Origin of the sequence: Sulfitobacter sp., assembly GCF_036961165.1 — a bacterium.
In the GTDB taxonomy this organism is placed as follows: Bacteria; Pseudomonadota; Alphaproteobacteria; order Rhodobacterales; family Rhodobacteraceae; genus Sulfitobacter.
The window spans coordinates 57,672-113,416 of sequence record NZ_JBALVJ010000005.1; the positions used below are offsets into that span (position 1 = coordinate 57,672).

At 56.7% G+C, this 55,745-nt stretch carries 58 protein-coding genes and 1 pseudogene (2 of these 59 cut by a window edge); 32 read left to right on the forward strand and 27 right to left on the reverse strand.

The features are described 5' to 3' along the window. Window positions 1-23, reverse strand: partial view of a single-stranded DNA-binding protein gene (gene ssb / locus V7730_RS04325; protein WP_335746361.1) — the start only. 520 nt of this gene lie to the left of the window's left edge; the window shows 23 of its 543 coding nt (coding positions 1-23); the start codon lies at window positions 21-23; the stop codon falls past the left edge of the window. Window positions 24-233: 210 nt separating this feature from the next. Here ssb and V7730_RS04330 point away from each other — a divergent pair, with 210 nt between their 5' ends. The 3 genes from V7730_RS04330 to V7730_RS04340 all read left to right on the forward strand — a co-directional run bounded on the left by V7730_RS04330 (window position 234) and on the right by V7730_RS04340 (window position 2,074). Continuing rightward, window positions 234-836, forward strand: a complete 603-nt coding sequence (locus V7730_RS04330) for a lytic transglycosylase domain-containing protein (RefSeq protein ID WP_335746362.1) — start codon at window positions 234-236, stop codon at window positions 834-836. A gap of 221 nt (window positions 837-1,057) precedes the next feature. After that, window positions 1,058-1,474, forward strand: a complete 417-nt coding sequence (locus tag V7730_RS04335; RefSeq protein WP_335746363.1) for a hypothetical protein — start codon at window positions 1,058-1,060, stop codon at window positions 1,472-1,474. Window positions 1,475-1,546: 72 nt separating this feature from the next. After that, window positions 1,547-2,074: a DUF2127 domain-containing protein gene (locus V7730_RS04340; protein WP_335746364.1), complete on the forward strand. Its 528-nt coding sequence runs from the start codon at window positions 1,547-1,549 to the stop codon at window positions 2,072-2,074. A 23-nt stretch (window positions 2,075-2,097) separates the two neighbouring features. On the opposite strand, the gene V7730_RS04345 is transcribed toward V7730_RS04340, so the two are convergent. The 5 genes from V7730_RS04345 to miaA form a co-directional block, all read right to left on the reverse strand. Then, window positions 2,098-4,191 carry an ABC transporter ATP-binding protein gene (locus tag V7730_RS04345; protein WP_335746365.1) on the reverse strand — a complete coding sequence of 698 codons (2,094 nt, stop codon included), beginning with the start codon at window positions 4,189-4,191 and terminating at the stop codon, window positions 2,098-2,100. Window positions 4,192-4,298: 107 nt separating this feature from the next. Further along, window positions 4,299-5,765, reverse strand: a complete 1,467-nt coding sequence (locus V7730_RS04350) for an ABC transporter permease (RefSeq protein WP_335746366.1) — start codon at window positions 5,763-5,765, stop codon at window positions 4,299-4,301. Window positions 5,766-5,779: 14 nt separating this feature from the next. Beyond that, window positions 5,780-6,826, reverse strand: coding sequence for an ABC transporter permease (locus tag V7730_RS04355; RefSeq protein ID WP_335746367.1), 1,047 nt, complete (start codon window positions 6,824-6,826; stop codon window positions 5,780-5,782). 308 nt (window positions 6,827-7,134) lie between these two features. Continuing rightward, window positions 7,135-7,980 (reverse strand): AraC family transcriptional regulator, encoded by an 846-nt coding sequence (locus V7730_RS04360; RefSeq protein WP_335746368.1) that lies wholly within the window; start codon window positions 7,978-7,980, stop codon window positions 7,135-7,137. 94 nt (window positions 7,981-8,074) lie between these two features. After that, complete coding sequence (gene miaA, locus V7730_RS04365) at window positions 8,075-8,956, reverse strand: tRNA (adenosine(37)-N6)-dimethylallyltransferase MiaA (protein WP_335746369.1); 882 nt, start codon at window positions 8,954-8,956, stop codon at window positions 8,075-8,077. 106 nt (window positions 8,957-9,062) lie between these two features. Here miaA and pyrH point away from each other — a divergent pair, with 106 nt between their 5' ends. From pyrH to lpxB, 13 genes are all read left to right on the forward strand, one after another. Further along, window positions 9,063-9,788, forward strand: a complete 726-nt coding sequence (gene pyrH / locus V7730_RS04370; protein WP_335746370.1) for a UMP kinase — start codon at window positions 9,063-9,065, stop codon at window positions 9,786-9,788. Between the two features lie 90 nt (window positions 9,789-9,878). Beyond that, the gene (gene frr, locus V7730_RS04375; protein ID WP_335746371.1) at window positions 9,879-10,442 is read left to right on the forward strand and encodes a ribosome recycling factor; all 564 of its coding nucleotides are present in this window, start codon (window positions 9,879-9,881) and stop codon (window positions 10,440-10,442) included. An 86-nt stretch (window positions 10,443-10,528) separates the two neighbouring features. Next, the gene (gene uppS / locus V7730_RS04380; RefSeq protein WP_335746372.1) at window positions 10,529-11,281 is read left to right on the forward strand and encodes a polyprenyl diphosphate synthase; all 753 of its coding nucleotides are present in this window, start codon (window positions 10,529-10,531) and stop codon (window positions 11,279-11,281) included. 8 nt (window positions 11,282-11,289) lie between these two features. Then, window positions 11,290-12,081 carry a phosphatidate cytidylyltransferase gene (locus V7730_RS04385; protein WP_335746373.1) on the forward strand — a complete coding sequence of 264 codons (792 nt, stop codon included), beginning with the start codon at window positions 11,290-11,292 and terminating at the stop codon, window positions 12,079-12,081. Between the two features lie 3 nt (window positions 12,082-12,084). Then, window positions 12,085-13,257 (forward strand): 1-deoxy-D-xylulose-5-phosphate reductoisomerase, encoded by a 1,173-nt coding sequence (dxr, locus tag V7730_RS04390; protein ID WP_335746374.1) that lies wholly within the window; start codon window positions 12,085-12,087, stop codon window positions 13,255-13,257. A 4-nt stretch (window positions 13,258-13,261) separates the two neighbouring features. After that, window positions 13,262-14,614, forward strand: a complete 1,353-nt coding sequence (gene rseP, locus V7730_RS04395; protein WP_335746375.1) for an RIP metalloprotease RseP — start codon at window positions 13,262-13,264, stop codon at window positions 14,612-14,614. A gap of 132 nt (window positions 14,615-14,746) precedes the next feature. Beyond that, window positions 14,747-14,875, forward strand: a complete 129-nt coding sequence (locus V7730_RS04400) for a hypothetical protein (RefSeq protein WP_335746376.1) — start codon at window positions 14,747-14,749, stop codon at window positions 14,873-14,875. A gap of 252 nt (window positions 14,876-15,127) precedes the next feature. Next, window positions 15,128-17,377, forward strand: coding sequence for an outer membrane protein assembly factor BamA (bamA, locus tag V7730_RS04405; RefSeq protein WP_335746445.1), 2,250 nt, complete (start codon window positions 15,128-15,130; stop codon window positions 17,375-17,377). 3 nt (window positions 17,378-17,380) lie between these two features. Next, complete coding sequence (locus tag V7730_RS04410) at window positions 17,381-17,947, forward strand: OmpH family outer membrane protein (protein WP_335746377.1); 567 nt, start codon at window positions 17,381-17,383, stop codon at window positions 17,945-17,947. Window positions 17,948-18,019: 72 nt separating this feature from the next. Beyond that, entirely contained in the window at window positions 18,020-18,490 is a 471-nt protein-coding gene (fabZ, locus tag V7730_RS04415) for a 3-hydroxyacyl-ACP dehydratase FabZ (RefSeq protein WP_335746378.1), read from the forward strand. Continuing rightward, entirely contained in the window at window positions 18,490-19,269 is a 780-nt protein-coding gene (lpxA, locus tag V7730_RS04420) for an acyl-ACP--UDP-N-acetylglucosamine O-acyltransferase (protein ID WP_443070185.1), read from the forward strand. The genes fabZ and lpxA overlap by 1 nt, the downstream gene beginning before the upstream one ends. After that, the gene (locus V7730_RS04425) at window positions 19,266-20,051 is read left to right on the forward strand and encodes an LpxI family protein (RefSeq protein WP_335746379.1); all 786 of its coding nucleotides are present in this window, start codon (window positions 19,266-19,268) and stop codon (window positions 20,049-20,051) included. Before lpxA ends, V7730_RS04425 begins: the two co-directional genes overlap by 4 nt. After that, the gene (gene lpxB, locus V7730_RS04430; RefSeq protein WP_335746380.1) at window positions 20,048-21,220 is read left to right on the forward strand and encodes a lipid-A-disaccharide synthase; all 1,173 of its coding nucleotides are present in this window, start codon (window positions 20,048-20,050) and stop codon (window positions 21,218-21,220) included. The genes V7730_RS04425 and lpxB overlap by 4 nt, the downstream gene beginning before the upstream one ends. Here the strand turns inward: lpxB and mnmA are convergent. Next, complete coding sequence (gene mnmA / locus V7730_RS04435) at window positions 21,217-22,359, reverse strand: tRNA 2-thiouridine(34) synthase MnmA (RefSeq protein ID WP_335746381.1); 1,143 nt, start codon at window positions 22,357-22,359, stop codon at window positions 21,217-21,219. The genes lpxB and mnmA overlap by 4 nt on opposite strands. Window positions 22,360-22,490: 131 nt before the next feature. Between mnmA and sciP the strand changes: the two genes are divergently transcribed. The 5 genes from sciP (at window position 22,491) to V7730_RS04460 (ending at window position 28,120) form a co-directional block, all read left to right on the forward strand. Then, on the forward strand, window positions 22,491-22,769 hold the full coding sequence (sciP, locus tag V7730_RS04440; RefSeq protein WP_335746382.1) for a CtrA inhibitor SciP: 279 nt from the start codon (window positions 22,491-22,493) through the stop codon (window positions 22,767-22,769). A gap of 101 nt (window positions 22,770-22,870) precedes the next feature. Next, a complete protein-coding gene (ctrA, locus tag V7730_RS04445) occupies window positions 22,871-23,578 on the forward strand; it encodes a response regulator transcription factor CtrA (RefSeq protein WP_335746383.1) in 708 nt (235 codons plus the stop codon). A gap of 94 nt (window positions 23,579-23,672) precedes the next feature. Then, the gene (ligA, locus tag V7730_RS04450) at window positions 23,673-25,808 is read left to right on the forward strand and encodes an NAD-dependent DNA ligase LigA (RefSeq protein ID WP_335746384.1); all 2,136 of its coding nucleotides are present in this window, start codon (window positions 23,673-23,675) and stop codon (window positions 25,806-25,808) included. Then, a complete protein-coding gene (gene recG, locus V7730_RS04455) occupies window positions 25,805-27,895 on the forward strand; it encodes an ATP-dependent DNA helicase RecG (protein WP_335746385.1) in 2,091 nt (696 codons plus the stop codon). The genes ligA and recG overlap by 4 nt, the downstream gene beginning before the upstream one ends. Before the next feature lie 96 nt (window positions 27,896-27,991). After that, a complete protein-coding gene (locus V7730_RS04460) occupies window positions 27,992-28,120 on the forward strand; it encodes a hypothetical protein (protein ID WP_335746386.1) in 129 nt (42 codons plus the stop codon). A 204-nt stretch (window positions 28,121-28,324) separates the two neighbouring features. Here V7730_RS04460 and V7730_RS04465 read toward each other — a convergent pair whose 3' ends face one another. Then, window positions 28,325-28,771: an iron-sulfur cluster assembly scaffold protein gene (locus tag V7730_RS04465; protein ID WP_335746387.1), complete on the reverse strand. Its 447-nt coding sequence runs from the start codon at window positions 28,769-28,771 to the stop codon at window positions 28,325-28,327. A gap of 75 nt (window positions 28,772-28,846) precedes the next feature. On the opposite strand from V7730_RS04465, the gene hisI reads away from it, so the two are divergent. Further along, the gene (gene hisI / locus V7730_RS04470) at window positions 28,847-29,206 is read left to right on the forward strand and encodes a phosphoribosyl-AMP cyclohydrolase (protein WP_335746388.1); all 360 of its coding nucleotides are present in this window, start codon (window positions 28,847-28,849) and stop codon (window positions 29,204-29,206) included. Here the strand turns inward: hisI and gluQRS are convergent. From gluQRS to V7730_RS04495, 5 genes are all read right to left on the reverse strand, one after another. Then, window positions 29,203-30,084 carry a tRNA glutamyl-Q(34) synthetase GluQRS gene (gluQRS, locus tag V7730_RS04475; protein ID WP_335746389.1) on the reverse strand — a complete coding sequence of 294 codons (882 nt, stop codon included), beginning with the start codon at window positions 30,082-30,084 and terminating at the stop codon, window positions 29,203-29,205. The genes hisI and gluQRS overlap by 4 nt on opposite strands. Beyond that, window positions 30,081-30,686, reverse strand: coding sequence for a class I SAM-dependent DNA methyltransferase (locus V7730_RS04480; RefSeq protein ID WP_335746390.1), 606 nt, complete (start codon window positions 30,684-30,686; stop codon window positions 30,081-30,083). Before V7730_RS04480 ends, gluQRS begins: the two co-directional genes overlap by 4 nt. A gap of 9 nt (window positions 30,687-30,695) precedes the next feature. Continuing rightward, the gene (gene trmFO / locus V7730_RS04485) at window positions 30,696-32,054 is read right to left on the reverse strand and encodes a methylenetetrahydrofolate--tRNA-(uracil(54)-C(5))-methyltransferase (FADH(2)-oxidizing) TrmFO (protein ID WP_335746391.1); all 1,359 of its coding nucleotides are present in this window, start codon (window positions 32,052-32,054) and stop codon (window positions 30,696-30,698) included. 351 nt (window positions 32,055-32,405) lie between these two features. Continuing rightward, on the reverse strand, window positions 32,406-33,719 hold the full coding sequence (locus V7730_RS04490; protein ID WP_335746392.1) for a cytochrome-c peroxidase: 1,314 nt from the start codon (window positions 33,717-33,719) through the stop codon (window positions 32,406-32,408). A 97-nt stretch (window positions 33,720-33,816) separates the two neighbouring features. Continuing rightward, window positions 33,817-34,602 carry an enoyl-CoA hydratase gene (locus V7730_RS04495; protein WP_335746393.1) on the reverse strand — a complete coding sequence of 262 codons (786 nt, stop codon included), beginning with the start codon at window positions 34,600-34,602 and terminating at the stop codon, window positions 33,817-33,819. Window positions 34,603-34,659: 57 nt separating this feature from the next. Here V7730_RS04495 and V7730_RS04500 point away from each other — a divergent pair, with 57 nt between their 5' ends. Next, complete coding sequence (locus V7730_RS04500) at window positions 34,660-35,100, forward strand: PaaI family thioesterase (RefSeq protein ID WP_335746394.1); 441 nt, start codon at window positions 34,660-34,662, stop codon at window positions 35,098-35,100. A 92-nt stretch (window positions 35,101-35,192) separates the two neighbouring features. Here the strand turns inward: V7730_RS04500 and V7730_RS04505 are convergent, their stop codons facing one another. Beyond that, window positions 35,193-35,426 carry a DUF1127 domain-containing protein gene (locus V7730_RS04505; protein ID WP_335746395.1) on the reverse strand — a complete coding sequence of 78 codons (234 nt, stop codon included), beginning with the start codon at window positions 35,424-35,426 and terminating at the stop codon, window positions 35,193-35,195. A gap of 98 nt (window positions 35,427-35,524) precedes the next feature. Between V7730_RS04505 and V7730_RS04510 the strand changes: the two genes are divergently transcribed. From V7730_RS04510 to rpsI, 3 genes are all read left to right on the forward strand, one after another. Then, the gene (locus V7730_RS04510) at window positions 35,525-36,934 is read left to right on the forward strand and encodes an aminotransferase-like domain-containing protein (RefSeq protein WP_335746396.1); all 1,410 of its coding nucleotides are present in this window, start codon (window positions 35,525-35,527) and stop codon (window positions 36,932-36,934) included. Between the two features lie 245 nt (window positions 36,935-37,179). Further along, window positions 37,180-37,641: a 50S ribosomal protein L13 gene (gene rplM, locus V7730_RS04515; RefSeq protein WP_335746397.1), complete on the forward strand. Its 462-nt coding sequence runs from the start codon at window positions 37,180-37,182 to the stop codon at window positions 37,639-37,641. A 2-nt stretch (window positions 37,642-37,643) separates the two neighbouring features. Further along, on the forward strand, window positions 37,644-38,132 hold the full coding sequence (gene rpsI / locus V7730_RS04520) for a 30S ribosomal protein S9 (protein WP_335746398.1): 489 nt from the start codon (window positions 37,644-37,646) through the stop codon (window positions 38,130-38,132). A 574-nt stretch (window positions 38,133-38,706) separates the two neighbouring features. On the opposite strand, the gene V7730_RS04525 is transcribed toward rpsI, so the two are convergent. Then, window positions 38,707-39,540, reverse strand: coding sequence for a LysR family transcriptional regulator (locus V7730_RS04525; protein ID WP_335746399.1), 834 nt, complete (start codon window positions 39,538-39,540; stop codon window positions 38,707-38,709). Window positions 39,541-40,528: 988 nt separating this feature from the next. Between V7730_RS04525 and V7730_RS04530 the strand changes: the two genes are divergently transcribed. Next, window positions 40,529-41,524 (forward strand): LLM class flavin-dependent oxidoreductase, encoded by a 996-nt coding sequence (locus tag V7730_RS04530; RefSeq protein WP_335746400.1) that lies wholly within the window; start codon window positions 40,529-40,531, stop codon window positions 41,522-41,524. A gap of 6 nt (window positions 41,525-41,530) precedes the next feature. Here the strand turns inward: V7730_RS04530 and V7730_RS04535 are convergent, their stop codons facing one another. The 9 genes from V7730_RS04535 to guaA all read right to left on the reverse strand — a co-directional run bounded on the left by V7730_RS04535 (window position 41,531) and on the right by guaA (window position 49,564). Then, on the reverse strand, window positions 41,531-42,148 hold the full coding sequence (locus V7730_RS04535) for a TetR/AcrR family transcriptional regulator (RefSeq protein WP_335746401.1): 618 nt from the start codon (window positions 42,146-42,148) through the stop codon (window positions 41,531-41,533). Beyond that, window positions 42,141-43,010 (reverse strand): polyphosphate kinase 2, encoded by an 870-nt coding sequence (ppk2, locus tag V7730_RS04540; RefSeq protein ID WP_335746402.1) that lies wholly within the window; start codon window positions 43,008-43,010, stop codon window positions 42,141-42,143. The genes V7730_RS04535 and ppk2 overlap by 8 nt, the downstream gene beginning before the upstream one ends. Before the next feature lie 48 nt (window positions 43,011-43,058). Beyond that, window positions 43,059-44,018: an alpha/beta fold hydrolase gene (locus tag V7730_RS04545; RefSeq protein WP_335746403.1), complete on the reverse strand. Its 960-nt coding sequence runs from the start codon at window positions 44,016-44,018 to the stop codon at window positions 43,059-43,061. A gap of 1 nt (window position 44,019) precedes the next feature. After that, complete coding sequence (locus tag V7730_RS04550; protein ID WP_335746404.1) at window positions 44,020-44,937, reverse strand: homoserine O-succinyltransferase; 918 nt, start codon at window positions 44,935-44,937, stop codon at window positions 44,020-44,022. A 79-nt stretch (window positions 44,938-45,016) separates the two neighbouring features. After that, window positions 45,017-45,865 carry an ATPase gene (locus V7730_RS04555; protein ID WP_335746405.1) on the reverse strand — a complete coding sequence of 283 codons (849 nt, stop codon included), beginning with the start codon at window positions 45,863-45,865 and terminating at the stop codon, window positions 45,017-45,019. A 30-nt stretch (window positions 45,866-45,895) separates the two neighbouring features. Next, entirely contained in the window at window positions 45,896-46,804 is a 909-nt protein-coding gene (locus tag V7730_RS04560) for a DMT family transporter (RefSeq protein WP_335746406.1), read from the reverse strand. 55 nt (window positions 46,805-46,859) lie between these two features. After that, entirely contained in the window at window positions 46,860-47,723 is an 864-nt protein-coding gene (locus V7730_RS04565) for a DMT family transporter (RefSeq protein ID WP_335746407.1), read from the reverse strand. After that, window positions 47,724-48,005, reverse strand: a complete 282-nt coding sequence (locus V7730_RS04570; RefSeq protein ID WP_335746408.1) for a putative quinol monooxygenase — start codon at window positions 48,003-48,005, stop codon at window positions 47,724-47,726. Next, window positions 48,002-49,564 carry a glutamine-hydrolyzing GMP synthase gene (gene guaA / locus V7730_RS04575; protein WP_335746409.1) on the reverse strand — a complete coding sequence of 521 codons (1,563 nt, stop codon included), beginning with the start codon at window positions 49,562-49,564 and terminating at the stop codon, window positions 48,002-48,004. The genes V7730_RS04570 and guaA overlap by 4 nt, the downstream gene beginning before the upstream one ends. A gap of 209 nt (window positions 49,565-49,773) precedes the next feature. Between guaA and V7730_RS04580 the strand changes: the two genes are divergently transcribed. Then, the gene (locus V7730_RS04580) at window positions 49,774-51,312 is read left to right on the forward strand and encodes a trimethylamine methyltransferase family protein (protein WP_335746410.1); all 1,539 of its coding nucleotides are present in this window, start codon (window positions 49,774-49,776) and stop codon (window positions 51,310-51,312) included. Here V7730_RS04580 and V7730_RS04585 read toward each other — a convergent pair whose 3' ends face one another. Then, on the reverse strand, window positions 51,313-51,615 hold the full coding sequence (locus tag V7730_RS04585; RefSeq protein WP_335746411.1) for a DUF6477 family protein: 303 nt from the start codon (window positions 51,613-51,615) through the stop codon (window positions 51,313-51,315). 653 nt (window positions 51,616-52,268) lie between these two features. On the opposite strand from V7730_RS04585, the pseudogene V7730_RS22595 reads away from it, so the two are divergent. Further along, window positions 52,269-52,973: pseudogene (locus V7730_RS22595) on the forward strand (DUF6456 domain-containing protein). Window positions 52,974-53,108: 135 nt separating this feature from the next. After that, the gene (lipA, locus tag V7730_RS04595) at window positions 53,109-54,062 is read left to right on the forward strand and encodes a lipoyl synthase (RefSeq protein WP_335746412.1); all 954 of its coding nucleotides are present in this window, start codon (window positions 53,109-53,111) and stop codon (window positions 54,060-54,062) included. A gap of 87 nt (window positions 54,063-54,149) precedes the next feature. Here the strand turns inward: lipA and V7730_RS04600 are convergent, their stop codons facing one another. Both V7730_RS04600 and hpt read right to left on the reverse strand, forming a co-directional pair. After that, the gene (locus V7730_RS04600) at window positions 54,150-54,326 is read right to left on the reverse strand and encodes a hypothetical protein (RefSeq protein ID WP_335746413.1); all 177 of its coding nucleotides are present in this window, start codon (window positions 54,324-54,326) and stop codon (window positions 54,150-54,152) included. Beyond that, the gene (hpt, locus tag V7730_RS04605) at window positions 54,326-54,871 is read right to left on the reverse strand and encodes a hypoxanthine phosphoribosyltransferase (RefSeq protein ID WP_335746414.1); all 546 of its coding nucleotides are present in this window, start codon (window positions 54,869-54,871) and stop codon (window positions 54,326-54,328) included. Before hpt ends, V7730_RS04600 begins: the two co-directional genes overlap by 1 nt. A gap of 68 nt (window positions 54,872-54,939) precedes the next feature. Here hpt and V7730_RS04610 point away from each other — a divergent pair, with 68 nt between their 5' ends. Both V7730_RS04610 and V7730_RS04615 read left to right on the forward strand, forming a co-directional pair. After that, entirely contained in the window at window positions 54,940-55,383 is a 444-nt protein-coding gene (locus V7730_RS04610; RefSeq protein WP_335746415.1) for a type II toxin-antitoxin system RatA family toxin, read from the forward strand. 20 nt (window positions 55,384-55,403) lie between these two features. Next, on the forward strand, window positions 55,404-55,745 hold the 5' end (the start) of the coding sequence (locus V7730_RS04615) for an MmgE/PrpD family protein (RefSeq protein ID WP_335746416.1). 930 nt of this gene lie beyond the right edge of the window; the window shows 342 of its 1,272 coding nt (coding positions 1-342); the start codon lies at window positions 55,404-55,406; its stop codon lies beyond the right edge, outside the window.

Genomic DNA, 55,745 nt, shown 5'->3' on the forward strand with positions numbered 1-55,745 from the left:
ACTTTGTTAACTGAGCCTGCCATGCTGTTGCTCTCCCTCTTGGTAATGCGTTCTTATTTGCGGTCGGTTCAGCCGAATCTTGCTGCACCAGATCTGGCGTCTTTATAACGCGATAGCGGGGCAGGGACACGGGCATTATCCCCTTGAATCCCCTTTTGCGGCATCAGGTCTGGTCACGGCGTCAGTGTTTGCTATAGTTGCGCCACAGACGATACCGAGGGACTTGGGGCAATATGCGCATAGCAGTAGCAGCGATCATTGCGGGAACGCTTACCATTGGTGCACCTGCCTCTGCCGACATTTTCGCATCCAAGAGCCGGAGCAAGTTGTTTTCAAGCCAGAAAAAGTTGCTCGATACGCGGGCTGCCAAGCAATACAACAACTCGGTGCGTTTGCAGCCGCCAAAGGTCATCACACCGACGAAATGGGACGATGGCAGTGGCGCGAAGGTCAAAAAATACCTTGGCCGCTATAAGGGGCCGTATCTGGCGCTGGCAAAGGCCGCCGCTGACAGGCACGGCATTCCGCAGGATTTATTTCTGCGTCTCGTGCATCAGGAAAGCCGCTGGAACCATAAGGCCGTTTCGCACGCCGGAGCGATCGGTCTGGCCCAGTTGATGCCCGGGACTGCCGCGCTTTTGCGTGTTGATCCCACAGTCCCTTCCGAGAACCTTGATGGTGGCGCGCGCTATCTGCGCCAGCAATATGAAGAGTTCGGATCCTGGCGGCTGGCACTTGCCGCGTATAACGCAGGGCCGGGTGCGGTGAAAAAATACGGCGGCATCCCTCCGTTCCGTGAGACTAAGAACTACGTGCGGATCATCGGAGGTAGTTGATTCCTCGGCCCCTGAAAGTTGACGTAAGTTTACCATGCGTCAGTATGTTTGGCGAATGTGGCAAGGCGTTAACCATACCTTCATGTAAATATGGCTATCGATTAAAATACATGCCAATCCTTTGCCTTATTTTGGGGAAAATCCGCTCCTTTTCGCCCAATTCCGGCCCCATTAAACCTTCATACACATTCTCATAACAAGCTAACCCGAGAGTGAATGACATGAGCCAGGACATCTTTAACCAGCGGATTGCACGTATCAATAACCATAGCGGTTATGGACGCGTTCAAATGGCCACTGGTGAAGGGACTGCGACCTCCATTTTTAGCTCTCCGTCGTTGGGGAAAGATGCACCCGCCACGCGTCGTCGGATCAAACCGCTTCTCATGGGGGCCGTGTTGGGCATGATCGTAGGCACAATCGCCGCTGGTCTTGAAAACCCACAGATGCCTTGGGGCCCTGGTTTTGAATACAACGACATGATCATTATCCCGGTACTGCTGGCGCTTTGTGCCGGCCCGGTCATGGCGATTATGGCCAGCGTGATGCGCGCGCGCTTCCCATCGCTCTTTATGTTCGCCGCAGCCTACTTCCCTTGCGTAATCACAACAGCCATGTTGGATCTGCCACTGTTCTAATCAGGGGGCGCCTTCGGCGACCTTCCGACACATGGCGACAGAGCGCAAGAATAGGGGAAGACAATCTTCCTGATGCGTGACACGGATGACGTGTCTGTCCTGTTTGATTGTCCAATGTCGTCGCATATCTCTCCCAAAGCAGCCAATCACCTTCTCTTTTTGGTCACCCTTATTGGAAAAGGGGTTCTTGGCCTTATTCAGCTAGCATCTGCGATCGCAATATATCTGGGCGCGATGGATCATCTGCCCCGGATCATCCGCTGGTTGTTCAGCACTGAACTTGCCGAACGCCCACCAAGCTTGATTGCGGCACAGCTTGTGAAACTGACCGCGCAGGTGCCAGCGTCGGAGGCGAGCTTTTACACCATCTATTTCGCGGCGCATGGCGCGCTGCATGTCGGAGTGGTTGTTGCGCTTTTGTGGGGCGCACGGTGGGCCTATGATGCAGCTGTGGTCGTTCTGGCCGTTTTTGTTGTCTATCAACTGATCGAATGGCAACTAACCGGCGGCACGCTTCTGTTGGTACTCTCGGCTATTGATGTTGCGGTCATTTACCTGACCGTCCGCGAAAAACGCGAACGATCAAGGCACTGGGGTTGATAATATAGGTGGGGCTGCGGAGATCACTCCGCAGCAACATCCCCCATCTCGATCACAGGTTCCATCCCGTCAAATTCTTCCTGACTGAGGTGGCATTTGATCTGATGTTCGCCCGCAAGCATCCTCATCGGTGGCACTTCAGTATCGCACAGATTTCCCGACACTTTCGATTTCCAGCCGCACCGTGTCTGGAACGGGCAACCAGGAGGCGGGTTCATGGCTGACGGAATATCGCCTTCGAGCACGATGTGCTTTTTCTTCACCTTGGTATCGGCAATCGGCACGGCTGATAGGAGCGCCTCGGTATAGGGGTGATACGGCGGCGAAAAGACCTGATCCGTTGTGCCCAGCTCAACCACATGGCCTAGATACATCACCATCACACGGTCGCTTAGATAGCGCACAATGCTCAGATCATGAGAGATAAACAGCAGCGTGGTTTTCTGCTCGCGCTGAATTTCCATCAACAGATCCGTCACCGCCGCCTGTACCGAGACATCCAGAGCCGACACGGGCTCGTCCGCAACAACAATTCTTGCGTCACCGGCAAAGGCGCGCGCAATGCCCACCCGTTGCTTTTGCCCACCAGAAAGCTGGCGAGGCATCCGTTTGGCGAATTCGCGCGGCAGTTTGACAAGGTCCAGAAGCTCCAACATGCGCTGCCAACGCTCTTTCTCGTTCTTGCCGATCTTGAATATCTCAAGCGCGCGCACAATCTGGCGGCCAACGGTCATAGACGGGTTGAGCGTGTCAAACGGGTTCTGGAACACCATCTGGATGTCCGCCACGTTCTGGGTCGTGCGCTTTTCGATAGGCACATCACCAATGCTTTGATTATCAAGCATGATAGTCCCGTCGGTGGCTGTCTCTAGCCCCATCAACACCTTGGCAAATGTGGACTTTCCGCAGCCCGATTCACCCACAATGGCCAGCGTCTCGCTTTCGCGGGCTTCAAAGGTCAGCGTCTCGTTGGCCTTTACAACCTTGGTGTTGCCGCCGCCAAACATAGCATTGGCCGCGACCTGATAGTATTTCTTAAGGTTATCCATCCTCAGGACGACCTCGCCGATCTCGCCCTTGGTTTTTACTTCGGCCAGTTCCATCGGCGCTTGCCAGTCGATCTCGTCGTATCTCAAACAGCGGGTGGCATGGCGTTCGTTGCCGGGCACGTCTTGCATCGGGATATATCCCTGATCGCAACGCCCCGCCTCAAAGTAGTCGCAGCGCGGGCCAAAGTTGCAGCCGTCAGGCCGCTCATGGGGCAGGGGGAAGTTGCCGGGAATGGCAACCAGCGGGCGCGCATTCTTGTCGGCGCCGGGGAGTGGAATCGAACGGAACAGCGCCTGAGTATAGGGGTGCTGCATCTCGTCGAATACATCCTCGATCGAGCCACGCTCGACCGCCTCGCCGGAATACATCACGCAGATGCGGTCGCAGGTCTCTAACACGAGCCCCAGATTGTGCGAAATAAACAGCATTGAGGTGCCGTATTTCTTGCCCAAATCCTTGACCAGCTCCACCACGGCTGCTTCGACAGTGACGTCCAGCGCCGTTGTCGGCTCATCCAAAATCAGCAACGAAGGCTCGCTCATTAAGGCCATAGCGATGACAATCCGCTGCTGCTGGCCACCGGACAACTGGTGCGGAAAGGACTGCAATATTCGCTTTGGATCGGGCAGTTTTACATCCGTTACCACCTGAAGCGCCCGCTCATAGGCGGCTTTCTCGGACATGCCTGCGTGGATCATCGGGACTTCCATCAACTGTCGCCCGATTTTCATTGCGGGGTTCAATGAGGCCATCGGCTCCTGATAGATCATCGCGATTTCCGAACCGCGAATGTCGCGTAGCTCTGCGTCCGACATCTCGCCTAGATCGCGGCCCTTGAACTTGATTGAGCCGCCGACGATCCGGCCGTTCTTGCCCAGATCCTGCATCACGCCCAGCGCAACCGTCGACTTCCCACAGCCGCTTTCTCCTACAAGGCCTACTGCCTCACCGGGTTTCACCGAGACGGAAAAATCCATCACCGCCGGAATTTCGCGCAGCCGCGTGAAAAACGAGATCGACAGCTTGTCGATCTCAAGAATGGGGCCGTCATACTCAGTCTTAGGCATCTCGTATCTCCTCAAGTGGAGGGCCAATCCAATGGGGCTTCCCATTCATTGGCCATAAATATCTCGAGGGGTATCAGGGGCGGGGCCCCCGAAACGCCCCGCTCAAGTCAGTCGCGCAGGCTTTCTTCACGCAGGCCATCCGCCAGCAGGTTCAAGCCCAGCACCAGCGTCAGCAAGGACACAGCAGGGGCAATCGCAGCGTGCGGATAGATCGACAACAAACGCCGCCCTGCGTTGATCGTGGTGCCCCAATCAGGGCTTTCCGAAGCCAGCCCCAATCCGAAGAACCCCAAGGTGCCCAAAAGAATGGTAGTATAGCCGATGCGCAGGCAGAAATCGACGATCAGCGGTCCCCGCGCGTTTGGCAGGATTTCCCACAGCATGATGTACCACGGCCCTTCGCCACGGGTCTGCGCAGCAGCCACGTAGTCGCGGGTTTTGATGTCGAGCGCGAGGCCACGCACGATACGGAAAACGGTAGGGGCGTTTACAAAAACGACCGAAACGAAAACCACCAGCAAGTTGGGATCGATGTCGAAACCGTCCAGAAATGCGGGCAGGCCGGGAATGGCGTAGGTGGGTGTTGCCACCAATGCTCCGTCTGTGCTGACCAGCGACAGGTACAGCCACGCCCCGATCCCGAGCACCACAATAAGCAGCGGCGTGCGCAGGCTGGGCTGGGTGTAGAAGCGCGAGTTCAACAAGATCGCCAGAAACACCAACGGAAAGACAAACAGCACCAACGCCATATAGTTCGGGATACCTGTCAGCACGATTTCTGGCGTAACCAGCAGGTAGAACAGCAAGATGACCGGAAAGGCGAGGATCAGGTTGGCCAGAAAGCTCAGGAAGGTATCAAGCCGCCCGCCATAGTATCCAGCAGGCAAGCCCAGGGTGATCCCGACCATAAAGGCAAAGAGCGTCGCAAAGGGCGCAATCTTGACCACGACCCATGCGCCATCAAACAAGCGGCTGAACACATCGCGTGCCAGATTGTCGCCGCCCAGCAAGAACCACTGGTAGTCTCCAGCCTCGGCCCCGAATAGGGGCGTGCCGGGTGCTTTGTTCTTCATGCCTGACACTTGGCTAAGCGTGTCATGGGTGGTGACCATATCCAGTACACCGCCAAAGAACCCTGCATAAACCCAGAACATTACCAGCCCAAAGCCGATCATCCCGACCGTACTATCGAACAGTTTGCCATATAGGCCGAGCCGTCGTTTGAAGGTGATGGACAGCGCATAGGTCAGCACCAGCGCAATCCACACCGGCAAAAGCTGTCGAGCCATGCCGCCTATTATCCCCGCCGACGGTCCGATTAAGACACCTGCAACAATATAAAGAAGGGCAATCGCGATGGTCGCCAGCAGTGAGTATTGTACCACCATGCCCACAAGGCCGGACAGTCCTTTGTCCGCAGACATCGTACCATCCGCATAAACAGCGCGGCTTCCGCCCGACGGCACAAGGCTCATCGCGATTTGCACCACTATAGCGATCAGCAGCACCGCCACAGCAAGGGCGAAGAAAAGATTGAGCGGCGAAAGCGCTCCGGTCCAAGTCAGTTGTTCCATATCTCTGCCCTCCCTTATGAAATGCGAATGCGTGGATTGAGGAAGACATAGCCGATGTCGGAGATCAGCTGCGTCAGCAGCACCACCACAACCGATACGACCGAGACAGCCAGCAGCAGCTCAATGTCATTGTTGCCCGCGGCTTGTACCAGCACCCAGCCAAAGCCCTTGTAGTTGAACAAAGTCTCCACAATCACGACCCCGTTCAAAAGCCACGGGATCTGGAGCATGATAACGGTGAAGGGCGCGATCAGCGCGTTCCGCAACGCGTGCCTCATCACGATGTTGCGAAAGCTGACCCCCTTGAGACGGGCAGTGCGGATGTATTGCGCGGTCATCACCTCGGTCATCGAGGCCCGCGTCATCCGCGCGATATAACCCATTCCGTATAGGGAGATCGTTAGCACCGGCAGAAAGAAGTTCTCGAAGTTGGCATTATCCATCGCCGAAGTGGCGGAGCCTTTGAACCATTTCAGCCCGAAAGCCGAAGAGGCGAAGACAGCAATGAAGATAACGCCAGACACGTATTCCGGTGTGGCCGTGCTTATTATCGAAACAGTAGAGAGAGACCGGTCCAGTTTGGACCCCTCACGCATGCCCGCCAACACCCCGATGATCAGCGCCGAAGGCACCATAAGGACCAGCACCCAAAACATCAGCTTGCCAGTCAGGCCCAAGCGGGTGGCGACAATACTACTTACGTCATCTTTGAACACGGTCGATCGGCCCCAGTCGCCCTGCAAAACCCCACAAAAGCTGCGGCGTTCTTCTTCGGGCGTGCCTTCGGAAAAACAGCGGCCAAAGGTTTTGCCCTCGGGCTTTTCGGTGACCCACCCCGGTGCAGCTCCCAGCCACTGGGCAAACTTGATCGGCAAGGGCTCAAGGTATCCGCGATCGCCCAGATAAGAGCTCACGGCCTCGTCGCTCATGCGAAAGTTGCCTTGGGTTTTGGCAAGTTTTTCGAGGTTGGGATAAAGATTGGTCAGCCAGAATACGATGAACGTCAGGCAAAGCCCTGTCAGTATCATCACTCCCAGACGTCTGAGGATGAATAGTCCCATAAATGTTAGCCCCTGTCGTTGGCTGCAGGCAGGTTGGTCCCGCCTGTTCTGTGTGGGCATTCGCCCTTGAGTGTTGGGATCAGGTCCTGCCCCCATGCAGGCTATATTACACAGCTGTGCCGAGCGCGTTGAACTCTCCCCCGATCCGTTTGTCGGACCTTAGTAATTGCAAGGGCGGTAGACACGCGAACGCCCTTGTTAGGGTATGAGGCATTAATTGTTCGCACAGGTCAATGTCATCCAGAGACATCTAATTAGAAAATTACGACAATGCATGTCGGTTTCAGGACAGTGGGGCCGTCGATTCGTCAGGCGTCTGCCTTGATGGCTTGGCGGGCCGGTGCTGCCCGTGAGCCGGTTTTTTTAGGCAAACTGCTTGCGCGCAACTGGCTGGGGGAGCGGCCTGTGTGCTGCTGCATGAAGCGCGTGAAGTAGGCCGCACTGCCGAATCCTAGATGATGGGAGATGTTGCGCGCGGGGTGGGTTGTTGTCTCTAACAAAGTTCGTGCGGCGTGGATCACCCGTTCAGTCAGTAAATCGGCTGCGGTTTTTCCGGTGGCCGCCTTGACCGTGCGTGTCAGGTGGGTCGGGGTCACGCCAAGCTCGGCCGCGTAGAACGCCATTGGCGCGCCGGACGTGTAATGCTTTGGTATCATCTGCGTGAACCTGCGCGATAGCCGCTCACCTGCCGTGCTTGGGCTGGGGATATGTTCTTCTTGCGCAATCTGGCGTCGCAACCAGACAGACATCAGCGCCACATGGGCCTCAAGCGCGTCTTGCGCCAGCGTCCGACCTTGCGATTGCTCACGCTGTGCGGCCTCGATTATCGTCGCCAATTCTGTCTGGACATGCACATCACGCACCCTCAGATGGCGCGGCATATCAGGCAGTCGCAGCGCCGTACCATCCGGCACGATGATGGCTTGCCCTAGCATCTGCGCGCCCAGATCAATGGAATAGACAGAGCCCGCAGGCACAAAAACCGCGTTGTGTGGGCCAATGCCGCGCCGCCGTCCGTCCAGCAACATGCGGCCTTGACCACGTGTGACCCAAATAAGGGTGTGATGAACCTGATCATGAGCCAGCCCCAGCCGCCAACCATCACCGCCAGCGAGCTGTGCAAGGGTCCGAATTTGAAGGCTGATCTCAGTCATCTATGGGTCCAATGTTCGAAAATAGGCGCAGGCAGCAACCTTAACGAGAAAATCCCGTAGGAAAAGCTACGAAACTGCAATGCGCCGATTCTTGCTAGGACGGCAAGGAAAGCTTTTGCCATGCGCCCATTTTGCTGCGGATCCACGTTCTTTGACGTTTGGCGTATTGGCGCGTGGCAATAATTGCGGCGGTTCTTGCGTCTTCAAGCGTGCAGGTCCCGTGTAGATACGCGATCAGTTCCGGCACGCCAATGGCTTTATGGGCGGGCAGGGTCGGGTCGTAATGCGGCGCGATGGCGCGCACTTCGTCCAGCGCACCGGCCTCTAGCATCGCATCAAACCGCTGTTCGATTCGCGCCGCAAGCCAATCACGCTCCACGTCCAGCGCAATGGCACAGCACTGATCCAGCGGCAAAAGCGGTGGTGGCGTGTCGGCTTGCCATTGCGCCAAGCTCCGACCGGTGGCCTCAAGCACCTCCCACGCGCGCTGCACCCGCGCGCGGTTAGCCAGATCAAGCCCCGCCGCTGTGGGCGCGTCCAGACCGGCAAGCAGGCTTTCTAGCGGCATGGCATCCGCGCGGGCCCGCACGTCTGGCGGCGTCAAAGGTATTTCCGCCAGCCCTTCGGTCAGGGCCTGAAAATAAAGGCCGGTGCCACCTACGATGATAGGGCGCTGCCCCTCGGCGATCACCTCGGCAACCTCACGCAGCCAGTGCCCTGTCGAGTAGGGCGCCGTCTCCGTCAGATGACCATAAAGCCTATGTGGCGCTTGCGCTTCCTCTTCTGCCGAAGGCCGCGCCGAAATCACTTGCCAGCAGGCGTAAACCTGACTGGCATCAGCGTTCACGATCACTCCGCCCTGCGTCGCGATCTCAAGCGCCAGCGCTGATTTACCCGACGCAGTTGGCCCAGCGATTAGGACGGGTTGGTCCGCGGGGATAGCTTCCAGCAACTGCGTACGTGCGTCAGATGACATTTCTTTGCTTCTCCTCACCGCGCCGCATTGAACATTTTGTGTATTTGCGACATTTTACGCATGGGCGAAAGCCTGCTATTCCAAAACTCCCTGAAAGGTCCCCCCCATGCCCGATACCTCGCAAGCTTCCTTTAAAAGGGTCATGCTCAAAATCTCCGGCGAGGCGCTGATGGGGGATCAGGGCTATGGCCTGCACCCGCCGACAGTTGAGCGGATCGCGCGGGAGGTCAAATCCGTGCACGACATGGGCGTCGAGATTTGTATGGTCATCGGCGGCGGCAACATCTTTCGCGGTCTGCAGGGTAGCGCGCAAGGGATGGAGCGGACCACAGCCGACTACATGGGCATGCTCGCCACGGTGATGAACGCACTGGCGATGCAGGCTTCCTTGGAGGGGCTCGGTATTCACACGCGCGTCATTTCAGCCATCACCATGAATGAAGTGGCAGAGCCTTACATCCGCCGCCGCGCCGTGCGCCACCTTGAGAAAAAGCGCGTCTGCATCTTTGCTGCCGGCACAGGTAACCCGTATTTCACCACCGATACCGCCGCCACGCTGCGCGCCAACGAGATGTCTTGCGAGGCGATCTTCAAGGGCACCAAGGTCGACGGCGTCTATGATAAAGACCCCGCCAAATTCGAAGATGCCGTCCGCTATGACACCGTCAGCTATGACGATGTCCTGCAAAAGCGTCTGGGCGTTATGGACGCTTCTGCGATCGCTTTGGCACGTGACAACAACCTGCCGATCATCGTCTTCTCATTGGATGAGCCGGGCGGTTTTAAAGGCATCCTTGCGGGCGAGGGTACCTATACCCGCGTTCAGGGCTGACCCGCCGACGGGTGAAAGCTGTCTTTCCTTGTCACCCCCAATGCTCTAAACCCTGCACTTAACGAGTGACACAGACGAAGGCGTTAATTCATGTCCGAAGACTTTATGCTAGATACCGACGACCTTGACCGGCGGATGAAGGGGGCGATCGCCTCTTTGCGCACGGAATTTGCTTCCCTGCGCACCGGCCGCGGCTCCGCTTCCATGCTTGAGCCGGTTATGGTCGATGCTTATGGCCAGCTGACACCGGTCAATCAGGTCGGCACCGTCAACGTACCTGAGCCGCGGATGGTCACCATCAACGTCTGGGACAAGGCGTTGGTCGGGAAGGTCGAAAAAGCCATCCGCGAAAGCGGTCTGGGCATCAATCCGCAGCTTAACGGCACGATCATTATGCTGCCGATCCCAGAACTGAACGAAGAACGCCGCACGCAGTTGACCAAAGTCGCCGGCGGCTATGCCGAAAATGCCCGTGTAAGCATCCGCAACATTCGCCGTGACGGTATGGACCAGATCAAAAAGGCCAAAGCTGACGGCATGTCCGAAGACGACCAGAAGATCTGGGAAGGCGAGGTCCAAGACCTCACCAACAAGCAGATCAAGGCCATCGACGATCTGCTTGAGACCAAGCAAGCCGAAATCATGCAGGTTTGATCTATTTTTGCCCTTTTATTGGCGCGAGGCCATTTGACGGGCTTGTGATACGACACGAACAGCCCAGAACCTATGCGTGAGACAGTATGATTAAGCGCGCCAAAGCAAAAGCTGAAGCACTGCCCGAGCAAACGCCGGGCGGTCCGCGGCACGTTGCTATTATCATGGATGGCAATGGCCGTTGGGCCACACAGCGCGGGCGGCCGCGTTTGTTTGGCCACCACGCCGGCGCTAAGCGGGTGCGCGAAGTCGTTGAGGCCTGTCCCGAAGTCGGGGTGGAGTACCTCACGATATTTGCCTTTTCGACCGAGAACTGGAAACGGACGCAGGTCGAGGTCGCTGGCCTGATGAGCCTGTTCCGCCGTTATATCAGTAAAGAGACTCGGTCCCTGAGCGAGTTTGGCGTGCGCGTACGCTTTATCGGTGATCGGGTTCGGCTGGATGACAAGCTGATCCGCCTGATGAACGAGCTTGAGGACGCCACGGCACATAACACCCGCGTACATCTCACGATTGCATTGAACTACGGCGGCCGCGACGAGGTAGCACGTGCTACCAAGCGGCTGGCGCAAGACGTTGCAAGCGGCAAACTTGATCCCGAAGAAATCGATGAAGAAACGCTGCCAAGATATTTGGATACATACGTTTTACCAGATCCGGATCTGGTGATCCGCACCAGTGGTGAAGCACGGATTTCGAATTTTTTGCTGTGGCAATCTGCCTATGCTGAATACGAATTCATCGACACGCTCTGGCCTGATTTCACCCGGATGGAGTTTGCCAGCCTCTGTGCCTCCTATGGCGGACGCGACCGGCGCTATGGCGGCGTCAAAACCTAAGGAACTTTATGAGCAGCTCTGAAAAATGGTCCGATCTAGCCGTGCGTGTGATTTCGGCGGTGGCGATGGCACTTGTCGCTGTGGTTGGCATCTGGATGGGCGGATATGTGTTCCACATCCTTGTGGCGCTGATCTGCGGTGTGATGGTTTGGGAAGTGGTCGGCATGTTGCGTCCGGGCCAATCCCGCGCCCAATTGTTGCTGGGGGGAATTACAGGGGCGGCGGTTTTGCTGTCAGTCTATCTGCCTGTGGGCGTTGCGCTGCCATTGTTGCTTGCGCCGGCGCTTGTGGGGTTTGGGTACCTTGAACGGAACCGCACGATTTACATGGCCTTCACGGTGATGATCCTGATGTCCGGTTTCGGCATGATCAAGGTACGCGACGAGATGGGCGTGAACTGGATGCTCTGGTTGGTGCTGGTTGTCGTGGTGACCGATGTGGTTGGCTATTTCGCCGGCCGCGCGATTGGCGGGCCTAAGTTCTGGCCAGCGGTCAGCCCCAAGAAAACATGGTCCGGAACAGCGGCTGGATGGGTTGGCGCGGCGATTGTCGGGTTGGTGTTCTCTGCTAACACTGGCGTTGGTTACCAACTGATAGGGATTTCTATTGCGGTCTCAATGGCGTCGCAGATGGGTGACATCGCGGAAAGCGGTATGAAACGGAAAATGGGCGTGAAAGACAGCTCAAACCTCATCCCCGGTCATGGCGGGTTGATGGACCGCTTTGACGGGATGCTTGGGGCTTCTGTATTTTTGCTCATTATCGGGCAGGTTATCGGCTTTCCCCCCGGAGTGGGGTGATCCATGCGAAAAGTCAGTATTTTCGGTGCAACGGGCTCGATTGGGCAAAACACGATTGACCTGATCAAGCGCGCACGTGACGATTATGAGGTGGTCGCCCTGACTGGCGCGCGCAATATCGCGCAACTCGCGACAGATGCGCGTGCGCTGAACGCGCAAATTGCGGTGACGGCAGATGACACCCTGCTGGATGATCTGCGCGCGGCACTTGAGGGATCGGGGATCATAGTTGCTGCGGGTGCCGACGCAATCGTCGAAGCGGCGCATCGACCTGCGGATTGGATCATGTCGGCTATCGTTGGTGCTGCTGGTCTTGCGCCCGGAATGGCCGCTTTGGGTCAAGGCAGCACATTGGCGTTGGCGAATAAGGAATCTCTTGTCTGTGCCGGCAAATTGTTGTTAGCAACGGGCAGGGCGCATGGTGCGCAAATCCTGCCTGTAGACAGCGAACATTCTGCTGTGTTTCAGGCGCTGGTGGGCGAGGATATGGACGCGGTCGAGCGGATCATCATCACTGCTTCCGGCGGCGCCTTCCGCGATTGGCCTATCGATGATCTTTGTAATGCCACGCTTGATGAAGCCTCCAGTCATCCCAACTGGGACATGGGGCAGCGGATCACCATTGATTCCGCGTCGATGTTCAATAAAGCGATGGAAGTCATTGAAACGCGAGAGTTCTTCGGGGTCAATCCGGCACAGATCGAAGTCCTGATCCACCCCCAAAGTATGATCCACGCGCTTGTCGGTTTCAATGACGGCGCGCTAATGGCGCATGTTGGGCCGCCGGATATGCGCCATGCCATTGGCTATGCACTAAACCACCCCGAACGCCGCCACTTGCCGGTTGAACGCTTGGACCTTGCCGCCATCGGAAGTTTTGAATTCCGCGCCCCGGATGATGCCCGCTGGCCTGCCTTGCGCATCGCGCGCGAGGTTATGGCGCGCGGTGGTCTGGCGGGGGCCGTCTTTAACGCCGCCAAAGAAACAGCGCTGGACGGTTTCATTGCCGGACAGCTCAAATTCACCCAGATGTCGGACGTTGTGTCGCAGGTCTTGGACCAGATGGATGCACAGGGCGGTCATATTGATGCCACCATGACCCTTGATAACGTGCTCGAAACAGACCATCTGGCACGTAAGGACGCACGGCTGGCTATAGAAAAAAGAGCAGGGTAGAGCATTGGATATTACAACACTTGTTCCGCAATTCGGCGGTTTTGTCTGGACGATGGCAGCGTTTATCATCGCATTGTCGGTGATCGTCGCGATCCATGAGTACGGTCACTACATCGTCGGGCGCTGGTGCGGGATCAAGGCGGATGTCTTCTCGCTCGGCTTCGGGCCGGTGCTGTATTCGCGCTATGACAAACACGGCACCAAATGGCAGATCGCGGCATTGCCCTTTGGCGGCTACGTGAAATTTGCAGGCGATTCCAATGCAGCCTCGGGCAAGGATGAGGACGCGATGAGCGAGGCTGCGGCAGATCCCGTTCGCCTGCGTTCAACCATGCATGGCGCACCACTTTGGGCGCGTGCGCTGACCGTTGCGGCGGGTCCTGTGTTCAACTTCGCCCTGTCTATCATCGTTTTCGGGAGCATTGCGATGACACTTGGCAATGTGCGTGAGCCACTGACGGTCGATGCGATCAAACCGCTGCCAAACGCGGTTGAGGGGCTTGAGCAGGGCGACATTCTACAGGCTATCGCGGGCCTTAAGATTCCTTCCAGCACCCAATCGCCAGAGTATCGCGTCTATATGGATGCGCTGCCGCTTGAGCCGGTGTTGGATTACACTGTTTTGCGCGATGGTGTCACACTCACGGTGCCTGGTCCTTACCCACAGCCCGCCCTTGTTGGCTCCGTCGGACCAGAGACAGCGGCCCTTGAGGCAGGACTTGCCAGCGGTGATGTGATCACCGGCATTGACGGCGCACCTGTGTTTGCTTTCCAGCAGCTCAAGGATGCTGTTGAAGGGTCCGAAGGCCGCCCGCTGTTGCTAAGTGTTTGGCGCGCAGGTGATATGCTGGAATTCACGCTGGTTCCCAAGTCCACGGATGAGCCGCAGCCTGACGGTGGCTTTGTGAATGTTCTGCGGATCGGTATCTCCAGCGACAGCGCCATTACGGCGGCCACGGAAACGCCAGGCCTGATCGAATCTGCACAGCGCGGGGTGGCAGGGACGTGGCGGATTATCAAAGGCTCCATCTCGGGGCTGTGGCATATGGTGACGGGCGCGATCAGTTCTTGCAACATGTCTGGGCCAGTCGGCATTGCGAAGGTATCCGGCGCGATGGCCAGTCAGGGCGCGATGAGCTTTATCAACTTTATTGCGGTACTCAGCACTGCGGTTGGGTTGCTCAATCTTTTCCCGATCCCCGCGCTTGATGGGGGTCACCTGACGTTTTACGCTTATGAAGCGGTACGCGGGAAACCGCCGAGTGATGGCGCGCTGCGTATCCTGATGAGCATTGGCCTCACGATGGTTCTGGGCCTGATGTTGTTCGCTTTGTTCAACGACATTTTCTGTCCCTGAGACTGGCCACATGTCTGAAAACGTGGAAAAGCAGGGCGAATGCCTTGCTTTTGCCACATTTGACGCCAGCGAATGCCACAATTCGAAAGTACATTCTTTGCATTGGTGGTTCAGCACTTAAAGGAGTGACCCATGCTAACTTTGACAAGAGGCTATCGCGGCTTGAGTGTTCTCATGGATCTCAACTGGGATCGGGCACTGTATCTGCTTACGATTGCTGTCGCTTTGGGCGCGGGTGCTTTTGTGGGCAGCTTCCAGTAAATTAACCAACATCTGTGTGACAACATGAGGTCTGCGTTTTTACGCGGGCCTTTTTCGTCTGAAAAAACCATCCCTTGGTTTTGACAAGTTCGACCCCTGCAGGTACTCAAGGTTCAACGGTGTTTATAAAATTGGGTAATAACCATGAACCTGGGGTTAAAAACGCGCGCATACGGCGCGTTCGAGCAGCAGAACTTTAAGCGGTCCGGCCTCAAAGGTCTGACATTTTCTTTACTCCTTTCAACGGCTTGGATGGCTCAAGCGCCAGAGGCGTTTGCGCAGCAGTACCAATTCAATTCGGTCCAGATCACTGGCAACCAGCGAATTGGCGACAGCGCGATCCTGTCTCAGGCTGGAATCGCCCGCGGCGAGGCGGTAAGCGCCGGTCAGTTGAATGATGCCTACCAGCGTCTCAACAACTCTGGTCTGTTTGAAAGTGTCTCTATTGAGCCGCAGGGGAGTACTCTGAAGATATCCGTGGTGGAGCTGCCAACGATCAACCGGATTTCTTTCGAAGGTAACCGTCGTATCAAGGATGACGCGCTGGAATCTGTGATTTCTTCCACGTCACGCCGCGTGTTCAATCCGACGCAGGCCGAAAAAGACGCAAACGCTATTGCCGAATCTTACTCGAACGAGGGGCGTGTCGCTGCGCGCGTTCAGGCAAAGGTGATTAAACGCAATCAAAACCGCGTTGATTTGGTCTTTGAAGTATTTGAAGGCGAAAACGTCGAGATCGAGCGCCTGAGCTTTGTTGGCAACCGCAAATATTCTGACCGCCGACTGCGCCGTGTTTTGGGAACCAAGCAGGCAGGGCTGTTCCGGCGTCTGGTGCGCCGCGACACATATGTTCAGGACCGCGTCGAATTCGATAAGCAGGTCCTGCGCGATTTCTACTTCTCGCGCGGCTATGTGGACATGCGGGTAAACTCTGTAAATGCCCAGCTTACCGAAGAGCGGGACGGCTATTTCCTTGGCTTCAACATTCAGGAAGGCCAGCAGTTCCAGTTTGGTGCCGTGTCGGTCACGTCCGAGCTGCCCAATGTTGACGGCGATGTTTATGCCGACCTGATCAAAATCAAGCCGGGTGTTGTCTACTCCCCAACATTGGTCGAGGCCGACATTGCACGGATTGAGCGTCAAGCGATCCGCGATGGTGTCGACTTTATGCGCGTTGAACCACGGGTCACCCGCAACGACCGTGATCTGTCGTTGGATGTAGAATTTGTTCTGTCACGCGGGCAGCGGATTTTTGTTGAACGTATCGACATCGAAGGCAACACCACCACGCTGGACCGCGTAGTGCGCCGCCAGTTTGACAGTGTTGAAGGCGATCCGTTCAATCCGCGCGAAATCCGTCAGGCTGCCGAACGTATTCGTGCGCTTGGCTATTTCGAGACAGCAGAAGTGAACGCCCGCGAAGGCTCCTCGGGCGAGCAAGTGGTGATCGACGTGAACGTTGAAGAGAAGCCGACCGGTTCTTTGAACTTTGGTGCGTCCTTCTCGAACACTGATGGTCCGGGTATTGCGATCAGCTTTGCAGAGCAGAACTTCTTGGGACGTGGGCAGCAGCTGAAACTTGTGGTTTCTACGGCATCCGACGCGCGCCGCTACGGTCTGCGCTTTGTCGAGCCTGCGCTGCTGGGCCGTGACGTGAGCTTTGCTTTGGATTTGGACTTTTCTGAAGAGAATTCCTCTTTCTCGACCTACGACAGCACGCGGTTGCTGTTCCGACCTAGCCTGACGTTCCCGGTATCCGAAAACGGCCGTCTGCAACTCCGCTACACCGCGGACCAGTCCGAAGTGACCGAGAACGATGACGCCGAACAGGGCAGCATCATTCAAAATGATATCGACGCAGGCTCGCTTTGGTCCTCGTCGCTTGGATATGAATACAGCTATGACACCCGCCGTACCGGATTGGACCCGAATGCAGGTGTTCTTTTCCGCTTCAGTCAGGACTTTGCCGGTCTGGGCGGTGATCAGAAATATGTGCGCTCCGTCGCCAAGGTCATCGCAGAGAAGAAATTCCTGAACGAAGAGCTGACCATTCGTGGCACGATCGAAGGTGGCGCAATTGCGTGGAGCAGTCGCACTAACCGTGCCATTGATCGCTTTATTCTGACTCCAACGCAGCTGCGCGGATTTGAGCCGGGCGGTATTGGCCCACGGGATTCGACCTCGACCGAGGGCGATACGCTGGGCGGCAACATGTATCTGGTCGGACGGGTAGAGGCGGAATTCCCGCTGGGCCTGCCGGAAGAATACGGTATCCGTGGTGGTGTTTTCTATGATGTGGGTAACCTTTGGGACCTGTCCGACGTGAACATTGGCGGTAACTCTGTGGATGGCGAAAGCGGTTCTTTCCGTCATGTCATCGGTGTTTCCATCTATTGGGATACGCCTGTGGGTCCGCTTCAGTTCAATATCTCAGATGCGATACGCAAGGAAGATTATGACCGCGAGCAGAAGTTCGAAGTGACCCTCCAGACGCAATTCTGATCGGTGCGCCGCGCGCTTCAATGTTTTGTGTTGGCGCTGGGGCTGGGGCTGCTGGGTGCAGCGCCAGTGCTTGCGCAGCAACTGTCCATCCCCGACACGCCTGTCCTGACCATCGATAGTGAGCGGTTGTTCCTCAACAGTGATTTTGGTATGCGCGTCGCCCGTCAGATAGAGGCGCGCGGCAACGAGCTTGCGACAGAGAACCGTCAGATCGAGGCGGAATTGGCAGAAGCCGAACAGGATCTCACCAAAAAGCGCACAACCATGGCGCCCGAAGCCTTTCGGCCTTTGGCGGACGCATTTGACACCCGCGTACAAACCACCCGTCAGGCGCAGGCGGCAAAGTCCCGCGCGCTCAATTCCTTGCTGGAACAAGAGCGCGAGGCGTTTCTGAATGCCGCGGGGCCTGTCTTGCAGGAATTGATGCAGGAGGTGGGCGCTAGTGTTGTGCTTGAACGGCGTACCGTTTTCATCAGTTCCAACAGCACCGATATAACCACCGCAGCGATCGCCCGTCTGAATGAGACGCTGGGAGAAGGCGACGACAAAACACCTGAACCCAAAGACTGAAACACCGCGCAGTCTTGCTCCGCGCTGGTGCAATTGCTAGCTGTGGTGTGACAGATCCCGGAAGGAATACCCATGACCCAAGACCTTAAGCGCGCCGATATCCAGATCATCCAGCGCATTTTGCCCCACCGCTATCCCTTCCTTCTGGTGGATAAGGTTGAAGAGATCGACGGCACGCAATCTGCCGTTGGCTACAAGAACGTCACCATGAACGAGCCGCATTTTCAGGGGCATTTCCCCAGTGCGCCCATCATGCCAGGGGTGACAATTGTCGAAGCGATGGCACAGACCGCCGGTGTGATGATCGGTGTCGCGCTGGACCAGTTGGATAGCAACATGCTGATCTACTTCATGTCCATCGATAACTGCAAATTCCGCCGCAAGGTTATCCCCGGCGATGTGCTGCGCATGGACGTAAAGACAGTGCGTGGCAAACCCGGTGGCAAGATATGGAAGTTTTCTGGTGTGGCCACGGTCGAAGGCGAAATGGCCGCAGAGGCCGAGTTTATGGCAATGCTTGATCTGCCTAAGGACGGTGCATAATGGCCATCCACCCCAGCGCTGTCATTGAAGAGGGTGCACAGATTGATCCAAGCGCCACTGTCGGTCCGTTTTGCGTGGTTGGACCTGAGGTGAAGCTTGGTGCGGATGTGGTGCTCAAGTCCCATGTCGTGGTCAGTGGCCAGACGACCGTGGGCGAGGGGACTGTGATCTTCTCCTTCGCCGTGATTGGTGAAATTCCGCAGGACCTTAAATTCAAGGGTGAGACGACGCGTCTTGAGATCGGCGCGCGCAACCGCATTCGTGAGCATGTGACCATGAACTGCGGCACCGAAGGCGGTGGTGGCGTGACGCGCGTGGGTGACGACAACCTGTTTATGGCCGGCTGTCACATCGCGCATGACGCGATTATCGGCAACAACGTGGTGATTGTGAACAACGCTGCCGTGGCCGGCCACTGTGTGGTTGAAGACAACGTAATCATCGGCGGTCTGTCGGGTATCCACCAATGGGTGCGCATCGGCCGTGGTGCGATCATTGGCGCTGTGACCATGGTGACCAATGACGTGATCCCTTACGGGCTTGTGCAGGCGCCACGCGGGCATCTCGACGGGCTCAACCTTGTCGGGTTGAAGCGCCGTGGCGTGGACCGCAGTGACATCACCGCCCTGCGTGCAGCCTTTCAGATGCTGGCACAGGGTGAGGGTACCTTCCACGACCGGGCCGAGCGGTTGGGCGCAGAGACCAGTAGCGATTACGTTCGTGAGATCGTTGATTTCGTTCTGTCCGACAGTGGCCGCCACTTCCTGACACCGAAATGACACTGGCGCTGATAGCAGGGCGCGGCGATCTGCCAGCGTTGGTGGCTGCGGGCGCGCAGACCCCTCCGCTTGTGTGCGGTTATGAGGGCATCACGATCAGCGGACTGGAGGCGGATCTGACGTTTCGTCTGGAAACGCTGGGGGCGTTGTTGTTGGAGCTTGGTAATCGCGGGATCACCCAAGTGTGCTTTGCCGGCGCGCTGGAGCGTCCTGCGCTTGATCCCTCAAAGTTCGATGCTGAAACAGCACCGCTGGTGCCGCTGTTTATGGAGGCGTTGAAATCCGGCGATGACGGTGCGCTGCGTGTGCTGTTGGAGCTGTTCGAGAAGACCGGTTTCGAAGTGGTCGGCGCGCATGAGATTGTGCCGGATTTACTGGCCAAAGGTGGCGTCTATGGCAGCCATTGGCCCGATGCCCTGATGCGCGAAGACGCGGCCGTTGCTGCTACGCATATCTTCGAGATGTCACCGCAGGATAAGGGGCAAGCTTGCGTTGCCGCGAAAGGCCATGTGATCGCCATGGAGGACGCGCGCGGGACTGACGCTATGCTAAGTGAGGTCGCGGGTGCGGCAAGTGGCATCCTGTTTAAAGGACCAAAAGCTGGCCAAACCCGCAAGATCGATTTGCCAACTGTCGGCCCAGAAACGCTTCAAGCGGTCCATGATGCAGGTCTGCGTGGCGTTGTCGTCGATGCGGGCGATGTTCTAGTTTTGCATCCGCGCCGCTGCGAGGAACTGGCAGACGCGCTTGGCCTCGTATTCTGGGCACGAACCGGCGAATGACCCCCCTTCGCGTCTTTATCTTGGCCGGAGAACCTTCTGGCGACAAATTGGGCGGTGCCTTGATGGCAGGGCTCAAGGAATTGCGACCCTATGTGGTCTTTGAGGGCATCGGCGGTGTGCAGATGCAGGCCGAAGGGCTGACCAGCCGTTTTGACATGAGCGAGCTTAGCGTCATGGGGTTGGCCGAGATATTGCCCAAGTATCGCCACCTGAAACGGAGGATTGCGCAGACGGCAGAGGCAGTCGTAGCTATGCAGCCTGATGTCCTGATCACCATCGACAGCCCCGATTTCTCTTTGCGCGTGGCAAAGCTGGTCAAAGCGAGCAGCACCATTCGCACGGTGCATTACGTTGCTCCCACAGTTTGGGCATGGCGACCTGGCCGCGCCGCGAAGATGGCGCAGCATATTGATCAGGTCCTTGCTTTGCTCCCGTTCGAACCTCCGTATATGGAGGCTGCGGGAATGCGGTGTGATTTCGTGGGCCATCCTGTGGTGGCTGAACCGATTGCCAGCGCAGCAGAAGCAGAAACATTTCGCGAAGATCGTGGATTGGGCAGGGCACCTGTGTTGTTGGTCCTGCCGGGTTCGCGCCGCTCAGAGGTTGCCCGTCTTGGCGCGCGGTTTGCCGAAGCCTTAAAGCGGATCAAGGCGAAAAACCCCGATCTGAAGATTGTTGTTCCCGCCGCAGGTCCAGTGGCCGATGCCGTGCTGGCGTTGACGGCGGATTGGCCCAACACGCTTGTTCTGGACCCGCGTGAAGGCGATTACGCGGATGCCATGACCCAAAAACGGGCCGCTTTTCGTGCGGCTAACGTGGCGCTAGCTGCATCTGGTACCGTCTCGCTTGAACTTGCCGCTGCCGACACGCCGATGGTCATTGCCTATGACATGAGCCCGCTCAGCCGCCTGATTATTGGCCGGATGCTGCTGGTGGACACGGTGACTTTGGTCAATCTTGTGTCAGACACCCGTGTTGTGCCGGAATTTATCGGCAAAGCATGCACGCCTGAAGCGATCGCACAGGGCGTGAGCGCTGTTTTGGTCGCCTCCGATGCGCAGCACAGCGCGATGGAACTCACGATGGAGCGTTTGGGAAAGGGTGGTGAGGCCCCCGGTCTGAGGGCCGCGCGCGCAGTACTGGACGGGATTGCGCAGGCTCAGCGTTAGCCGCGATGAATCCAGCCACCACCAAAGATACGGCTGCTGTCGGGATCATAAAAGACACACGCCTGACCGGGGCTTATCCCTTCCTCCGCTGTGACCAGTTCAACCTCGGCTGTGGTGTCCGACAGCGGACGCAAAATCGCCTCGGTCGGGGGGCGGGTGGAGCGGACGCGCACGGCCACATGCCATTCATCGCGTGAGGCGAAGGGCTCATCCCCCAGCCAGTTAATCTCTTTCACAGGTACAATGCGGGTCGCCAGCATGTGCTTTGGCCCAACGACAACTTCTTTGCGATCCGCATCAAGGCGCACTACATAAAGCGGATCGACCAAGCCGCCGATACCTAAGCCGCGACGCTGACCGATGGTGTAATTGATCACACCGTCATGTTTTGCCAGCACGTTGCCTTCGGTATCAACGATGTTCCCAGGCGCTGCAGCTTCGGGCCGCAACTTTCTGATAACAGACGCGTAATCCCCGTCGGGGACAAAACAGATATCCATGCTGTCAGGCTTGTTCGCCACACGCAGGCCGTATTTTTCCGCGAGCTGGCGGGTGGCGTCCTTGGACGGCAGATGGCCCAGCGGAAAGCGCAGGTAATCAAGCTGCTCCGGCGTGGTGGAGAACAGAAAATAGCTCTGATCTCGGTTGGCATCGGCAGCCGCGTGAAGCTCTGGGCCGTTATCGCCCATCATGCGCTGAATGTAGTGACCGGTCGCCATACAGTCGGCTTCCAGATCCTTGGCGGTTTCCAGCAAGTCTTTGAATTTCACCCGCTCGTTGCAGCGGATGCAGGGCACCGGCGTCGCTCCGCCAAGATAGCTGTCTGCGAATTCGTCAATAACCGCGTCCCTGAACACATTTTCATAGTCCAGCACGTAATGAGGAAAGCCCATATCCTCGGCCACGCGGCGCGCATCGTGGATGTCGATCCCCGCACAGCACGCGCCTTTTTTGGCCAGCGCTGCACCGTGATCATACAGCTGCAACGTCACACCAACCACGTCATAGCCTTCTTCCGCCAGCATTGCGGCAACGACAGAGCTGTCCACACCACCTGACATAGCGACCACCACGCGGGTGTCGGCAGGGGACTTGGCAAAGCCAAGCGAATTCAGCGGCGGGGTGTCGTCAAAGGGCATAGGGCCTCAGCAATTTGGGGTGGCTTTGATATAGAATATAGGAAAATGCGAACTACTCACAAGGGGCGGCTTCACATGTCCTTAAGAACGCTGGGCCAAAAGTACGATGGTCAACAGGACGGTGTTTAGAGATGTATCTTAAAAAAGTCGACGGCCCGCGTGCCGTAACCCTCACGGATGGATCAAAAATGACCCGCGCAGACCTACCCTCGGCAAATACCCGGCGATGGGTCGCTTCTCGCAAGGCTGCTGTAGTACGCGGTGTGGTTTATGGATTGATCAGTAAGGATGACGCTTTGTCACGCTATAATCTCAGCGATGATGAGTTCATCGAATGGGTGCGCGCTGTCTCAACCCACGGAGAAGTCGGCTTAAAAGCGACGATGCTTCAGAAATATAGACAACTTTAGGTTGTTGCGGTATTAATGATTCCAACGTTTACGAGTAGTTAACCTTTATTGTTCACGATTGTGTGTAGAAATTGACCTTGAACCGCTGGAGATAATCAAAAATGCGCGTGCTGCTTGTCGAAGATGATCCTACGACCTCGAAAAGCATCGAGCTGATGCTGACTCATGCAAACCTGAACGTCTACGCGACAGACTTGGGAGAAGAAGGGATCGATCTGGCCAAGCTGTATGATTACGACATCATTCTTCTCGATCTCGACCTGCCGGACATGAGCGGACATGAAGTTTTGCGCCAGTTGCGGCTAAGCCGGATTGAAACACCTATTCTTATTCTGTCCGGCGCAGACGACACGGAGAGTAAAATCCGCGGTTTTGGTTTTGGTGCTGACGATTATCTGACCAAACCCTTCCACCGTGAAGAGCTGGTTGCGCGCATTCATGCCATCATCCGCCGCTCGAAAGGTCATTCTCAGTCGGTGATTGATACAGGTCTTGTCTCGGTCAATCTGGACGCAAAAACGGTGAGTGTCGAAAACAAGCCTGTGCACCTGACCGGCAAAGAATATCAGATGTTGGAACTGTTGAGCCTGCGTAAGGGCACGACCCTTACCAAAGATATGTTCTTGAACCACCTTTATGGCGGCATGGACGAGCCAGAGTTGAAAATCATCGACGTGTTTATTTGCAAGCTGCGCAAAAAACTGGGCACGGCTACTGGCGGTTCCAATTACATCGAAACGGTCTGGGGACGCGGCTATGTCTTGCGTGATCCTGATCCGGTAGAGATGGATCTTGCTGTGAGTGCCTGAAACAACGGCCCGCGGTTGTGAAAGATGCTAGACCTGCCTTTGGTCGCGCCCTATCTAAAAGCGGATAGGCGGCAACCCGAAGGCAGGTTTTTTAGTGACTTCCGAAAATACGACAACCGATCTGGATATCAGCGCGCTCTCTGAAGAACAGGCGAAGACTGAATTGGCGGCACTCGCTGTCAAGCTGGCTGGGGCAAACAACGCCTATCATACAGATGATGCACCAGTAATTTCGGATGCTGAGTATGATGCACTTAAGCGCAGAAATGCTGCGATAGAAGACCGTTTCCCGGACCTAAAACGCGAAGACAGCCCCAGTGATCAAGTGGGCGCGCCAGTGGCGGCCGGATTTGGTAAGATAACCCACAGTGTCGCTATGCTCTCGCTGGCCAACGCCTTCAGCGACGAAGATGTGCGGGAATTTGATGCCTCTGTCCGCAAATACCTTGGACTGCGTCCCGACGCTCCACTGACCTTCACGGCAGAGCCCAAAATCGACGGTCTGTCACTTTCATTGCGGTATGAAGGCGGGGTGCTGGTGCAGGCCGCAACGCGTGGCGACGGGGCGGTGGGTGAGAACGTTACCGCAAATGCCCGTGCCATTGCAGATATTCCGCATCAGCTCGACGGCGCGCCAAAGGTGCTGGAGGTGCGTGGCGAAGTTTACATGAGCCACGCCGACTTTGCGGCGCTCAACACCCGTCAGGACGCGCGCGGCGGCAAAACCTTTGCCAATCCACGCAACGCGGCCGCAGGATCTTTGCGCCAGCTTGATCCCGAAATCACTCGTGCGCGGCCCTTACGCTTTTTTGCTTACGCATGGGGCAGCCTGTCTGAACCGCTGGGTCAAACGCAATGGGAGTCTATTAAGAATCTGGGCAGCTTGAAGTTTTCGATCAATCCGCTGACGCGCCGCTGTGACAGTCCCTCAGAGATGATTGCACATTACGCCGATATCGAAGCGCAGCGCGCGGCCTTGGGCTATGACATCGATGGGGTCGTGTACAAGGTGGACAATCTAGCACTTCAGGAACGGCTTGGCTTCCGGTCAACAACACCCCGCTGGGCGATTGCGCATAAATTCCCTGCCGAACTCGCTTGGACCACGCTGGAGGGGATTGATATTCAAGTGGGCCGAACCGGCGCTCTCAGTCCGGTCGCACGGCTTGCGCCTGTCACCGTGGGCGGTGTGGTTGTCTCAAACGCAACGCTGCACAACGAAGATTACATCAAAGGCCTCGATAGCAAGGGGCAAGAGATCAGGGGCGGCAAGGATATCCGGGTCGGTGATCTGGTGCAGGTTTACCGCGCGGGAGATGTGATTCCGAAGGTGGCGGATGTGGACATCTCGAAACGCGCTGCGGATGCGGTACCTTTCGTCTTTCCACATGTCTGCCCCGAATGCGGCAGCGACGCGGTGCGTGATCCGGGCGATGCGGTCCGGCGCTGTACGGGCGGGTTGATCTGTCCGGCGCAGGCGGTCGAAAAGCTCAAGCATTTCGTTTCCCGTGCGGCCTTTGATATCGATGGGTTGGGTGCAAAACAGGTTGAGCAGTTCTACCTTGATGGCTGGATCGCGGAACCAGCGGACATTTTCACGCTTCAGCGGCGTTTCGGCAGCGGCGTGCAGCAATTGAAAAACCGCGAAGGCTGGGGGGATAAATCTGCCACCGCGCTTTTTGCTGCGATTGATGATAAGCGGAAGATCCCGCTTGCTCGGCTTCTGTTCGGGTTAGGCACCCGCCATGTAGGTGAGGCGGCGTCGAATATGATCGCGCTGCACTATGGCACGTGGGACGCTCTGGCCAACGGCGTGGACGATGCGCGAGATCAAACTGGCCCAGCGTGGGAGGATCTGATCGGGATTGACGGCATGGGAACGGTTATGGCCGGCTCACTTGTCGGGGCATTCGCCCAAGAGGCGGAGCGCGCATCGATCGACCGCTTGGTGGCGCAGCTTGATGTGCAAGAGGCCAAGCGGGCCGATACCACTGGCTCCCCCGTTGCCGGAAAAACCGTGGTTTTCACTGGCACGCTCGAAAAAATGACCCGCGCAGAGGCCAAGGCGCGGGCAGAGCGGTTGGGCGCGAAAGTGTCCGGCTCTGTCAGTGCAAAGACAGATATTCTGGTGGCTGGACCAGGCGCAGGCTCCAAGGCAAAGAAAGCGGCCGAACTGGGGATCGAGACGCTGGACGAAGACGGCTGGCTCGACTTGATTGCAGGCCTGTGAGCACACGGCCCGAACCTCTTTTTCCGCTTTTTGCGGGGCTTGATAGCTTGCCGGGCATTGGCCCGAAAACAGCGCAGCATTTCGCAGGGCTCCGGGTGCAGGCCCCGCGTGATCTGCTATTTACGCTGCCCCAATCAGGCATCGACCGCCGTCTGGTGCCAACGGTCCAGGGCGCGCCGTTTCCGACAACGTTGACTGTCGCAGTCACCATTGGCAAACATTCTCCTCCCCGCAACAAGGGCGGCGCTTACCGCATTCACGTTGAGGATGCGCAGACTTCGTTCCAGTTGGTTTTCTTTCATGCGCGTGGGGATTACTGGCAGCGTGCTTTGCCTGAAGGCAGTCGCCGTGTCGTATCAGGGCGGGTAGAGCTTTTTGACAGCATCCCGCAGATGGTTCACCCCGATTTCACCGTGCCAGAGGATGAGGCCGACAGCATCCCGAAATTCGAGCCAGTCTATCCGCTCGCCCACGGTGTGACGCAAAAGCTGATGTATAAAGCCACGCGCGGCGCGGTGGCATTGATCCCGCCCATGGGAGAGTGGATCGACCCCGGTCAATTGGCCAAAGCAGGATGGCCGGACTTCACCACAGCAGTCACAACTGCGCATGACCCGGCATCATTGAATGACATCAGTGCATCTGCGCCCGCACGGGAAAGGCTCGCCTATGATGAGCTTTTCGCCCACCAGATCACATTGGCATTGGCCCGACAGGTGGAGCGGCGCAAGAAAGGCCGCGCAGCGAAGGCCACCGGCGTGTTGCAAGCCAAAGTGCTGGAGGGTTTGCCCTATGCGCCCACCGACGCACAAACCCGCGCTATAGCCGAAATCATTGCCGACATGGGAAGCGACCAGCGCATGAATCGGTTGCTGCAGGGCGACGTCGGCGCTGGTAAAACGCTGGTTGCGTTTATGGCGTTGCTGGCGGCGGTAGAGGCCGGCGGGCAGGGGGTGTTGATGGCGCCTACTGAAATCCTCGCGCGGCAGCACTTGCAAGGGCTGCAACCCTTGGCCGAAAGCGCGGGCGTAGTGTTGGAAATCCTGACAGGTCGGGACAAGAGCGCCGAGCGTGCCGCAAAAATCGCTGCACTTGAGCGGGGCGACATCCAAGTGCTTGTCGGCACACATGCCGTCTTTCAGGAAACGGTGGTGTTCAACGACCTGCGGCTTGCCGTCGTGGATGAGCAGCACCGCTTTGGCGTGCGCCAGCGGCTGGAGCTGGGGCGCAAGGGCCGTCATGCCGATGTACTGGTGATGACTGCCACACCGATTCCGCGTAGCCTTGCGCTGGCGCAATACGGTGACATGGACGTCAGCGTGCTGGATGAAAAGCCACCCGGCCGCAAACCCATCCAGACCGTTCTTATCAGCACGGAACGCTATGATCAGGTCATCGACCGATTGCGTGCAGCGATTGCGGACGGGCGGCAATGCTATTGGGTCTGCCCCTTGGTCGAGGAAAGCGAAGTCAGCGATCTCACCTCTGCCGAGGAACGGTTCAAGCGCTTGCGCGCGGCCTTGGGCGAAGGGGTGGTTGGGATGGTTCATGGTCAGATGCCGCCAGCGGATAAGGACGCGGCGATGGCTTCCTTTCAGCGCGGTGAGACAATGCTGTTGGTGGCCACGACCGTGATTGAGGTGGGCGTGGATGTGCCCAATGCCTCTATCATGGTGATTGAACGGGCCGAAAGCTTTGGTTTGGCGCAGTTGCACCAGCTGCGCGGACGGGTAGGACGCGGGTCAGCCGCCTCCAGCTGTTTGCTGATGTACCAAAACCCCTTAAGCGAGACAGGGCGTCAGCGCCTAGAAGTGCTGCGCGAGACAGAAGACGGATTTGTCATTGCCGAAACGGATCTGAAAATGCGCGGGACCGGTGATTTGATCGGCACAGCCCAGTCCGGTGTGCCAAGGTTCAAGGTAGCCGACCTTGAAAAGCAAGCCGCGCTGATGGCAGTGGCTCAGTCAGATGCGCGCAAACTGCTCAATGATGATCCGGGTTTAGAGAGCGATCGTGGCCGTTCTGCTCGCCTGCTTTTGTGGCTCATGAGACAGGATGAAGCAATTCGTTTGATTTCAGTGGGTTAGGTCTGATGTTCCGTTAAGTTCACAAATGTTCTTAAAAAGTTCTGTACAACGCGTTAATAATATGAGAACAAAGAGGCAACAAGAACGGAGAGAGACATGACCTTCTACAAAACAATCAAAGCTATCGCCACACGGTCGCAAGACACATTGGTCCAAGATGCAGCTGGTGCTGCAGCGTTGATTGTTATGCTGGTTGTTGGTTTGCATCTTCCCGTACTTGTCTGATTTTCTGCCTGCGCTCTCATGCCAGGGCCGGTTTTCTGGCGCATCTGTCCCAAATTGATGTGCCTTCCATGTTACGCTCTGCCTGTCTGTAACATGTCTTGGGGATGCCTTCCCTGAACCGCGCTTTTGGGTCCCACATGGGAAACGCTTTTCTTGCGCCGCCATCCTTTTGGATGTGCGGCGTTTTTTTGATCCGCCTAGGCGTCAGGCATCTTGTTGGGCGGCAGCCATGGCTTCGGCCAAAGCTTCGATGCTCAGCAGGATCGAGGCGTGGCGATTCTTGTATTCGACGGCAGGTGTTAGTACTTCGAACCCGTCAAATGGCGCTTTTGGCACGCCGCCTTTGCCTTTCAACATCGCTTTGAGCTGATCCCGACCACGCTGCACGGTCTCCAACGTAGCACCTTCCGCGGCGGCCCCTGTGACGGCGGCGGCGGCTTGACCCAGTGCACAGGCCTTTACGTCCTGACCCAACGCCGCCAACCGACCATTAGCCACCTGAACGTCGACCGTCACGCTTGACCCACACAAGGGGGAGCGGCGCGTCACGCTTGCGTCTGGCGCGTCAAGACGGCCTAGATGGGGAATATCAGCCGCCAGCGCGAGGATGCGCGACGAGTAGAGCTTGATCAAATCAGTGTCGTTGGACATGGCATTTCCTTTGTCTGCCTTCTACATAAGCCGATACAGACCGGATGCAAAAACTTTTGAACGAGGTGCGCCAGCATGTCCTTTGACCCGACGACCCTAAAGTACAATGAGGCTGGCCTGATCCCGGCGATTGCGCAAGATCATAGCACTGGCGAAGTGTTGATGATGGCATGGATGAGCGCTGAAAGCCTGATGCGGACGCTTGAGAGTGGACAGGTTACCTATTGGAGCCGTTCGCGGCAGGAATTTTGGGCAAAAGGTGCGACATCGGGCCACGTACAGACACTCAAAGAGCTGCGAGTGGACTGTGACCGTGACTGTTTGCTGATGCAAGTCGACCAAATTGGTGCTGCCTGTCACACCGGACGCCGCAGCTGTTTCTACACGGTGGTTACCAGCGATGGCGAAAAAGAAGTGATCAGCGTCGGTAGCTAAAGCCCGATGAGGGCGCGAATATCGGCGGGCGAGGCACCTTGCGCGCGGTAAAGCGATAGCGCGCGCGCATCATCGCGCTTGGCCAGCCGCTTACCTTTGTCATCGCGGATCAGCGGATGGTGGTGGTAGACGGGCGTGGGCAGGTTGAGTAGTTCTTGTAGCAGAACGTGTATCACCGTCGCGTCGAACAGATCCGCGCCGCGTATAACATCCGTGACACCCTGTGCTGCATCATCCAGCACGACCGACAGATGATAGGACATGCCAATATCGCGGCGGGCCAGCACGATATCACCGATTGTGCGAAGTATTTCAGGGCCGGACATTTGTGCGGTGCCGCTTTCCGTGGGCAAGCAGGCTTCCTTAAACATGACAGGCGCGGTGCTGGCATTGGAATGTCCGGTCAGGCGCAAGGCTTTTGACATGTTCAGACGAAGGGCTGCATTGTCCGGACGCTGGGCTCTTTCAGTCATTTTGTGTTTCTCTCGGCACGTGCCGGGGTAGATCACACCATCAGGACCAAGAAGCGGCACACCTTCTTGTGGCGCACTGGCAGCAGCAGCAATATCTGCACGCGAACACGTGCACGGATACAGCAGACCGCGCGCCCAAAGCTGGTCGAGCACATCCTGATAGACGTCAAACCGATCTGATTGCCGCATGACTGGAGTTTCCCATTTCAGGCCAAGCCATGCGAGGTCATCGTAAATCTGGGTTTCCCATTCGGCACGCGCGCGGGAGCGGTCGATGTCTTCAACCCGCAGCAGAAAACGACCATTTCTGGTCTGTGCCATGTTATAGGCAAACAATGCGGAATACGCATGGCCCAGATGCAAGGGGCCGGTTGGGGATGGGGCAAAACGGGTGGTGAACGTCAAGCTTTTTCAACCACGTAGACTGTTGAGTTCAAGTTCTTGCCAGGCATGTGTGGCCCGTGGTCCATGGACAAAAGCCGCGCCGCGCCGCAATCGAGCCATTCGTTCAGCCGCCCCGTATTAGCAGAATCCGCCAGTGCGTGGTCGTTGAAAGAAAACACCAGCTTTCCGTCCCGCGATAGCGCGTGCAGCAAGGTATCAAGGGTTGAGGGAGGCGCAGCACCTGCTCCGATCACCCCGACCGCACTGATCAGAGTGTAATTGCCGTCCAGCTTTGCGTCCGGCTCAATCTGTTTGAGGGTTCGGTAGATGTTTTTGGCACGGGCCTGTTCCAGCATTTCAGCCGAAATATCAACGCCGTCGATAACCTCAAACCCTGCCAAGCGGAACGCCAGACCAGCGAGACCGGTTCCGCAGCCGAAATCGAGCAAAGGTGTTGTTTTGTCCACGACACAAGCCGCCAACGCTTCTGCGCAGCGCGTTGGCGCCGCATAGCCGTGCGCGCCGACTTCGGCCTCATAGGTCGCGGACCATTCATTATAAAGAGCGCGAGTACTGTCGGAATCCCGCGCTACATAGGCTTTGTCCAGAAAATTTGTGCTCATTATGACAGTTTAAGCGTGCTCGCCTTGTTGTCCAGAGGCAAGCCATTCCTGCCAATCTTCTTTGGCGCGGTCGGTATAGGCCTTGTAGCGATCTTTTCGCCCGCGTCGGCCACTTTTGAGCCCTTCAACCGCAGGAAAGAGGCCAAAGTTGACGTTCATCGGTTGGAAGGTCTTGGCCTCAGCGCCACCAGAGATGTGGGTGATCAACGCGCCGGTCGCGGTGGTGGGGGGGGGCGTATCAATGGTCGTGCCGTTGATCTGCGCGGCGGCCAGACGACCGGCAAGCAAACCCATTGCGGCACTCTCGACATAGCCCTCAACGCCGGTGATTTGACCAGCGAAGCGGATGTTGGGGCGGGACTTTAGGCGCATCTGACCATCCAGCAAGGTAGGCGAGTTCAGAAAGGTGTTGCGGTGAATGCCGCCCAGACGGGCAAAACTGGCGTTCTCCAAGCCTGGAATACTTTTGAAAACATCCGTTTGCGCGCCGTACTTCATCTTGGTTTGGAAGCCGACAATATTGTAAAGCGTGCCTAGCTTGTTGTCGCGGCGCAGCTGTACCACGGCATAGGCTTTCACATCGGGCTGGTGCGGATTGGTCAAGCCAACAGGTTTCATCGGGCCAAAACGCAGGGTCTCGCGGCCACGCTCCGCCATGACTTCGATTGGCAGGCAACCGTCGAAATAGCCCGCAGTTTCGCCCTCGTGGAACTCGGTTTTGTCGGCAGCCATCAGCGCATCGATGAACGCCTCGTACTGCTCTTTGTCCATGGGACAGTTGAGGTAGGCGGTGCGCTCTTCCTCGGTTTCGCCCTTGTCATAGCGCGATTGCATCCACGCTTTGCTCATGTCGATGCTGTCATGGTAGACGATCGGTGCGATGGCGTCGAAAAAGGCAAGCGCCTCGGCTCCGGTTTCGGCGGCGATTGCCGCACCCAGATCGGAAGACGTGAGCGGGCCTGTGGCAATGATCCAGTGGCCGCTGTCGGGAAGCGACCTAATCTCTCCGTATTCAACGGAAATATTGGGATGGGCCATCAGCGCATCTGTCACTGATTGCGCAAAGGGATCACGGTCCACGGCCAATGCACCGCCGGCGGGCAGGCGGTGTTTTTCAGCGGTTTGCATGATCAAACCGTTGGCTTGGCGCATTTCCCAATGCAGCAGGCCCACGGCGTTCTGTTCGCTATCGTCGGAGCGGAAGGAGTTGGAGCAAACCATCTCACCCAGCAATCCGGTCTGGTGGGCAAAGGTTTCGACCTTGGGGCGCATTTCGTGAATGACCACCTTGATACCAAGGTGTGCGGCCTGCCAGGCGGCCTCTGATCCGGCCATACCGCCGCCGATGATGTGTAATGTGTTATCCATGCCCCGCAGATATGCCAGCGCGCGCAGCGGTGCAACAGGCCGCGCGCCAAGTTAATGCGGCAAATCAACTAGAGCTAATCAGGGTGTAAAGAAAGGTGGGAGGATTTTGGGGTCGCCGCTGCGGGAAAGAAGGGGATCAGATGAGAGTCTAATCTGGAGGGATCTTCCGCCTACGGCGACCCAAAATGGGGCAGCACATCGTGCCATGTGCAATTTATGCCTTATTCCTGCCAGATTTGCCAGACGTAGTTTCGCGACACTGAGGTGCCAATTGCGCAACAGTATGGATTGGCTACAAAAAAGCCCCAGTCGCTGGGGCGAACGGGGCTATATTTTGTTGGTGTATAACGGTCAGGACGGGGGCGCGAGGATATCTAACTCTAACCCTGACGGGACCGACGCGGGTACACCAAGACCGCGCTTTCCGGCCGTTGGGTCCGTAAGCGCACCAAGAAACGCCATGATCTTATCTATTTCGGCCTGTTCCAGCGCCACGTCAGAAATTTCGATGGCTTCGGCGATACGCATAAGTTCGTCGAAATTATCCATCGCAGTCCAGTCGTAGGCCTCAATGTCGCCGGACAGACGGGCTTTGCTGCGGTCATATTTGGCAAGGCCATTGACCGCATCCAGATGGTGAAGGACGATATCATCAAGGTTGGAGTATGCACCGTTGTGCCCGTAAGGCGCAGTTTCGGTCACATTGCGCAGGGACGGCGTGCGGAATCGGTACATGTCATCCGCCACACCCGTCACCATGCCGTGACCGGTGTCAGCATAGTCTTCCTTGCCCGGGCCCAGTTGTGGCAGACCAATGGCGTGAAAGTCGTGATCGGTCTGGAACGACCCCGAGTGGCAGGTCGAGCAGCGCGCCTTGCCGTAGAACAGATCCATCCCCTCAAGCTGTACGTCGGTCATGGTATTTTCGCCGCGCAGATATTTGTCGAACGGGCTTTGATCAGCGCGGAATTCCGACCCGATGAAGGCGGCAAGGGCCGTACCGATGTCATTGATGTGGATACCGGTGACGTCCAAATCGCCGAAACGCTGGCGGTATTCGGGGATCGCATCCACGCGGCGTGCAAGGATATCCCATGCGCCGCCCGGTCCAAGAATACGCTCGGCAGCAACAGCATCCGCCACTTCGTTCTCACCCGCATCGCCGGCCATTTCGGCAGGTGATAGAATGGGCAGAATGTTCTGGGCCGCAAGCGCCGAGGGCATAGGCCGCTCCAGCGTGCGGCCTTCGGGCATGCGGATGCCGAACATGGCGTGGCGGTCCTTGGCCGTGCGACCGTCATGGAACATCACGGTGAATTCTTTAGCGCCCAGATTGAACAGGGCAGGTGCGTTGCGCGGAATGCGGGTCTTTGGTTTGTTGGCCGCATCAATGCTGCGCAATTCGCCAAGGCCGATGCCCCCTTCACCAAGCGATAGGGACATGGCGTCCGAGGTGCCAAGGGTTGGGTGATGGCAGGTGGCACAGGCAATATTGTGATTGCCTGACAGAACCGGATCAAAGAACAGGTCACGTCCCAGACCAATCAGCTGCGCGGGCGAGTTGTGGAAGTCTTCATCACTGACTGGCGCGGGCAAAGGCCCTGCAAAAGCGGCGGCACTACCCATTAGGCCCACACACAACGCGCCTAGCGCTTGTTTCAACATCACACTGCTCCTCAAGAGATTGTGATGAGGGCTAACTTAATTTTGACACAAAAACGACAAAAGCTTTGGAAAAACACCGTGCCGCATTAGGAAACAGTTATTGTTTCCAGTCAGGTGGCCGCTTTTCAATAAAGGCCTGCATGCCTTCGTTTGTGTCGTTGTAGCTGAGGTTTTCGACCATGACGGCACCAGTGTGGGTATAGGCAGCCGCAGTTTCCATCGCCAATTGCTCATAGAAAGCGCGCTTACCGATTTTCACAGCAGCGCCCAATTTGCCCGCGATCTGGTCTGCCAGCGCGGCAGTTTCCTGCGCCAAGGCCTCTGGTGCGACGACACGGTTGATAAGGCCCAGCTCTTCGGCCCGCTCGGCAGAGATAAAATCGCCGGTGGTCAGCATTTCAAACGCCTTCTTCGGCACGATGTTACGGCTAAGCGCGACCATCGGGGTTGAACAGAACAAGCCGATGTTCACACCATTGACGCCAAAGCGCGTGCCTTGCCCCGCCACGGCCATGTCGCAGGTCGCCACCAGCTGACAGCCAGCAGCGGTGGCAATGCCGTGTACCTGCGCGATCACCGGTTGCGGCATGCTTTGGATGCGCATCATTACATTAGTGCAACGCGCGAACAGATCGGCAAACGCCGTGGCACCTTTGTCTTCGTTCTGGCGCATGGCTTGCATCTGGCGCAGGTCATGGCCTGCACAAAACGCCTTACCTGCGCCTGCAATTGTGACGACCCGGCAGGTCGGATCACCTGCAAGCTGGTCGAGCGTCTCTTGCAGCGCTGCCAGCATCTCATCGCTCAACGCATTGAGCCGCTCGGGGCTGTTCAATGTGAGGTGCGTGACCGCGTCCCGTTGCGTTACTTCCAGAATTGTCATCTTGCGCGCTCCTTATGTTGCGGCAACTCTAGCGGCAACCTTAGGAGGAGGACAAGTATGGCCCGTAGCAGTGAAGTAATGATGGATGCGCCACAATTGATGACGTTCATGCGTGAGGTGTTCCAGCAGGTGGCGGATGATTTCAACGTTGAAGAGGTCAAGCCAAACGAAGTGACCATCCGACTTATTGTTTCGGAAAAGCATTTGCGTCCGGGCGGGACCGTCTCAGGCCCGTCAATGTTCGGGTTGGCTGATGTGGCGGCTTATTTTGCAACGCTGGCCATGATCGGGCCACAGGCGCTTGCGGTGACGACCAACTGTTCGCTCGACTTTATGCGCAAGCCTGCGGCGGGGGTCGATCTGATTGCGACGGCAAAGTTGCTGAAACTCGGGCGGCAACTGTCGGTATCCCACGTGCTGATCTATTCTGAAGGCATGGAAGAACCGGTCGCTCAGGCGACTATGACCTATGCGATTCCTCCAGTGAAATCGCTTTAAGGTACAATCCGATTTCGCAGAGAAATTGTATCAAAAAAGGGCAGGGGTAAACCCTGCCCAAGTGAAGAGGTCTGGTTTGACGCCACGGGGAGTCACGCCTTCCAGAACACCTTGCGCGCCTCGATCAGAGCCACATCAGATGTAAGTCCCACATCAGCAAGCTGCCATGCCTCAAGCGTATGCAGGGCGCGGCGGGTGCGTTTGCGGGCTACCCATTTCGTGACAAGCGCCTCAAATTTAAAGCTAATTACCGCCAGCAGGGGCAAGCTGCGCGTGGTGCTAAGAACCGCGTGGGCATCAGTGTTCATGGTCGCTGTCTGTGTCATGGGTAAATCTCCTTGAATAATTGTATTGACACAATTAGGCGGTATCGCCATGAGTATTGGTACAATGCAATTTTGCGTAGTTCTATGGAAACATTGTAATGGATACAATTTGGACGCCCGAGGTTGATCCGACGGTCAAACCTAAATACCGCGCTGTTGTCCGCGGAATCAGATCCGGCATTGCGTCAGGCGCGCTGTCCGTAGGGGACAAGCTGCCACCAGTGCGCGATTTGGGCTGGAAGCTGGAGATGACACCGGGGACAGTCGCGCGGGCCTATACCGTTTTGACGGATGAAGGTGTGCTGACAGCCGAGGTCGGACGGGGGACCTTTGTCGCAGCGCCTAAAGCAGAGCCGCCGTTGAACCTTTTGGAAATGGATGTGATCGAACACCGGACCGGGGGTGATAACTATGAGGTTAATCTGTTTTCCCCGCATTTACCCAATGGCGGGCAATCGACGCTTATCCGTAAACTGATGGCGCAAATCGCACAGGATCCGCCATCGGGGCTTATGCATTATCCGTCGCGGCGGGGCGCGCAGCCGGCGCGAGAGGCGATGTTGCACTGGTTGCACGATGTTGATCTGGGGCCGCTGACCGAAGCCGATATCGTGCTTTCGCACGGCGGCCAGAATGCGATCATGTTGATCTTTCAGACAATTCTGTCAGGTCGCAGGCCAGTCGTTTTCCTTGAAGAGCTTTGCTATCCTGGCTTTCGCCGTGTGGCTTCTGCATTGCGGGCGGAGGTCGTGACGGTTGCGATGGATGAGCATGGCGTGTGCCCTGTCGCCCTTGCCGCCGCGGCGGAGCGCTACCCCGAGGCACAGATCATCTGCACCTCTCCCGAAGTCCACAGCCCGACCTGCGGCTTTACCCCGTTGGCCCGCCGCAAAGAGATTGTCGAAGTGGCGCGCCGATATCACCTGCAGATCGTCGAGGATGATTGCTACCGGATCGGAGCGGCCCAAGCGCCCGGTTATCGACAGCTGGCACCGGAGCGGGGCTGGTACCTTACATCCGTCAGTAAATCCATTTCGCCCGCCTTACGACTGGGCTGTGCAGTCGGGCCGCGGGCACAAGCTGCGGCTTTGCACCGCAGCGCCGAACACGGGTTTTTCGGGCTCGCCACCCCGATGACTGATCTAGCGGCTGCGCTGTTGGTCCATCCACAGCTTGAAGAGGTGATAGCGCGGACACGCGAAGGGATTACGGAATACGTTAGAACGGCGGTTAATATTTTAGGTGGATATGAATTGTGCTGGCGGCCGGATGTCCCGTTTTTCTGGTTGAATTTGCCTGAAGGCTGGCGAGCGAACGCATTTTGTCGCGCCGCCGAGACGGTGGGTGTTCGAATGCGTGCCGCGGAAGAGTTCGCCGCGCGAAATGCCCGAACGCCTCATGCGGTACGTATGGCTGTCAATGCAGGCGTGAGCCTCATCAGCTTCGAAGCGGCGATGGTGCGCTTGCGTGATTTGCTTGATAATCCCACGGAAGAGATCGGTGTGTAGGGTAGTGTGTGGCCTACTATTTTCCGCGTTTGATTGGGTGCAAAGCATGGAAACGCGTAAGCAGGCGCAAAATGACCTCCCGAAAGGGTGCTATTTTTGGGGTAAAATAATACCTTAATTGCAAGCATTTGAATCTAAACGGTTAATTTGATTTTGACCCGCTTGACCTGGCCAGCGGCATGGTTATAACCCGCCCATCACATCGGGCTTTTGCCCCTGTCACCACACAAACGGGAATACCGTATATGAAAACCTTTTCTGCAACACCGGCAGACATCGACAAGAAATGGATCATCATTGATGCCGAAGGCATCGTGCTGGGCCGTCTTGCGTCGATCATTGCCACGCGTTTGCGCGGCAAACACAAGCCATCCTTCACGCCTCACATGGATTGCGGCGATAACGTCATCGTAATCAATGCCGAGAAGATCCAAATGACCGGCAAGAAGCGCGAAGAAAACTTCTACTGGCACACCGGCCACCCGGGCGGGATTAAAGAGCGCACAAAAGCCGAAATTCTTGAGGGTAAGCACCCTGAGCGTATCGTGACCCAAGCGGTTAAGCGCATGCTTCCAGGCAACCGCCTGAGCCGTCAGATCATGACCAACCTGCGCGTATACGCCGGTGGTGAGCATCCTCATGAGGCCCAAGAGCCTACAGTTCTGGATGTTGCATCCATGAACAAGAAAAACACACGGAGCGCATGAGCATGGCTGACGAAATCAACACACTCGAAGATCTCGCATCTGTAGCCGGCATCGAAGCCACTCCAGAAGTAGAACTGATACCACGTGAGCCCGTTCGTGACGAATTCGGCCGCGCCTATGCAACCGGCAAGCGTAAAGATGCGGTCGCCCGCGTCTGGATCAAGCCCGGTTCCGGTAAGGTTGTCGTAAACGGAAAGCCGCAGAACGAATACTTTGCGCGCCCTGTTCTTCAGATGATCCTGCAGCAGCCTTTCAGCATCACGGGCACAGACGGTCAGTTTGACGTCTACGCCACAGTGAAGGGCGGCGGTTTGTCCGGTCAGGCCGGTGCGGTTAAGCACGGCGTGTCCAAAGCACTCCAGTTGTACGATCCGTCCATGCGCGCAGCGCTGAAAGCGGCAGGCTTCCTGACCCGTGACAGCCGTGTGGTTGAGCGTAAGAAATTCGGTAAAGCCAAAGCGCGTAAGAGCTTCCAGTTCTCCAAGCGTTAAGCTTTTTACCAGACAAAAAGAAAGGCCGTCTCTCAGAGGCGGCCTTTTTAGTTGGTGGGTAGTTAGAGTGTCAGAGAGGGATGTTTTTCCATCCTTCGGTTCGCATAGCGTAGATGCCTCCGCCTCTGACGACGCGCGTGGCGAGCCCGTTGGTTAAACACCAAAAGGCTGTGGCCGATGGGCATGCACATACCGTCTCTTATGCACATGCTGCCTTCAAACAGGGTAAGCGGCAGCAGGAAAGCTGCCATAAGCCGCGCGCGTTTGCCTAGAGGGATGGCAAGACCCGCGGATACAAATAGAACACACACCAGGACGTCGAGAAGGGCAACGTCGGTCGTTCGAAGGATCGTGGGGAAGAACGAAGTCCCGTGGTTATGTCCTCCCAAACTGTCGAAGGGTTGCATCCAGATTGGGACCGCAAAATCCATGCGATGTAGTCAGTTAGTGTTATTTATCTGCCTCAATAGTTCGCGAGTTAATTCTGCGTTGTTGGTATCTTTGCGCCTTTTCTCCTAGTCTATCGATAAACAGGGATGCAAAGCGGCTTTTGCATTTTTGTTGGTTACCTCCCTTATGTTGGGGTGGTTGAAGTGAAGCATTGCTGGATCATCTCTACGCCGGCGCGCACAACAGGATCCAACTGGCGGGTCTTGTGATAGACCATCCAAATATCGAGTCTCTGGCAGGGTTCCCCATTGGTTGCCCTGCGTAGATCGGGGTTCCGGTCTCCAAATTCGGTGGGGAAGAAGCCCATGTAATTTCCGTGCCCGATAGATTGAGCAGCAAGGTTCAGGCCTTCGATGCGCAATTTCGGGATACAGGGCATGTCAAACCCGTAATCCTTCGGCTGAATGGAAACACCGTCATAGTCAATTTCTAGCCAATCGGTTGGCCAACTTTCGGAATGGGATGAGATGTAAGGACAAACATTAAGGCTGGAAGCCTTTGCGCAGACATAGTTTCCGTGCTGCGGGCGGGTATAGCGCACTGCCACATCTGTTTCAGAATAGGCGAGGCTGCGGTCATAGATCGTGAGATCGACATTCAGCGGAGTGTGTTTACCGCCTCGGTAGGATGCGATATTCTTCATAAATGTCTGCATGATGGTCAATGACACAGACAGCTTGATCACTGCATCGCTTGCCAATTCTTCTGTGTGATCAAACGTGATCAGGGGAAGGCGCGCGTCCACCTCTCTGGCGAGGGTTACCAATTCGGCGCCCATAACGGTGGCCTCCCAATACTGTCCGTTGCGGACGAAAAGCGTCTGTCCGACGTCTTTTGTGATCCGTTCAATCCGCCGTGAGACAGTCGCAACGTTCACCTTCAGGCTTTTGCCGGCGTCAACCATGAACCCGTGGCGGTCCAACGCGAGGCAGTATTTCAAATCATTCCAATTCAACATAGGGGTGGCCTCCATCAGGTGGCTCGAAATGAACCGTATTGTGATAACCGCTAACCGCTGAACTGTGAAACCTGGCGCTACAAGCACGCAGAACGTGATGTTTTAATCTAGAGAGTGAAGGCCGCTCCATGGCTATCGCTCTGCTAGCGAGCGATGTTCGCTTGCCTGTCAAATAAGACCACAGTTTGTATTTTTTTTGACGACTACAGTGGCTAGGTCTTTGATAGAACGGGTTGGTTTTTGGACATTTGGATGCCTGCGCTATCCATAAGGATAGGGTCAATCGCGCAGAGCGGATCAAATTTTGAACCGCTTTTGCGCGGCGTACATATTCCGTAGGCAGGATTTTGACTTGCCCATGAAAGGTATTTTCGACGCCAGCGTCATTTCCAAACGTCCAAGTTCGGCGCATAGTATCAAGCGGTGGCACCCGTCGCGCCAAAGCAGAGCGTTTGATTGAACTGAACGCCTTCGAGTTAAGTTGGGTAAATGACGGGATTTTGGGGATGGTTAATTGATGCTTAGAACACAGGATATTACCGTGATGCGACGAATTTCCCTTTTGGCCATTGGTGTGCTTTTGACCAGTTGTGGTACGCCAGAATACCGGGCAGAGCGGAACATCTGCGCTTCCGAGTGGATCACAAAAATCCAGCCACGCTATGAACAAGAGCTCTATTCCGTCACTGAATCCAGACGTGTGCCCACCGGCAGGACGATCTGTAAGGGGGAGGGCCACTTGATTATCTGTGATCAGGTGATGCGGACCGAATATTATTCGGTCCCAGCGATCCGGACCGTTGACCGCAATAAGCGTCGCCGCGATGCGCAAATATCTGTCTGCACGCAGAAAGCCTGCCAAGTCAGGTTCGGCAATGTAGAATGCAAAGCCTGACGGCGATGAAGTCGCGTCGCGTCATTCCTGTAGACGCCCCTTTCAGGCGGCGTTTTGTGTGCCTATGTTGGGGGTAAGTAAAGAGGAACACCCATGAAATACTCTATCCTTGATCTCTGCCCTGTGCCTGAAGGGCATAGCGCTGCAGAAGCGATGCAAAACACTGCTGATCTTGCTCAGCACGCCGAAGCCTTAGGCTATCACCGTTATTGGATGGCGGAGCATCATAACATGCCGGGTATCGCCTCTGCGGCGACAGCTGTTTTGCTGGGCCATGTGGCGGGCAAGACAAAGGCCATTCGCGTCGGCGCAGGCGGCGTGATGCTGCCCAACCACGCGCCGCTGACGATTGCCGAACAGTTCGGGACGCTGGCTACGCTTTACGGTGACCGTATTGATCTGGGGCTTGGCCGTGCGCCGGGCGGTGATCAGGCTGTTTGGCACGCGCTGCGCCGCGGACGCACCGGACAGGATGACTTTCCCGCTGAAGTGGCTGAACTGATGGGATACCTTGGTGACGCCGACCCGCGCGCACCGGTGCAGGCGCATCCGGGGCAGGGAACGCATGTCCCGCTGTGGATACTTGGTTCATCACTTTATGGGGCGCAACTGGCAGCGCATTTCGGGCTGTCGTACGCTTTTGCCTCTCACTTTGCACCTGACGCACTGGAGGAGGCAGCTTACATCTATCGCCGTGATTTCAAACCGTCAGACAGTCTGGACGCGCCGAAATTCATGCTTGCCGTAAATGTCATAGCGGCTGACACGGATGCCGAGGCGGCCTATTTGCGGACCTCGGTGCAGCAAGCCTTTGCGCGTCTACGTAGCGGCATGCCGGGCAAGCTGCCCAAACCCGTTGACGATATTGACGCGGCCATAGGCACAGCGCTGCGGCGGGGCGTGGATCAGGCGCTGCGCATCAGTGCGGTAGGCTCCCCCGCGACTGTGAGGACGCAGTTGGCCGAGCTTGTGGCAAAGTATCAGCCGGATGAGCTGATTCTGACGGGGCAAATACATGATCACGAGGCGCGCAAACGCTCTTTCACGATCGCATCCGAGGCGCTGACAGACCTTAGCATTGCCGCCTAAGTGGCGTCATTCATCCGGTGAAATGAGACCCAAACCGCGCAGATAAATCCCGATACCCGTTTCCAGCAAATCCTCTGGTGGAAACGGGGACGCGCGGCCGGGTGAATTTCGGGCAAAAAGCTCTACCACGCCGTGGCTGAGCGCCCATATATGCGCTGAAAACATTGAGGCCGGCGGGCGTTTGTCCTCTGGGATGTGCTGGCTTAGGTCGGTAGCGGCCTGTTCCAGCACGCCACTGGCGCGGTTTGCCACCGCAGCCAACGCAGCCGAGCGGTTGATTTGCACGCCGCTTTCAAACATCGCGATGTAGTGGCCGGGGTATTTCCGGGCAAAGGCCAGGTAAGCGCGTCCTGTTGCCTCAAACGCTTGCAGTGCCGATGGCTGACCGCTTTCATAGGCGTATTGCATCAAGTCGCCGAATATCTCGTAACCTTGTCGCGCAGCTTCGGCGATCAGGTCCTCACGGCCATCAAAATGGCGATAGACAGCAGCAGGTGTCACACCGGCCTGCTTGGCCGCTTCGGACAGGGTAAAACCTGTGGGGCCGCGCAGTTCGATCAGCGCCAAAGCCGCATCGACCAGCGCTTGCCGCAAATTGCCATGATGGTAGCCGCGTTTAGACATCCCAGATCTCTGGCCCGCTGCAAACGGAGCTGTCGATCCGGCCAATCGCATCGGTGTTTTTGTGGGTATAATCAAACTGGTGCAGCACGGTGCGGATTGCGTTCACACGCGCGCGGCGTTTATCGTCAGAGCGAACAACGGTCCACGGCGCATGGACGGTGTGGCTGCGCGCCAGCGTGTCCTGAATGGCCGCTGTGTATTCGTTCCACAAGCCCAAGCCTTTGACATCAATGCCCGAAAGCTTCCACTGCTTGAGCGGATCACTCTCACGCGCGAGCATGCGGCGCAATTGCTCGGCACGGCCAACGTTAAGCCAGAACTTGAACAAGTGAACGCCATCCTCGACCAGCATTTGCTCAAACGGTTGGACCTGCTGGAAAAACTGCGTGTTCTGGTCAGGTGTACAAAACCCGAAGACGGGTTCGACGACACCGCGGTTATACCAAGAACGGTCAAAGAACGCGAACTCACCGGCGGAGGGGAGGTGTTTGATGTAGCGCTGGAAATACCACTGGCTGCGCTCTTCTTCTGTTGGCTTTGGTAAAGCCACGACATGCGCGCCGCGCGGATTGAGGTTCATGCGGAAGCGCCCGATGGTGCCTCCTTTACCTGCGGCGTCGCGGCCTTCAAACAAGATCGCGATGCGGGTGCCGCTTTCGCGCGCCCATGCTTGCAGCTTCACCAGCTCGATCTGCAACGCATCCATCTGCCGCTCATAGGATTTGCGGCCCATGCGGCTGGCGTGCGGATAACTTTCCGTCAGGATATCATTTTTTTCCGCCGACGTTACGGCTTTGCGGATCTCTGCGGGTGCATCGTTCTCAAAATAGGCGCTGATCGCACCGTCAAAGGGCAGCTGCATGGCGGGCCTCCTGCGTTTAGTTTCTGGCAATATGCGATGTTAAAGGGATTAACGCAAACCCGCGCGAGCGGCTGCGCGGTCAATTGCGGCCTCGACCGCGTCGGGGTCGGCGTGATGTGGCATATGGCCCACGCCGGGCAACACAGTGAGCCTTGCCCCCGGCACCTGTCTGGAGAGCGGTTCCGAGTGCACCGACAGTGGCACGATGGTATCGGCGTCGCCGTGGACGATCTCTAACGGCATAGGCAAGCTATTGTAGCGTTGGGACATTTTTACGATATGCGGACGCAGATGATTGACCTGCTGGGCATTGGCGCGCAGGCTTTCACGTCGCAGAACCAGTCCGGCACCCACGTGATGAGCATAGTCGAGTGGCGCGAGTTGGGGCGTGAAAATGCTTTCGACGCTGCTGTCTACATAACTTTGCGGTAGAAACGCGGAAATGAAGGGCACCAACAGCCCGCCACCCAATGCAGTACCAACGATGGTATAGGTCCAGCCCAGATCTCCCGGCCAAGGGTTTGACACAGCGCCAAGCATGACAACGGCGGCGGTTTCTTTCGGACGGTTCAGCGCCCAAGCCATCGCGACTGCTCCGCCAAAGGAATGGCCGACGATAATTGGGCGGTCTACTCCGACGATGTCAGCCGCCTTTTGCAGCAGAGCGGCCTGTTCCATCGGGGTTTCATTGGCCGTATTCCAAGCCCCGCCTTTGCCCGGCAGGCGCCCCGTCCAACCAAGACCCGGACGATCAAGCATAATCACGCGGTAACGATCCGACACCCTTTCGGCGAAATCAAAGGTCCAGTCGCGGACATTGCCGCTGGCGCCATGGATCAGGATAAGGTCGGGGCCGCTGCCTTCGATCAGGACGTGAACAGGCGTGCCGTCAACGTCGATCACACGACCTTGGGGAGGGTAGTTTTTGTTGGCTGCCGCCTCGCGGGCGCTGGCACGCCATTGCACTGCCACAACTAGCGTCATGGCGACTGTGGCGAAAAACAACATTCTAAAGGCCGATTTTTTCAATATCATAAGGCGTTGATTGATAGATTTCCTGAATCCAGTTCCCGTAGAGCAAATGCGCGTGGCTGCGCCAGCGGTTGACGGGAGGCAAGATCGGGTCATCGTTGGTGTAGTAGTTGACCGGCACATTGATCGACGTGCCGGCCTCAATATCGCGGTCGTATTCCTGCTTGAGCGTGTCGCGGTCATACTCAAAGTGATTAAAGATGTAGATAGCTCGGTGTTCGGGGTCTTCCACCAATGCGGGGCCCACTTCGTCACTGCCCAAGAGGGTCTTGAGCCCAGGATGGCTGTCCACTTCGTTTTGGCGGATTTCGGTCCACCGCGACACGGGGATCACACAGTCATCTGAAAAACCATTCAGATAGGGGGACGCGGGTGCCAAATTCTTATGACGGAAACAGCCAAAAGCTTTGGCGTCGAGGATATGCTTTTTGACACCGTGGAAGTGGTTGATCATCGCCATCGCGCCCCAGCACACACCAAAGGTGGATTGCACGTTGGTCTGGGTCCAGTCCATCACGCGCTCAAGCTCGGCGTAGTAATTGACGTCCTGAAATTCCAGATGTTCAATCGGGGCGCCGGTAATGATGAGGCCGTCGAATTTCTCGTCCCACGCGTCCGAGATGGGGCGATAAAAGCTCTCCATATGCTCGGCGGCGGTGTTGCGGGTCTGGTGGTCGGTCATGCGCAGCAACGACAGCTCAATCTGCAGCGGCGTCGCGCCGATCAATCGGGCAAACTGGTTCTCTGTCTGAATCTTCTTGGGCATCAGGTTGAGCAACGCAATGCGCAGCGGGCGGATGTCCTGACGCGCAGCTTGATCTTCGTCCATGACGCGCACGCCCTCGCGGGTCAGAACATCATAGGCGGGCAGGGCAGCAGGGATTTTGATGGGCATGGGTCAGTTCTTTTTATCAGGCGGGAGTTACAGATAGAGCCGTAGGTCCATAGTCTCAAGGGGCCGCACGGGATCGTGTCTAAAGCCTGGAGGCGATCAGCGCGTCAAAGTCATCCGACGTGGCGACCGCGTGCATTTCCTCGGCCGTGACGGTGATGCCGTGACGCGCCATTGCAGCGTAGCGCGGCTGGCGGTGGGCTAGTGCCTGTGCGTAGGTCCAGCGAATGAAGGCATCTGGATCAACGTCATCTTCCTTGATGTTGTTATCATTCAGATATTCATCCCAAGTGCGCGCAAGAAAATCGGGGTGATAGGCCATCGGTTTGGGCGCGCGGTCAAAGCGGCGGATCAGCTCTTGGGAGTGGGCCTCATCGCCTTTGATCCAGATGAGCAGGCAGGTTTCAGAGAGTTTTTCCAATAGCGGGTCGGCGTCATTCTCTGGATCCACCCACTCACAGATTGATCCACCGGTGTCACAGATGAAATTCGGATAGCCATACAGCGTCTGTGCCCGTGTCATGAACGCTTCGGTGTCTATAAGGGCCGCAATCTCGGCCTCGCGGAATTGGCTTTGGCGTTTGGTGTATTCGGCCATCGGCAGGCCGCACTTTTCCGGGTTGCCCGGCTTGCCCAGATAGGCGGAGACCGCGCTTAGGTCATGGTCATGCACGTTCGGCTCAATATAGATCGCATCCGCGCGCAGCATTTCAGCCAGAAACGGTTCGCGCATGGCGTGGGTGATCAAATTATCTTTGATATGGCGGTACATGCCGGACGTGCCTATCCGGTAGTCAACGGAATAATGGAACCAGCCGCCTTGCTGGACCAGCATCTTGGAGACGTGGGTCTTGCCAAGGCCGGACATCCCGAAAAACAGGACAGATTTGCGCGTGGCACTGTGCCAGCTTTTTGCATCGGGGTAGAGCATGTGGGCCTCCGGGCTGGGGTTGCCCTTTCCCTAGCGCGCGCGGTGCAGCCGGTCAATCAGGCGACCGTCGATGATCACCAGACCAAGGGCTAGCAGCGCAAAGCCTTTGTAGGCGTTTGGCGTCAACGATTCACCCAGAAACACTGCGCCCAAGACAATCGCAACGGGGGCAATCATTAGCGTGACCAGCATCAGGTTGCCGCTGCCCGCGAGATCCAGCAATTTATAATAAAGCAGATAGGCAAAGGCCGTCGCTCCGATCGCGTAATAGGCGATGGCGAAGATTGTGCGCGGTTGCAGGTCCAGACGGATGGGCCCGTCAACGATCCATGCAAGCGGGATCATGATCATCGCCGACATCGTGAGCATGCCAGCCACCGCAACCTGCGGCACCAGCCCCACGAGGCGTTTGCGTGCCCAGACACCGGCAAGAGCATATGACAGCGTCCCTGCCAGCACGGCCAGTTGTGCCAGCGAGGTAGTGTCAAACTCGCGCAGATTTTGCAGGCCGATGGCTGTAATCACGCCTGCAAACCCGACAGCCACACCCACGGCTTTGCGGCGCGAGAGCCGCTCGTCGCTAAGAAAGATAGCCGCGACCAGCACGCCGAAGACCGCGGTTGCAGCGTTGAAGATCGAAGTGAGGCCGGTCGGAATATAGAGCTGCCCCCTAGCCATCAGGCTAAAGGGAATCACGTTGTTCAACAGGCCCATGCCCAAGAAACCGATCCAGATCCGGCGGCCACGTGGCAGCGGCAGCTTTCGGACCAACACATAAGCCCACAAAACAAGCGTGGCCCATCCCACGCGGTGTGCGACAGTTGTCAGCGGCGACACCTCGTCCAGTGCAATCCGGATCGATAGGAAGGACGCGCCCCAGATTAGGGCAAGAAGGGTCAAAAGACCCCAGCTCTGTGCGGATATTGTGCGTTCATTCATGATCATTATCTAGCGTGTAAGGTGCCGCGTTTCGATCCGGAACCTGCGCAATGGCTCAGGCGGGTTTGCGAGTCTCATGCCAGATGTTGAGATAGTTGGCGGCAAAGATCACAGCAGCACCCACAAACACCCAAAGCTCCAGCGGCTCTGCATAGAGGAACATCGCCACGATCGCGATCACTGGCAAGCGTGCAAAATCAATCGGCACTACAACCGCGGCTGGCGCGATGGATAGAGCTGTGGTGAGGCAGAAGTGCGCCAACAGGCCCGCGCAACCGACCAAAAACAGGTAGGGCAGGCTTTGATCTGTGGGCAAAGCGATATTGCCGTCATACCCAGCGGTAATCAGGCCGAAGACTAACTGCAATGTTGTGAGGAAAAACAGGATCGAGGTGATCGAATTGGTCCGAGTGAGGCGTTTCGTAAGTAGAATAGTCAACGCAAAGAATACAGCAGCCGCGGCGGCATACAGCAAGGCAAACTGGAAAGTGTCGGGATTGGGCCGCGTGATGATCAGGATGCCAATAAATCCAAACACGGCTGAAATGGCACGGACACGTGTCAGCTTTTCGCCAAGGATGAGTGGTGCAAGGATCACCACCCAAAGCGGTGATGTGAATTCCAGTGCAAAGACCTGTGCCAGTGGAACAATAGCGACTGCGTAGAACCAGAGGTTCTGACCGGTGAAATGGAACAAGTTGCGCAAGAAGTGCTGTTTGTATTGGTCAAACCGGATCTCGTGCCAGCGGTTGCCGCATGCCGTAACGGCCAGAACGATAATCGTGCCAACAAGGCTCCGGTAAAGCATGATTTCGAAGGTGTCATACTCGCCGGCAAGCTCGCGGCCGGCCACGGCCATAAAAGAGAACGACGCAATAGCGCCCGTCATCCAAAGGGCCGCTTTGAGAACGGTGTTCATCTACATTCCGTCGATCTTGTAAGCGCGGGCGATGCCTTTGGTCTGGGTCGCCCAATCAGACGAAGCGGTGCGGGTTTGATGCGCTTCAAAGGAAGCGGCGTCTTCGAAACGCTCTGACACGGTCCAAACTATCGGGTTATCGGTAGGCGAGACATCGAACGAAATACAGCCCTGTTCGGCGCGGGTGAGGGCAATATGATCGGGCAAGGACGCACGCACCCGCACCGCCTCGTCTTCGGAGATGCAGGTGAGCGTTCCGGTCAGAGTGACTTCGCCACTCATTCCCATTCAATTGTGCCGGGAGGCTTTGACGTGATGTCGTAAGTCACGCGGTTGATGCCGGGCACTTCGTTGATGATCCGAGTAGCGGTTTCGCCAAGGAATTCATGGCTGAACGGATAGTAATCGGCTGTCATACCGTCAACAGAAGTCACCGCACGCAGCGCGCAGGCAAAGTCATACGTGCGCCCGTCGCCCATCACACCGACGGTGCGAACCGGCAAAATTGCGCAGAATGCCTGCCAGATGTCATCATAAAGGCCGTGCTTGCGGATTTGGTCGATATAAACCGCATCGGCTTCGCGCAGGATATCCAGCTTTTCGCGGGTGATCTCTCCGGGGCAGCGGATCGCAAGGCCCGGACCGGGAAAGGGGTGGCGACCGATGAAGCTGACCGGCAGGCCCAATTCGCGGCCCAACACGCGCACTTCGTCCTTGAACAGCTCGCGCAGCGGTTCGACCAGTTTAAGACCCATCTTTTCGGGCAAGCCGCCAACGTTGTGGTGGCTTTTGATCGTGACAGAAGGCCCGCCCGAAAATGAGACTGATTCGATCACATCGGGGTAGAGGGTGCCCTGTGCCAAAAACTTGGCGCCATCGATTTCGTTGGCGTATTTCTGAAAAACGTCGATAAACAGGCGGCCGATGATCTTGCGCTTTGTCTCGGGGTCGGACTGACCGTCAAGCTCTCCCAAGAACAGCTCACGCTCATCGGCATAGATGACTTTGAGGTTCATGTTGTCGCGGAACATGGTCACGACTTCTTCGGCTTCGTTTTTGCGCAGCAGGCCGTGGTCGACAAAGACGCATGTCAGCTGGTCACCGACGGCTTCGTGGATCAAGGCGGCTGCAACGGACGAATCGACGCCGCCTGACAGCCCGCAGATCACATGGCTGTCGCCGATCTGCTCACGCAGTTTAGCGATAGCTTCTTCGCGGTAGGCGCCCATGGTCCAGTCGCCAGTGAACCCGGCGATGCGTATGAAATTATCGTAGAATTTCAGTCCGTTGGGCGTGTGGTGCACTTCGGGGTGGAACTGCACCGCATAAAATTTACGGCTTGTGTCAGCGGTAATGGCGAAGGGCGCATTGGGGGAGGTGCCGAACACTTCGAACCCTGGTGCAATGCGGCTGACGTGGTCGCCATGGCTCATCCAGACTTGCTCACGATCAGTGAGGAACCAGCCTTCCAGCAGGTCGGTCTTGGCCTCTGACGGTGTCACATAGGCGCGCCCGAATTCTTTGGTGCCGTGGCCTGTTTCAACCTTGCCGCCCAGCATCTCCATCATGACCTGTTGGCCATAACAAATACCAAGGATCGGCACGTCCATTTCAAACACGGTCGAAGGCGGACGCGGTGAGTTTTCATCAATCACCGAGGCCGGGCCGCCAGACAGGATAATGGCCTTTGGCGCAAAGGACGCAAGGAACGCATCATCAACCGTATTGAACGGGTGAATTTCGCAATAGACGTTCAATTCGCGCAAGCGGCGGGCAATCAGCTGGGTAACCTGGCTGCCGAAGTCTATGATAAGGAGGCGGTCATGGGAATGTTCTATCATGCGCCCTGATTAGGCGCGCAGGCCGATGCTGGCAAGTTGATTTGATCCGCTTTGCGCGCCACGGATCGTCCGAAGTTCCTGCCTGACCGGATAATTGACATTTAGGAGGGTGCATATGTCGCTTTTCTACCCACACCGCCGCAATCCGCTTTGGACTTGTCGCGGATTGGGAGTATTCGAAGGCCAACATTCAGATATGGGGACTAAACATGGCAGAAGCAGCACGGCGCACGCGTGGCGGTGGTGGAGCAGCGCGACGCGCAGAACGCTCGGCAGTTTCATTTGAGACAGCAAAGTATATTGAGCGCAACATCCCCAACTTCGAAATCCTGAACGAAGAAGCGTTGGAGATCATCGAGCGCAACGCGGAAACGATTCTCGAAGAGATTGGCGTGAACTTTCCGGACAATCCCCGTGCACTTGAGCGGTGGCGCGAGGCTGGTGCAGACGTACAGGGCGAACGCGTCCGTATTCCACGCGGTCTGGCACGTGAGCTGATCAAAACTGCGCCGTCTTCCTATACGCAACATGCCCGCAATCCCGACCGCAACGTCGTGGTGGGTGGTAAGAGCCTTGTGTTGGCACCGGTCTACGGCCCTCCGTTCGTGCGCGATGCTGCAGGTGGTCGCCGTTACGCGACAATGGAAGACTTCCGCAAATTCGTGAAGCTGGGATATATGTCCAAGTGGCTGCACCATTCTGGCGGCACTGTGTGTGAGCCTACAGATGTGCCCGTGAACAAGCGCCACCTTGATATGTTGCACGCCCACATGACGCTGAGCGACAAGCCGTTCATGGGCTCAGTCACCGAACCCAGCCGAGCGCAAGATTCGGTCGAAATGTGTGGCGTCCTGTTCGGCAAGGAGTTCGTGCAGCAAAACACTGTCATGACCTCACTGATCAACATTAACTCTCCCATGACGTTCGACGATGTGATGATGGGCGCGCTTGAGGTTTATGCGCAGAACAATCAGGCCTGCATTATCTCTCCGTTTATTGTGGGTGGTGCCATGGCGCCTGTATCTGTTGCAGGCACGCTGACGCAGGTTCTGGCCGAGAGCCTGGCCGGTCTGGCCTATAGCCAGTTGATCAAGCCAGGTGCACCGGTGATTATGGGCGCGTTTGTGACTTCGATCGACATGAACTCAGGCGCGCCAACATTCGGCACGCCCGAGGCGGCGCACATCACTTATGGCGCGGGTCAGTTGGCACGCCGTCTGAACCTGCCGTACCGCTCTGCCGGTTCGTTCTGCGGATCGAAATTGCCGGATGCGCAGGCCGCTTATGAGACATCAAACAGCCTTAACATGGGCTTGTTGTCCGGCGTGAACTTCATGCTCCACGCGTGTGGTTGGCTGGAAGGTGGTCTTGTGTCCTCGTTCGAGAAATTCGTGATGGATGCGGACCAATTGGGGACGCTGCACCACTTGGCGCAGGGCATCGCAATCGACGAGAACGCCCAAGCCATGGATGCGATCCGCGAAGTCGGCCCCGGTGGCCACTATCTGGGCTGTGAACACACGCAGGCGAACTTCAAGAAAGCGTTCTGGAAGTCTGACCTACTTGACTACAAACCCTTTGAAACATGGGAAGATGAAGGCGGACGCGACACGCAGGCGCTTGCGAGCCTGCGCGTTGAAAAGATGCTGAACAACTACCAGCAACCCGCCCTTGATCCGGCAATTGCAGAGGCGTTGGACGCCTTTGTAGCTGAAAAGAAAGCTGCAGAGCCTGACAGCTTTATGTGATCAAATCAGCTGTGGGCCCGCTTGGCTGGCCCGCAGCTCCCGCGCCTCACCAACAATTGCGATCAAGACATCCACATGGTTTGTAGGGCTATAGGCAGTGTCCTGATCCACACGCTGCGTCTCTAGCTCTGCTTCGATACCCACCAACTTCATCAACGCGTCCCCGTGGCGCGGCAGAATGCCGTAGCCAAGTAACCGTGGCAGGTGTCCTTCGCGGCGGTATTGCTGTGCCCCGATACGGGCAGCACGCATCAGCAGGCGAGGGCGGTGCAGGGATGCGAGCAGGTTGTGGATATCTTTCATTATTTCAGTCTCCTTAGGCGGTGGAGCACGGGGAATACCGGCTCTGCTGGGGACAGTATCCTCTATCTATCCGAGCGTTGCGGCCTTTGTCTGAACAGTGTTCGCTGGCTTTATGATTGTTTATCATTTGTAACAATGCTGTTTCAGACAGGCTATTTTAACTAATAGGTAACCAATTCATCCATAGGTTGTTTTTTCCTGTTGTTAATAACGCTGAGAGGGGACACTCAGACATGGGGCAAATGGTATTGAAAGTTGAACAAATCGAACATCAGGCAAAGCGCATAGAGGTCACTGTACCCGGTTGAGTGCCGCGTTCTGTGCAGAACTATATCGACCATATAGAGATGGGCGTACCTATACGTGCTCGGGCGCGACAACAGGGTTGCCATGCCTCTACGATCTTGCGCCAGATCAGGCGCGTTGAAACGCTACGCGATGATCCGTTGGTAGACGGTGTGCTGAAAACGCTGGGCGGAACAGCGGAGGTCCAACTGGCCGTGCCAAAACTCCCTGAAGGTGAGCCGCGTATAATTGCTAGTGATGACAAAGCCAGCCCGGTTCTGCCGGATGTGGCGGAGCTTTGCACGCATGGGTTACGCGTGCTGCGCCGGCTGTGCGAGGCGGGGGCCGTATTGGCTGTTGCGGCGGATATGGAAAAGGCAGTGATCGTCCGCGACGGTGAGGATGGGGAAAACACCCGGACGGGTGTGGTCGACCGCTCAATCGCCGAAGCAATGGCGCTTAAGGGCTGGATTTCGACGAATAACAATGGCCGGATCACCCGTTATCACATCACCGCGTCGGGACGCAGTGCATTGGCAGACCTGATGGCGCGCGACGAGAGTGCGCAAGCGGTGGGTACAAGCGGCCACCTCGACGCCGAGATTTTCGGCAAATCACCTCAGCGTATGCGCTATGGTTTGGCGGAAAGCCCGCTATCGGCGCTGGCGCGTCGCCGTGACCGCGAAGGCACGCGGTTTCTCAGTGCGGATCTGGTCCACGCGGGCGAACGGCTGCGCGAGGATTTCGAACTGGCGCAAATGGAGGCAGAACTGATCCGCAATTGGGAGGGGTTTCTGGCATCTTTGCGCAGCGACAACCCGCCAGCACCGCAAAGTGGAAATCGCAGCACAAATCTGGCCTATGCCCGGGTTATCGCGGCATTACAGGATTTAGGGCCGGGCCTGTCCGATGTTACCTTGCGCTGTTGTTGTTTTCTCTAAGGGCTTGAAACGGCAGAAAAAGTTTCGGGCTGGTCGGCACGCTTGGGTAAGATTTTTTTGCGGATCGCGCTGATGCGCCTAAAGCAGCACTACATCCAGAACGCGGAGGGCGGTGCGCCGCTGATCGGTTAGGAAAACCCAAAATCCAGCTGTCGGGATGTCTACCGCAGCTGGATTTTACGGCTCGCATACCGGCAATGTGTCACGATAGGGTTTTGTTTAATCTGCGATGTGCTAGATAGCTCTCAGTCATCACACGAGGTTTCTATGCGTGATCTGAAAATTCCCGAAGTGCGTCACCCTGAAAAGGCACGCCGCCCTGATAATCCCCAACCCAAAAAGCCCGCTTGGATTCGTGTCCGTGCGCCCGGCGGTAAGGGGTATGAGGACACCGCGCGGATTATGCGCGAGAACAAGCTTGTGACAGTCTGCGAAGAAGCGGGCTGCCCCAATGTTGGCGAATGTTGGTCTCAGGGCCATGCGACCATGATGATCATGGGCGAGGTGTGTACCCGCGCTTGCACCTTCTGCAACATTGCAACCGGCAAGCCGCCCGACGCACTGGACGCGTTTGAGCCGGGTCGCGTGGCCGATGCTGTCGCGAAATTAGGGTTGAACCACGTTGTCATCACGTCTGTGGACCGCGACGATGTTGAAGACGGCGGGGCCGAGCACTTTGCCCAGACCATCCGCGCCATCCGTCACCGTGCGCCCAACACCACCATCGAAATTCTGACACCTGACTTTATCAAGTGTGGGCCTGAAGCTCTTGAAAAGGTTGTTGAAGCACGTCCGGACGTGTTCAATCACAACCTTGAAACCGTGCCCGGCCTCTATCCAGAAGTGCGCCCCGGCGCGCGATATTTTCATTCGTTGCGCCTGTTGCAGCGGGTGAAGGAACTGGACCCCTCGATGTTCACCAAGTCCGGTATCATGGTCGGTCTGGGTGAGGACCGTCAGGCTGTGATGCAGGTGATGGAAGACATGCGCGCCGCAGACATCGATTTTCTGACCGTCGGCCAGTACTTGCAACCAACGCCCAAGCACCACCGCGTGGATCGCTTTGTTCACCCTGATGAATTCGCGGCCTATGAAAAATCTGCCTACGGCAAGGGATTCTTGATGGTTTCTGCCACACCGCTCACACGGTCGAGCTATCACGCGGGTGATGACTTTGCCCGCCTGCGCGCAGCGCGGAATAAAAAGCTCGGGATCGCTTAAATCTGCGGCAAACGCTTTTTGAAAACTAGGCAAGCGAGGCGTTTGGCGTCTTGTTTGCTTGCGATGCCGTTTCTTTAAAAGCAAACCTCACAATATGCGCGGTATTCTTTCGGCTTTGGCCCATTCCGGCCAAAAGCCGAAATGCTCCATACCAAGAATTATCAGCGCCAGTGCAATTGCGGCGAACACCAGTTTAACCCGCTTCAGGGACGGTGGGTTTTGTGCCCAGCGTTTGGCACGCATCAAATGGCGTAGACTAAGCATCAAGCCTCATCGGTAAACCGGACCTTGCCTATAAAGGCGAGGTTGCGGTTGCGCTGTGCAAAGTCGATGCCGTAGCCGACAACAAATTCATCAGGGATTTCAAAGCCGGTGTAATCCGCACGCAAGTCAACCTCACGGCGCGAAGGTTTATCCAGCAGGGCCACTGTTTTCAGCTTGGCCGGTTTGCGCGCACGCAGCATGCCGGTGACGTGCAAAAGAGTGTGACCAGTGTCAACGATATCTTCGACCAGAAGTACATCACGCCCTTCAATTCCGCTGCGCAAGTCTTTGAGAATACGCACTTCTCGTGTGCTTTCCATTCCATTGCCATAGCTGGAAGCCTCCAGAAAATCGACCTCGATCGGCAGGTCAAGCTCACGCACCAGATCGGCGATGAACACGAATGAGCCGCGCAAAAGACCGACCACAATCAGTTTGTCGGTGTCGGCAAACTCTATCTGAATCTGGCGACAAAGCTCTTCTATGCGCGCTGCGATGGATTTTGCCGAGATCATCTCGTCTATGACATAAGGACGCGTTGGCATAGCCACCTCTTGATTGTGTCGCCTCACGGGCTTTGATAGAGCGCTACGCAAAGAGACGCAGGAAATCAATGCCCACCCACTCCGAGACCAGAATACTGCCCTACAGCGCCCAACAGATGTATGATCTTGTGGCCGATGTGGCGAATTATCCCAAATTCCTGCCATGGACTGCTGCCGCGCGGGTCAATTCGGTAGATGATCTGGGGGATCATAGCATCATGGATGCCGATCTGGTGATTTCCTTCAAGGTATTCCGTGAGCGGTTTACCAGCCGTGTTGTCCTGTGGCCCGAGCGTAAGCATATCGACACAGAATACCTTGATGGCCCTTTCAAGTATATGAAATCAAACTGGTCTTTCGCAGACGTAGAGGGCGGCTGTGAAGTGTCGTTCTTTGTAGATTTTGAGTTCCGCAACGCGATCTTGCAAAAGATCATCGGCGTTGTTTTTAACGAAGCGATGCAGCGGGTCGTCAAAGCGTTTGAGAAGCGTGCTCAAGCACTTTATGGCTGATCCCGTCAGGGGAGAACGTCATGGGAATTACTGAACAGCTCGTTAAATTTGCCGGTGCAGACGTGGCCGAGGAAGCGGCCGCAATGATGCGCCTGTCTTTGTTTGACTGGGCCGCTTGCGGGATCGCAGGGGCACAGGAACATGAATTTGCTGGTTTTCGCCGTGCGCAGATGACCGAAGAAGGCCCTGCGCATATTTTTGGCGGCGACGGGGCAGGTGCTGCGACAGCCGCGCTGGTCAACGGAACGCTCAGCCATGCGTTGGATTATGACGACACTCATTTTGCCCATATCGGCCATCCTTCTGTGGCAGTGCTGCCTGCCGTCATCGCACTGGCCGAAACGCTGGATATTTCGCTGAAT

Excerpts from the sequence above, each read along its gene's own strand:
- rplM (WP_335746397.1), top strand. The coding sequence starts at position 37,180 with ATGAAAACCTTTTCTGCAACACCGGCAGACATCGACAAGAAATGGATC.
- lipA (WP_335746412.1), top strand. The coding sequence starts at position 53,109 with ATGCGTGATCTGAAAATTCCCGAAGTGCGTCACCCTGAAAAGGCACGC.
- V7730_RS04550 (WP_335746404.1), bottom strand. The coding sequence starts at position 44,937 with ATGCCCATCAAAATCCCTGCTGCCCTGCCCGCCTATGATGTTCTGACC.
- frr (WP_335746371.1), top strand. The coding sequence starts at position 9,879 with ATGTCCGAAGACTTTATGCTAGATACCGACGACCTTGACCGGCGGATG.
- V7730_RS04355 (WP_335746367.1), bottom strand. The coding sequence starts at position 6,826 with ATGGGACTATTCATCCTCAGACGTCTGGGAGTGATGATACTGACAGGG.
- lpxB (WP_335746380.1), top strand. The coding sequence starts at position 20,048 with ATGACCCCCCTTCGCGTCTTTATCTTGGCCGGAGAACCTTCTGGCGAC.
- V7730_RS04345 (WP_335746365.1), bottom strand. The coding sequence starts at position 4,191 with ATGCCTAAGACTGAGTATGACGGCCCCATTCTTGAGATCGACAAGCTG.
- V7730_RS04560 (WP_335746406.1), bottom strand. The coding sequence starts at position 46,804 with ATGAATGAACGCACAATATCCGCACAGAGCTGGGGTCTTTTGACCCTT.
- V7730_RS04555 (WP_335746405.1), bottom strand. The coding sequence starts at position 45,865 with ATGCTCTACCCCGATGCAAAAAGCTGGCACAGTGCCACGCGCAAATCT.
- ctrA (WP_335746383.1), top strand. The coding sequence starts at position 22,871 with ATGCGCGTGCTGCTTGTCGAAGATGATCCTACGACCTCGAAAAGCATC.
- V7730_RS04385 (WP_335746373.1), top strand. The coding sequence starts at position 11,290 with ATGAGCAGCTCTGAAAAATGGTCCGATCTAGCCGTGCGTGTGATTTCG.
- V7730_RS04480 (WP_335746390.1), bottom strand. The coding sequence starts at position 30,686 with ATGAGCACAAATTTTCTGGACAAAGCCTATGTAGCGCGGGATTCCGAC.
- V7730_RS04340 (WP_335746364.1), top strand. The coding sequence starts at position 1,547 with ATGCGTGACACGGATGACGTGTCTGTCCTGTTTGATTGTCCAATGTCG.
- hisI (WP_335746388.1), top strand. The coding sequence starts at position 28,847 with ATGTCCTTTGACCCGACGACCCTAAAGTACAATGAGGCTGGCCTGATC.
- fabZ (WP_335746378.1), top strand. The coding sequence starts at position 18,020 with ATGACCCAAGACCTTAAGCGCGCCGATATCCAGATCATCCAGCGCATT.
- V7730_RS04490 (WP_335746392.1), bottom strand. The coding sequence starts at position 33,719 with ATGTTGAAACAAGCGCTAGGCGCGTTGTGTGTGGGCCTAATGGGTAGT.
- V7730_RS04525 (WP_335746399.1), bottom strand. The coding sequence starts at position 39,540 with ATGTTGAATTGGAATGATTTGAAATACTGCCTCGCGTTGGACCGCCAC.
- uppS (WP_335746372.1), top strand. The coding sequence starts at position 10,529 with ATGATTAAGCGCGCCAAAGCAAAAGCTGAAGCACTGCCCGAGCAAACG.
- miaA (WP_335746369.1), bottom strand. The coding sequence starts at position 8,956 with ATGTCATCTGACGCACGTACGCAGTTGCTGGAAGCTATCCCCGCGGAC.
- V7730_RS04400 (WP_335746376.1), top strand. The coding sequence starts at position 14,747 with ATGCTAACTTTGACAAGAGGCTATCGCGGCTTGAGTGTTCTCATGGAT.
- V7730_RS04350 (WP_335746366.1), bottom strand. The coding sequence starts at position 5,765 with ATGGAACAACTGACTTGGACCGGAGCGCTTTCGCCGCTCAATCTTTTC.
- V7730_RS04535 (WP_335746401.1), bottom strand. The coding sequence starts at position 42,148 with ATGTCTAAACGCGGCTACCATCATGGCAATTTGCGGCAAGCGCTGGTC.
- V7730_RS04500 (WP_335746394.1), top strand. The coding sequence starts at position 34,660 with ATGGCCCGTAGCAGTGAAGTAATGATGGATGCGCCACAATTGATGACG.
- mnmA (WP_335746381.1), bottom strand. The coding sequence starts at position 22,359 with ATGCCCTTTGACGACACCCCGCCGCTGAATTCGCTTGGCTTTGCCAAG.
- V7730_RS04465 (WP_335746387.1), bottom strand. The coding sequence starts at position 28,771 with ATGTCCAACGACACTGATTTGATCAAGCTCTACTCGTCGCGCATCCTC.
- guaA (WP_335746409.1), bottom strand. The coding sequence starts at position 49,564 with ATGATAGAACATTCCCATGACCGCCTCCTTATCATAGACTTCGGCAGC.
- V7730_RS04360 (WP_335746368.1), bottom strand. The coding sequence starts at position 7,980 with ATGACTGAGATCAGCCTTCAAATTCGGACCCTTGCACAGCTCGCTGGC.
- bamA (WP_335746445.1), top strand. The coding sequence starts at position 15,128 with ATGGCTCAAGCGCCAGAGGCGTTTGCGCAGCAGTACCAATTCAATTCG.
- V7730_RS04530 (WP_335746400.1), top strand. The coding sequence starts at position 40,529 with ATGAAATACTCTATCCTTGATCTCTGCCCTGTGCCTGAAGGGCATAGC.
- V7730_RS04335 (WP_335746363.1), top strand. The coding sequence starts at position 1,058 with ATGAGCCAGGACATCTTTAACCAGCGGATTGCACGTATCAATAACCAT.
- trmFO (WP_335746391.1), bottom strand. The coding sequence starts at position 32,054 with ATGGATAACACATTACACATCATCGGCGGCGGTATGGCCGGATCAGAG.
- V7730_RS04505 (WP_335746395.1), bottom strand. The coding sequence starts at position 35,426 with ATGACACAGACAGCGACCATGAACACTGATGCCCACGCGGTTCTTAGC.
- V7730_RS04330 (WP_335746362.1), top strand. The coding sequence starts at position 234 with ATGCGCATAGCAGTAGCAGCGATCATTGCGGGAACGCTTACCATTGGT.
- hpt (WP_335746414.1), bottom strand. The coding sequence starts at position 54,871 with ATGCCAACGCGTCCTTATGTCATAGACGAGATGATCTCGGCAAAATCC.
- rpsI (WP_335746398.1), top strand. The coding sequence starts at position 37,644 with ATGGCTGACGAAATCAACACACTCGAAGATCTCGCATCTGTAGCCGGC.
- V7730_RS04425 (WP_335746379.1), top strand. The coding sequence starts at position 19,266 with ATGACACTGGCGCTGATAGCAGGGCGCGGCGATCTGCCAGCGTTGGTG.
- V7730_RS04545 (WP_335746403.1), bottom strand. The coding sequence starts at position 44,018 with ATGTTGTTTTTCGCCACAGTCGCCATGACGCTAGTTGTGGCAGTGCAA.
- V7730_RS04580 (WP_335746410.1), top strand. The coding sequence starts at position 49,774 with ATGGCAGAAGCAGCACGGCGCACGCGTGGCGGTGGTGGAGCAGCGCGA.
- V7730_RS04460 (WP_335746386.1), top strand. The coding sequence starts at position 27,992 with ATGACCTTCTACAAAACAATCAAAGCTATCGCCACACGGTCGCAAGAC.
- V7730_RS04565 (WP_335746407.1), bottom strand. The coding sequence starts at position 47,723 with ATGAACACCGTTCTCAAAGCGGCCCTTTGGATGACGGGCGCTATTGCG.
- V7730_RS04610 (WP_335746415.1), top strand. The coding sequence starts at position 54,940 with ATGCCCACCCACTCCGAGACCAGAATACTGCCCTACAGCGCCCAACAG.
- V7730_RS04510 (WP_335746396.1), top strand. The coding sequence starts at position 35,525 with ATGGATACAATTTGGACGCCCGAGGTTGATCCGACGGTCAAACCTAAA.
- V7730_RS04495 (WP_335746393.1), bottom strand. The coding sequence starts at position 34,602 with ATGACAATTCTGGAAGTAACGCAACGGGACGCGGTCACGCACCTCACA.
- sciP (WP_335746382.1), top strand. The coding sequence starts at position 22,491 with ATGTATCTTAAAAAAGTCGACGGCCCGCGTGCCGTAACCCTCACGGAT.
- ppk2 (WP_335746402.1), bottom strand. The coding sequence starts at position 43,010 with ATGCAGCTGCCCTTTGACGGTGCGATCAGCGCCTATTTTGAGAACGAT.
- V7730_RS04585 (WP_335746411.1), bottom strand. The coding sequence starts at position 51,615 with ATGAAAGATATCCACAACCTGCTCGCATCCCTGCACCGCCCTCGCCTG.
- lpxA (WP_443070185.1), top strand. The coding sequence starts at position 18,490 with ATGGCCATCCACCCCAGCGCTGTCATTGAAGAGGGTGCACAGATTGAT.
- dxr (WP_335746374.1), top strand. The coding sequence starts at position 12,085 with ATGCGAAAAGTCAGTATTTTCGGTGCAACGGGCTCGATTGGGCAAAAC.
- V7730_RS04570 (WP_335746408.1), bottom strand. The coding sequence starts at position 48,005 with ATGAGTGGCGAAGTCACTCTGACCGGAACGCTCACCTGCATCTCCGAA.
- pyrH (WP_335746370.1), top strand. The coding sequence starts at position 9,063 with ATGCCCGATACCTCGCAAGCTTCCTTTAAAAGGGTCATGCTCAAAATC.
- V7730_RS04600 (WP_335746413.1), bottom strand. The coding sequence starts at position 54,326 with ATGCTTAGTCTACGCCATTTGATGCGTGCCAAACGCTGGGCACAAAAC.